Annotated in this window: 57 protein-coding genes (2 of these 57 running past the window's edge); 34 read left to right on the forward strand and 23 right to left on the reverse strand. The window is 64.4% G+C overall.

What is annotated here, in order from left to right:
- Together hemF and aroE are read left to right on the forward strand one after the other, a co-directional pair.
- Positions 1-665 carry the 3' portion of an oxygen-dependent coproporphyrinogen oxidase gene (hemF, locus tag ACQ4N9_RS01710; RefSeq protein WP_390970096.1) on the forward strand. It extends 247 nt beyond the left edge of the window, so the window shows 665 of its 912 coding nt (coding positions 248-912); the start codon falls outside the window, past its left edge; its stop codon occupies positions 663-665.
- A 25-nt stretch (positions 666-690) separates the two neighbouring features.
- Positions 691-1515 carry a shikimate dehydrogenase gene (gene aroE, locus ACQ4N9_RS01715; RefSeq protein WP_347150398.1) on the forward strand — a complete coding sequence of 275 codons (825 nt, stop codon included), beginning with the start codon at positions 691-693 and terminating at the stop codon, positions 1513-1515.
- A gap of 318 nt (positions 1516-1833) precedes the next feature.
- Here the strand turns inward: aroE and ACQ4N9_RS01720 are convergent, their stop codons facing one another.
- From ACQ4N9_RS01720 to betC, 3 genes are all read right to left on the reverse strand, one after another.
- Positions 1834-3399, reverse strand: a complete 1566-nt coding sequence (locus ACQ4N9_RS01720) for a SulP family inorganic anion transporter (RefSeq protein ID WP_390970094.1) — start codon at positions 3397-3399, stop codon at positions 1834-1836.
- A 142-nt stretch (positions 3400-3541) separates the two neighbouring features.
- Positions 3542-4465: a choline ABC transporter substrate-binding protein gene (gene choX / locus ACQ4N9_RS01725; protein ID WP_390970092.1), complete on the reverse strand. Its 924-nt coding sequence runs from the start codon at positions 4463-4465 to the stop codon at positions 3542-3544.
- Between the two features lie 14 nt (positions 4466-4479).
- Positions 4480-5997: a choline-sulfatase gene (gene betC / locus ACQ4N9_RS01730; RefSeq protein ID WP_390970090.1), complete on the reverse strand. Its 1518-nt coding sequence runs from the start codon at positions 5995-5997 to the stop codon at positions 4480-4482.
- A gap of 109 nt (positions 5998-6106) precedes the next feature.
- Between betC and ACQ4N9_RS01735 the strand changes: the two genes are divergently transcribed.
- Together ACQ4N9_RS01735 and ACQ4N9_RS01740 are read left to right on the forward strand one after the other, a co-directional pair.
- Positions 6107-7039, forward strand: a complete 933-nt coding sequence (locus tag ACQ4N9_RS01735; protein ID WP_390970088.1) for a choline sulfate utilization transcriptional regulator — start codon at positions 6107-6109, stop codon at positions 7037-7039.
- A gap of 118 nt (positions 7040-7157) precedes the next feature.
- Positions 7158-7490, forward strand: a complete 333-nt coding sequence (locus tag ACQ4N9_RS01740) for a DOPA 4,5-dioxygenase family protein (RefSeq protein ID WP_390970086.1) — start codon at positions 7158-7160, stop codon at positions 7488-7490.
- Positions 7491-7609: 119 nt separating this feature from the next.
- Here ACQ4N9_RS01740 and trpA read toward each other — a convergent pair whose 3' ends face one another.
- A complete protein-coding gene (gene trpA, locus ACQ4N9_RS01745) occupies positions 7610-8419 on the reverse strand; it encodes a tryptophan synthase subunit alpha (RefSeq protein ID WP_390970084.1) in 810 nt (269 codons plus the stop codon).
- Complete coding sequence (gene trpB / locus ACQ4N9_RS01750; RefSeq protein ID WP_430932056.1) at positions 8416-9633, reverse strand: tryptophan synthase subunit beta; 1218 nt, start codon at positions 9631-9633, stop codon at positions 8416-8418. The genes trpA and trpB overlap by 4 nt, the downstream gene beginning before the upstream one ends.
- Positions 9634-9857: 224 nt before the next feature.
- On the opposite strand from trpB, the gene ACQ4N9_RS01755 reads away from it, so the two are divergent.
- On the forward strand, positions 9858-10754 hold the full coding sequence (locus ACQ4N9_RS01755) for a LysR family transcriptional regulator (protein WP_390970082.1): 897 nt from the start codon (positions 9858-9860) through the stop codon (positions 10752-10754).
- Here the strand turns inward: ACQ4N9_RS01755 and ACQ4N9_RS01760 are convergent.
- Positions 10751-11074, reverse strand: a complete 324-nt coding sequence (locus ACQ4N9_RS01760; protein WP_110994096.1) for a DUF883 family protein — start codon at positions 11072-11074, stop codon at positions 10751-10753. The genes ACQ4N9_RS01755 and ACQ4N9_RS01760 overlap by 4 nt on opposite strands.
- A 152-nt stretch (positions 11075-11226) precedes the next feature.
- Here ACQ4N9_RS01760 and ACQ4N9_RS01765 point away from each other — a divergent pair, with 152 nt between their 5' ends.
- Together ACQ4N9_RS01765 and ACQ4N9_RS01770 are read left to right on the forward strand one after the other, a co-directional pair.
- A complete protein-coding gene (locus tag ACQ4N9_RS01765) occupies positions 11227-11442 on the forward strand; it encodes a dodecin (RefSeq protein ID WP_023632599.1) in 216 nt (71 codons plus the stop codon).
- Between the two features lie 102 nt (positions 11443-11544).
- Positions 11545-11766: a DUF1161 domain-containing protein gene (locus ACQ4N9_RS01770; RefSeq protein WP_110994097.1), complete on the forward strand. Its 222-nt coding sequence runs from the start codon at positions 11545-11547 to the stop codon at positions 11764-11766.
- A 98-nt stretch (positions 11767-11864) separates the two neighbouring features.
- On the opposite strand, the gene ACQ4N9_RS01775 is transcribed toward ACQ4N9_RS01770, so the two are convergent.
- Positions 11865-12869 (reverse strand): LLM class flavin-dependent oxidoreductase, encoded by a 1005-nt coding sequence (locus ACQ4N9_RS01775; RefSeq protein ID WP_390970080.1) that lies wholly within the window; start codon positions 12867-12869, stop codon positions 11865-11867.
- Positions 12870-13024: 155 nt separating this feature from the next.
- Between ACQ4N9_RS01775 and ACQ4N9_RS01780 the strand changes: the two genes are divergently transcribed.
- Positions 13025-13450: an OsmC family protein gene (locus tag ACQ4N9_RS01780; RefSeq protein WP_390970078.1), complete on the forward strand. Its 426-nt coding sequence runs from the start codon at positions 13025-13027 to the stop codon at positions 13448-13450.
- A 74-nt stretch (positions 13451-13524) separates the two neighbouring features.
- Positions 13525-13758 carry a DUF1161 domain-containing protein gene (locus tag ACQ4N9_RS01785; protein ID WP_153789030.1) on the forward strand — a complete coding sequence of 78 codons (234 nt, stop codon included), beginning with the start codon at positions 13525-13527 and terminating at the stop codon, positions 13756-13758.
- A gap of 42 nt (positions 13759-13800) precedes the next feature.
- On the opposite strand, the gene ACQ4N9_RS01790 is transcribed toward ACQ4N9_RS01785, so the two are convergent.
- Both ACQ4N9_RS01790 and ACQ4N9_RS01795 read right to left on the reverse strand, forming a co-directional pair.
- Entirely contained in the window at positions 13801-14214 is a 414-nt protein-coding gene (locus tag ACQ4N9_RS01790) for a hypothetical protein (protein WP_125462054.1), read from the reverse strand.
- Positions 14215-14269: 55 nt separating this feature from the next.
- Positions 14270-14683, reverse strand: coding sequence for a hypothetical protein (locus ACQ4N9_RS01795; protein WP_390970075.1), 414 nt, complete (start codon positions 14681-14683; stop codon positions 14270-14272).
- Positions 14684-14750: 67 nt separating this feature from the next.
- Between ACQ4N9_RS01795 and ACQ4N9_RS01800 the strand changes: the two genes are divergently transcribed.
- Entirely contained in the window at positions 14751-15863 is a 1113-nt protein-coding gene (locus ACQ4N9_RS01800; RefSeq protein ID WP_390970073.1) for an aminopeptidase, read from the forward strand.
- Between the two features lie 52 nt (positions 15864-15915).
- Here the strand turns inward: ACQ4N9_RS01800 and ACQ4N9_RS01805 are convergent, their stop codons facing one another.
- Both ACQ4N9_RS01805 and ACQ4N9_RS01810 read right to left on the reverse strand, forming a co-directional pair.
- On the reverse strand, positions 15916-16563 hold the full coding sequence (locus tag ACQ4N9_RS01805; protein ID WP_125857008.1) for an HAD family hydrolase: 648 nt from the start codon (positions 16561-16563) through the stop codon (positions 15916-15918).
- 91 nt (positions 16564-16654) lie between these two features.
- Positions 16655-17203 (reverse strand): gamma carbonic anhydrase family protein, encoded by a 549-nt coding sequence (locus ACQ4N9_RS01810; RefSeq protein WP_390970071.1) that lies wholly within the window; start codon positions 17201-17203, stop codon positions 16655-16657.
- A gap of 66 nt (positions 17204-17269) precedes the next feature.
- Between ACQ4N9_RS01810 and prlC the strand changes: the two genes are divergently transcribed.
- From prlC to ACQ4N9_RS01835, 5 genes are all read left to right on the forward strand, one after another.
- Complete coding sequence (gene prlC / locus ACQ4N9_RS01815) at positions 17270-19357, forward strand: oligopeptidase A (protein WP_430932063.1); 2088 nt, start codon at positions 17270-17272, stop codon at positions 19355-19357.
- On the forward strand, positions 19354-19638 hold the full coding sequence (locus tag ACQ4N9_RS01820) for a YheV family putative zinc ribbon protein (RefSeq protein WP_110994107.1): 285 nt from the start codon (positions 19354-19356) through the stop codon (positions 19636-19638). The genes prlC and ACQ4N9_RS01820 overlap by 4 nt, the downstream gene beginning before the upstream one ends.
- Positions 19639-19822: 184 nt before the next feature.
- Positions 19823-20878 (forward strand): PA0069 family radical SAM protein, encoded by a 1056-nt coding sequence (locus ACQ4N9_RS01825; protein ID WP_430932065.1) that lies wholly within the window; start codon positions 19823-19825, stop codon positions 20876-20878.
- Between the two features lie 391 nt (positions 20879-21269).
- The gene (locus ACQ4N9_RS01830) at positions 21270-21989 is read left to right on the forward strand and encodes a carbonic anhydrase (RefSeq protein ID WP_110994110.1); all 720 of its coding nucleotides are present in this window, start codon (positions 21270-21272) and stop codon (positions 21987-21989) included.
- A gap of 188 nt (positions 21990-22177) precedes the next feature.
- Entirely contained in the window at positions 22178-23713 is a 1536-nt protein-coding gene (locus tag ACQ4N9_RS01835) for a SulP family inorganic anion transporter (RefSeq protein WP_390970065.1), read from the forward strand.
- A gap of 51 nt (positions 23714-23764) precedes the next feature.
- Here the strand turns inward: ACQ4N9_RS01835 and ACQ4N9_RS01840 are convergent, their stop codons facing one another.
- Positions 23765-24406: a hypothetical protein gene (locus ACQ4N9_RS01840; RefSeq protein ID WP_125462063.1), complete on the reverse strand. Its 642-nt coding sequence runs from the start codon at positions 24404-24406 to the stop codon at positions 23765-23767.
- Between the two features lie 380 nt (positions 24407-24786).
- Between ACQ4N9_RS01840 and coxB the strand changes: the two genes are divergently transcribed.
- From coxB to ACQ4N9_RS01860, 4 genes are read left to right on the forward strand one after another with little or no spacing between them, the layout of a single operon-like run.
- On the forward strand, positions 24787-25914 hold the full coding sequence (gene coxB, locus ACQ4N9_RS01845; protein ID WP_390970063.1) for a cytochrome c oxidase subunit II: 1128 nt from the start codon (positions 24787-24789) through the stop codon (positions 25912-25914).
- A 43-nt stretch (positions 25915-25957) separates the two neighbouring features.
- Positions 25958-27547, forward strand: coding sequence for a cytochrome c oxidase subunit I (ctaD, locus tag ACQ4N9_RS01850; protein WP_110995001.1), 1590 nt, complete (start codon positions 25958-25960; stop codon positions 27545-27547).
- A gap of 10 nt (positions 27548-27557) precedes the next feature.
- On the forward strand, positions 27558-28115 hold the full coding sequence (locus tag ACQ4N9_RS01855; RefSeq protein WP_110995002.1) for a cytochrome c oxidase assembly protein: 558 nt from the start codon (positions 27558-27560) through the stop codon (positions 28113-28115).
- Between the two features lie 16 nt (positions 28116-28131).
- Entirely contained in the window at positions 28132-29019 is an 888-nt protein-coding gene (locus tag ACQ4N9_RS01860; RefSeq protein ID WP_390970061.1) for a cytochrome c oxidase subunit 3, read from the forward strand.
- Between the two features lie 106 nt (positions 29020-29125).
- Here the strand turns inward: ACQ4N9_RS01860 and ACQ4N9_RS01865 are convergent, their stop codons facing one another.
- Complete coding sequence (locus ACQ4N9_RS01865) at positions 29126-29329, reverse strand: twin transmembrane helix small protein (RefSeq protein WP_125462066.1); 204 nt, start codon at positions 29327-29329, stop codon at positions 29126-29128.
- Between the two features lie 63 nt (positions 29330-29392).
- Between ACQ4N9_RS01865 and ACQ4N9_RS01870 the strand changes: the two genes are divergently transcribed.
- Genes ACQ4N9_RS01870 through ACQ4N9_RS01890 form a run of 5 tightly spaced genes read left to right on the forward strand, consistent with a single transcriptional unit; the run spans position 29393 to position 33276 of the window.
- The gene (locus ACQ4N9_RS01870; RefSeq protein ID WP_390970059.1) at positions 29393-30136 is read left to right on the forward strand and encodes an SURF1 family protein; all 744 of its coding nucleotides are present in this window, start codon (positions 29393-29395) and stop codon (positions 30134-30136) included.
- Positions 30102-30680, forward strand: coding sequence for a hypothetical protein (locus ACQ4N9_RS01875; protein ID WP_390970057.1), 579 nt, complete (start codon positions 30102-30104; stop codon positions 30678-30680). The genes ACQ4N9_RS01870 and ACQ4N9_RS01875 overlap by 35 nt, the downstream gene beginning before the upstream one ends.
- Positions 30681-30689: 9 nt before the next feature.
- Positions 30690-31763, forward strand: coding sequence for a COX15/CtaA family protein (locus tag ACQ4N9_RS01880; protein WP_390970055.1), 1074 nt, complete (start codon positions 30690-30692; stop codon positions 31761-31763).
- Entirely contained in the window at positions 31748-32647 is a 900-nt protein-coding gene (gene cyoE / locus ACQ4N9_RS01885; RefSeq protein WP_125462070.1) for a heme o synthase, read from the forward strand. Before ACQ4N9_RS01880 ends, cyoE begins: the two co-directional genes overlap by 16 nt.
- Positions 32644-33276 carry an SCO family protein gene (locus ACQ4N9_RS01890; protein ID WP_390970053.1) on the forward strand — a complete coding sequence of 211 codons (633 nt, stop codon included), beginning with the start codon at positions 32644-32646 and terminating at the stop codon, positions 33274-33276. The genes cyoE and ACQ4N9_RS01890 overlap by 4 nt, the downstream gene beginning before the upstream one ends.
- A 92-nt stretch (positions 33277-33368) precedes the next feature.
- Here the strand turns inward: ACQ4N9_RS01890 and ACQ4N9_RS01895 are convergent, their stop codons facing one another.
- The 3 genes from ACQ4N9_RS01895 to ACQ4N9_RS01905 all read right to left on the reverse strand — a co-directional run bounded on the left by ACQ4N9_RS01895 (position 33369) and on the right by ACQ4N9_RS01905 (position 35882).
- Positions 33369-34139: a MetQ/NlpA family ABC transporter substrate-binding protein gene (locus tag ACQ4N9_RS01895; RefSeq protein WP_390970051.1), complete on the reverse strand. Its 771-nt coding sequence runs from the start codon at positions 34137-34139 to the stop codon at positions 33369-33371.
- Between the two features lie 64 nt (positions 34140-34203).
- Positions 34204-34875, reverse strand: a complete 672-nt coding sequence (locus tag ACQ4N9_RS01900) for a methionine ABC transporter permease (RefSeq protein WP_110995010.1) — start codon at positions 34873-34875, stop codon at positions 34204-34206.
- Positions 34875-35882: a methionine ABC transporter ATP-binding protein gene (locus ACQ4N9_RS01905; protein WP_110995011.1), complete on the reverse strand. Its 1008-nt coding sequence runs from the start codon at positions 35880-35882 to the stop codon at positions 34875-34877. The genes ACQ4N9_RS01900 and ACQ4N9_RS01905 overlap by 1 nt, the downstream gene beginning before the upstream one ends.
- 224 nt (positions 35883-36106) lie before the next feature.
- Between ACQ4N9_RS01905 and katE the strand changes: the two genes are divergently transcribed.
- Positions 36107-38251, forward strand: a complete 2145-nt coding sequence (gene katE / locus ACQ4N9_RS01910) for a catalase HPII (RefSeq protein WP_390970048.1) — start codon at positions 36107-36109, stop codon at positions 38249-38251.
- A gap of 101 nt (positions 38252-38352) precedes the next feature.
- Here the strand turns inward: katE and ACQ4N9_RS01915 are convergent, their stop codons facing one another.
- The 4 genes from ACQ4N9_RS01915 to zur form a co-directional block, all read right to left on the reverse strand.
- Entirely contained in the window at positions 38353-39060 is a 708-nt protein-coding gene (locus tag ACQ4N9_RS01915; RefSeq protein ID WP_390970046.1) for a PA5502 family lipoprotein, read from the reverse strand.
- Between the two features lie 128 nt (positions 39061-39188).
- On the reverse strand, positions 39189-39971 hold the full coding sequence (gene znuB / locus ACQ4N9_RS01920) for a zinc ABC transporter permease subunit ZnuB (protein ID WP_390970044.1): 783 nt from the start codon (positions 39969-39971) through the stop codon (positions 39189-39191).
- Positions 39964-40737 (reverse strand): zinc ABC transporter ATP-binding protein ZnuC, encoded by a 774-nt coding sequence (gene znuC, locus ACQ4N9_RS01925; RefSeq protein ID WP_110995056.1) that lies wholly within the window; start codon positions 40735-40737, stop codon positions 39964-39966. Before znuC ends, znuB begins: the two co-directional genes overlap by 8 nt.
- On the reverse strand, positions 40734-41219 hold the full coding sequence (gene zur, locus ACQ4N9_RS01930) for a zinc uptake transcriptional repressor Zur (protein WP_110995015.1): 486 nt from the start codon (positions 41217-41219) through the stop codon (positions 40734-40736). Before zur ends, znuC begins: the two co-directional genes overlap by 4 nt.
- Before the next feature lie 18 nt (positions 41220-41237).
- Here zur and ACQ4N9_RS01935 point away from each other — a divergent pair, with 18 nt between their 5' ends.
- On the forward strand, positions 41238-42194 hold the full coding sequence (locus ACQ4N9_RS01935) for a zinc ABC transporter substrate-binding protein (protein WP_390970041.1): 957 nt from the start codon (positions 41238-41240) through the stop codon (positions 42192-42194).
- Between the two features lie 126 nt (positions 42195-42320).
- Here the strand turns inward: ACQ4N9_RS01935 and ACQ4N9_RS01940 are convergent, their stop codons facing one another.
- Entirely contained in the window at positions 42321-43271 is a 951-nt protein-coding gene (locus ACQ4N9_RS01940; protein ID WP_347150424.1) for a homoserine kinase, read from the reverse strand.
- Positions 43272-43343: 72 nt separating this feature from the next.
- Entirely contained in the window at positions 43344-43631 is a 288-nt protein-coding gene (locus ACQ4N9_RS01945) for a DUF2782 domain-containing protein (RefSeq protein WP_390970039.1), read from the reverse strand.
- Between the two features lie 75 nt (positions 43632-43706).
- Here ACQ4N9_RS01945 and polA point away from each other — a divergent pair, with 75 nt between their 5' ends.
- Positions 43707-46472, forward strand: coding sequence for a DNA polymerase I (gene polA, locus ACQ4N9_RS01950; protein WP_390970036.1), 2766 nt, complete (start codon positions 43707-43709; stop codon positions 46470-46472).
- Between the two features lie 341 nt (positions 46473-46813).
- Here polA and yihA read toward each other — a convergent pair whose 3' ends face one another.
- Complete coding sequence (gene yihA, locus ACQ4N9_RS01955) at positions 46814-47446, reverse strand: ribosome biogenesis GTP-binding protein YihA/YsxC (RefSeq protein ID WP_390970034.1); 633 nt, start codon at positions 47444-47446, stop codon at positions 46814-46816.
- Positions 47447-47654: 208 nt separating this feature from the next.
- Here yihA and ACQ4N9_RS01960 point away from each other — a divergent pair, with 208 nt between their 5' ends.
- From ACQ4N9_RS01960 to ACQ4N9_RS01990, 7 genes are all read left to right on the forward strand, one after another.
- A complete protein-coding gene (locus ACQ4N9_RS01960; protein WP_110995057.1) occupies positions 47655-47957 on the forward strand; it encodes a c-type cytochrome in 303 nt (100 codons plus the stop codon).
- Positions 47958-47988: 31 nt separating this feature from the next.
- Positions 47989-48606 carry a c-type cytochrome gene (locus tag ACQ4N9_RS01965; protein ID WP_110995021.1) on the forward strand — a complete coding sequence of 206 codons (618 nt, stop codon included), beginning with the start codon at positions 47989-47991 and terminating at the stop codon, positions 48604-48606.
- Positions 48607-48818: 212 nt separating this feature from the next.
- Positions 48819-49454: a thiol:disulfide interchange protein DsbA gene (dsbA, locus tag ACQ4N9_RS01970; protein WP_110995022.1), complete on the forward strand. Its 636-nt coding sequence runs from the start codon at positions 48819-48821 to the stop codon at positions 49452-49454.
- Between the two features lie 12 nt (positions 49455-49466).
- On the forward strand, positions 49467-50321 hold the full coding sequence (locus ACQ4N9_RS01975; protein ID WP_390970031.1) for an endonuclease/exonuclease/phosphatase family protein: 855 nt from the start codon (positions 49467-49469) through the stop codon (positions 50319-50321).
- 96 nt (positions 50322-50417) lie between these two features.
- Positions 50418-52394 carry a GGDEF domain-containing protein gene (locus ACQ4N9_RS01980; protein WP_390970029.1) on the forward strand — a complete coding sequence of 659 codons (1977 nt, stop codon included), beginning with the start codon at positions 50418-50420 and terminating at the stop codon, positions 52392-52394.
- 98 nt (positions 52395-52492) lie between these two features.
- Entirely contained in the window at positions 52493-52888 is a 396-nt protein-coding gene (locus ACQ4N9_RS01985) for a hypothetical protein (protein ID WP_390970027.1), read from the forward strand.
- 77 nt (positions 52889-52965) lie between these two features.
- Positions 52966-53681 carry the 5' portion of an N-acetylmuramoyl-L-alanine amidase gene (locus tag ACQ4N9_RS01990; RefSeq protein WP_390970025.1) on the forward strand. It continues 61 nt past the right edge of the window, so only the first 716 of its 777 coding nucleotides appear in the window; its start codon is at positions 52966-52968; the stop codon falls past the right edge of the window.

The following is a 53681-nucleotide window of genomic DNA, read 5'->3' on the forward strand; positions in this document are numbered from 1 at the left end:
CGGGCCGTGGTTTCGAGGCGCTGGGCGTGTCGCTGGTGATCCACCCGCACAACCCGCATGTGCCGACTTCCCACGCCAACGTGCGGTTCTTCATCGCCGAAAAAGAAGGCGAAGAGGCCGTGTGGTGGTTCGGCGGCGGCTTCGACCTGACCCCGTACTACGGCAATGAAGAAGACTGCGTGCACTGGCACCGCGTGGCCGAGCAGGCCTGCGCGCCGTTCGGCGCCGACGTGTACCCGCGCTACAAGGCCTGGTGCGACCGCTACTTCCACCTCAAGCACCGTGGCGAGCCACGCGGCATTGGCGGCCTGTTCTTCGATGACCTGAACGAGTGGGACTTCGACACCTGCTTCGCCTTCATCCGCGCCATCGGTGACGCCTATGTCGAGGCCTACCTGCCGATCGTCCAGCGCCGCAAGGCCATGCCCTACACCCCCGCGCAGCGCGAATTCCAGGAATACCGCCGTGGCCGCTACGTCGAGTTCAACCTGGTCTACGACCGTGGCACCCTGTTCGGCCTGCAGTCCGGTGGCCGTACCGAGTCGATCCTGATGTCGCTGCCGCCGCAAGTGCGCTGGGGCTACGACTGGAAAGCCGAACCGGGCAGTGAAGAAGCGCGCCTGACCGAGTACTTCCTGCAAGACCGCGACTGGCTCGCCCAGTAAGCCTGTGGATAAAAGAGGAACCGCAATGGACCAGTACGTCGTTTTCGGTAACCCCATCGGCCACAGCAAGTCGCCGTTGATCCACCGCCTGTTCGCCGACCAGACCGGCGAGGCCCTGGAGTACGCCACCCTGCTGGCGCCGCTGGACGAGTTCAGCGACTGCGCCCGTGGCTTTTTCAAGCAAGGCAGCGGCGCCAACGTCACCGTGCCGTTCAAGGAAGAGGCCTACCGCCTGTGCGACAGCCTCACCCCGCGCGCCCAGCGTGCCGGTGCGGTGAACACCCTGACCAAGCTGGCCGACGGTAGGTTGCAAGGTGACAACACCGATGGTGCCGGGTTGGTGCGCGACCTCACCGTCAACGCCGGGGTCGAGCTGGCCGGCAAGCGTATCCTCATCCTCGGCGCCGGTGGCGCGGTGCGCGGTGTGCTGGAGCCGATCCTGGCGCACAAGCCACAGTCGCTGGTGATCGCCAACCGCACGGTGGAGAAGGCCGAGCAACTGGCCCGTGAGTTCGATGAGCTGGGGCCGGTTGTGGCCAGCGGTTTCAGCTGGTTGCAGGAGCCGGTGGACGTGATCATCAACGCCACCTCGGCAAGCCTGGCTGGCGAGCTGCCGCCGATTGCCGACAGCCTGGTCGAAGCGGGACGTACCGTCTGCTACGACATGATGTATGGCAAGGAACCGACGCCGTTCTGCCAGTGGGCGAGCAAGCTGGGCGCGGCCAAAGTGCTGGATGGGTTGGGGATGCTGGCGGAGCAAGCGGCCGAGGCGTTCTTTATCTGGCGAGGGGTGCGTCCGGACACGGCGCCTGTGCTGGATGAGCTGCGTCGGCAACTGGCGCGCAGTTGACTGCTGGGTGCTGTTGGATGAATTGGCGTTCCAGATCAATCTGCTGCCGGTAGTGAGCGAGTTTTGCTGTGGATTGTGTTTCGCCAGTGAAGGGGTCGCGGGCGGACATATCGCTTTCTAGCCGGGCAATTCGTACCTGGGCATCTGCAACGCTCCAGCAGTTCTCCGCAGCATTGGTGCCTGGTGCAGCCAGCACTGGCACCAGTGCCAGTGCGAGATGAACGCAACTACTCATGGCGTGCTCCGCAGTGAATGAGCGTTGTTCACATTTTCATCGCCTGCGCGCTGTTCGCAACTGACAGAAATGCCAGTTGACCGTCAGCCCTCGAAGCGTATAGGGCAGCTCGCCATGCCTTCCAGCTTCTGCAGTTCCTCGATCACCTGCGGCCTTGCCCGCTGTAGCGTCAGGCTGCCGCCATTACGCATCAACCGCCGCGCCTCGCGGTGCAACATATCCACACCCGAATAATCGATGAAGTTCACCTGCCGCGCATCGATCACCACGTGCGGTCCCTGGCAGCGCTGCAGGCGCACCTGCAGGTAGTGCGCCGCGCCGAAGAAGATCGACCCGCCCACCCGCAAGATGTCCGCCTCCCCTTCCCGGCTCTGCTGCACCCGTGGCCGCGACGTGCGCTTGAGGTAGAAGAACAACGAGGCCAGCACCCCGGCATAGATCGCCGTCTGCAGCTCCAGCAGCAGCGTCGCGGCCGCCGTCAGCGCCATCACCAGGAACTCCGAGCGGCTGACCCGGAACAGCGCGCGAATGCCGCGATGGTCCACCAGCCCCCAGCAGATCAGCAGGATGCTCCCCGCCATCGCCGGGATCGGCAGATGGGCGATCAGCCCGGCGCCGGTCACGGCGAACAGCGCCACCCACAACGCCGAGAACACCCCGGCCAGCGGCGAACGCGCACCTGCGTCGTAACTGAGGCCCGAGCGGGTAAAGGAACCGGCGGACAGGTAACCGGAGAAAAACGCGCCTCCAATGTTCGACAGGCCCTGTGCGCGGATTTCCTGGTCAGGGTCGATCAGTTGCTCCGAACGTGCCGACAACGAGCGGGCAATCGACAGGCTGGTGACCAGCCCCAGCATGCCCACCGCCACGGCGCTGGGCAGCAGGCGCAGCATCAGTTCCACGTCCAGCAGAGGCAGCGGGCTGAAAGGCGGGAGCTGCCCAGTGAACGCAGCCACCCTGGGCACGTGGGCGAAGTAGCCAGGCAGCAGCCAGGCCATCAGGCTGACCAGCAGCAGACTTATCAACAGGCTTGGCCAGCGCGGGCGCCACAGCTTCAGAGTGATACCGATCACCAGCGTGGCCAGGCCCAGGGCGAGCGAGGGCACATCCACTTCGCTCATGTGCCCGGCCAGGTCCTGCACGGTCTTCAGCGCAGTGGCTTGGCTCGGCAGGTCCATCCCCAGCAGGTTCGGCAGTTGCCCAAGGGCGATGACGATGGCGGCACCGAGGGTAAAACCGAGCACCACCGAGTGGGAGACGAAATTGACCAGCGCACCGAAGCGCAAAAGCCCCAGCAACAATTGAAAGAGGCCGCCGAGGAAGGTCAACAACAGTACCAGGGTCACGTAGTCAGCGCTGCCGGCCACGGCCAGCGGGCTGATGCTGGCGTAGAGGACGATGGAAATGGCGGCGGTGGGGCCGCAGATCAGGTGCCAGGACGAGCCCCACAGGCAGGCGATGAGCACCGGGACGATGGCCGCATACAGGCCGTATTCGGCGGGCAGGCCGGCGATCAGGGCGTAGGCGATGGACTGCGGCAGGGCGAGGATGGCGCCGCTCAGGCCCACCAGCAGGTCCTGGCGCAGGCTGCGGCCCGATTGGCGGGGCAGCCAGGTGAGGAAGGGCAGCAGGTGGCTAAGGCGGGGCATGGGGATAACAGATTCCTGAAGATTTCACTGACCCTGTGGGAGCGGGTTTACCCGCGATCACCGGCACAGCCGGTGCCAGAGACCGCGGTGCCTGTTTCGCGGGTAAACCCGCTCCCACAGGGACTATGTGTCGCTCAGCGGATCACAGTTTAGCTATTACGGTTTTTTGGGCATCCTCGCCCGCTTTGGTAGTCACTCCTGCGAGCCAGGCATCCAACAGCTCAGGATGCGCCTTCACCCAAGCCCTGGCCGCCTCGTCGAAGCTCACCTTTTTATCCACAACCTCAGCCATGATGCTGTTCTCCATCTCCAGCGAGAACTTCAGGTTGCCAAGCAACTTCGCCGCATTCGGGCACGCTTGTGGATATCCCTTGCGGGTCAGGGTGTAAACATCGCCCTTGCTGCCGAACCATTTCTCCCCACCCGTGAGGTAATGCATTTTCAGCTTCACGTTCATCGGGTGCGGGGTCCAGCCCAGGAAGGTAATGAACTGCTGCTTCTTCACCGCCCGGTCCACCTGCGCCAGCATTGCCTGCTCGCTGGACTCGACCAGTTTCCACTGCCCCAGGTCGAACTCGTTCTTGTCGATGATCTCTTTCAGCGACAGGTTGGCCGGCGCGCCCGAACCAATGCCATAGAGCTTCTTGTCGAACTGCTCGGCATGCTTTTGCAGGTCGGCGAAGTCCTTCACGCCCGCGTTCCATACATAGTCGGGCACCGCCAGGGTGAACTCGGTGCCTTCCAGGTTTTTCGCCAGTTGCTGCACATCGCCATTAGCGATGAACTTGTCATGAAAGCCTTGCTGCGCCGGCATCCAGTTGCCGAGGAAGGCATCGACACGGCCATCCTTGAGGCCGCCGTAGATGATCGGCACGGCCAAGCTGTCGATCTTCACCTGGTAACCCAGGCTTTCCAGCAGCAGCCGGGCCAGGGCGTTGGTGCTGGCGATATCGCTCCAGCCGGGGTCGGCCAGCTTCACGGTGCTGCATTGCGCGTCGCTGTCGGCGGCGTGGGCCGTGCCCAGGCTCAGGGCCAGGGCGAGCACGGCGGCGGAGAACTTCTGCATGGCGGCCTCTCTTCTCAATCCAGGGGTGCGGGCTGTGGATAACGTGCCTTGCGCTCGAGGTCGTCGAGATCGATGTGGTTGCGCATGTACTGTTGGCTGGCGTCCACCAGCGGTTGGTGGTCCCAGCTTTTCAGCGTGCCGATGGCCAGCGCCTCGGCCACCAGGCGGCGGCGGCGCTGGCTGGCCAGCACCTGCTGGCGCAGCGCGGGGATGTCCCAGCGCTGCCTGGCTTCATCGACAAATGCCTGCAGCAGCGCCTGGTGGTCCGGGCTGCCGGTGAGGTTCTCCCGCTCGTGCGGGTCGCGGCTCAGGTCATAGAGTAAACAGGGGTCGTCCTCGCTGTACACGAACTTGTAGGCGCCACGGCGGATCATCATCAGCGGGCCGACCGTGCCTTCGGCCATGTATTCGCCGATCACCTCGTCATGCCCGCCCTGCCCTTGCAGATGGCCGAGCAGCGAACGGCCGTCCAGGTGCAGGTGGTTATCCACAGCGCCGCCGGCCAGTTCCACCAGGGTTGGCAGCAGGTCGCAGGTGGAGACGCTGGCGCTGACGCGGGCCGGCTCGAAGCGCTTGGGCGCATGGATCAACAGCGGCACCCGCGCCGACATCTCGAACCAGTGCATCTTGTACCAGAGCCCGCGCTCGCCAAGCATGTCGCCGTGGTCGCCGGAAAACACGATCAGGGTGTCGTCGGCCAGGCCACAGTCCTCAAGGGTCTGCAGCAGTTTGCCGATGTTGTCGTCGATGTAACTGCAGGCGCCGAAGTAGGCGCGGCGGGCGTCGCGGATCTTGTCCACGGGCAACGGCTTGTTCCACAGGTCGTAGACCTTGAGCAGGCGTTGCGAGTGTGGGTCCTGCTCGGCCTGGGCAATTTCGTCCTGCGGCAGCGGGATATCCACATCCTGGTACAGGTCCCAGTAGCGCTTGGGGATGGTGTACGGGTCGTGGGGGTGGGTCATGGAGACGGTCAGGCAGAACGGCCGGCCGTCATCCTCGCGCACATGGTCGTAGAGGTATTGGCGCGCCTTGAACACCACCTCTTCATCGAAATCCAGCTGGTTGGTGCGCACGCAGGGCCCGGCCTGCAGCACCGAGGACATGTTGTGGTACCAGCTCGGGCGCTGGTCGGGGGCGTCCCAGTTCACCGCCCAGCCGTAGTCGGCCGGGTAGATGTCGCTGGTCAGCCGCGCTTCGTAGCCGTGCAACTGGTCCGGGCCACAGAAGTGCATCTTGCCCGACAGCGCGGTGCGATAGCCGAGGCGGCGCAGGTAGTGGGCGTAGGTGGGCACGTCGGCGGGGAAGTCGGCGGCGTTGTCATAGGCGCCGATGCGGCTGGGCAACTGGCCGCTGACCAGGGTGAAGCGCGACGGCGCGCACAGCGGGCTGTTGCAGTAGGCACTGTCGAACACCACAGCCTGCTCGGCGAGGCGGGCCAGGTTGGGCATCTTGATCGGCGACGGGTTGTAGATCGGCAGCAAGGGTGCGGCCATCTGATCGGCCATGATGAACAGGATGTTGGGTCGCTTCATGGGGGCCTTCCATCGTCGAGGGTTATGGGTACCACTTGCAATCCAGCATGCGGCTGTGGATAACAGGGGTAAAGCCCATGCCGGGCAATGACTGGGATTAGCCAAGCTTATGTTTGAGCACCTTGCCGACCTGCCCCTCGACACCCTGCGCGTGTTCGAGGCCGCCGCCCGCCTGCGCAGCTTCACCGCTGCCGCCGTGGAACTGGGCACCACCCAGCCGGCGGTCAGCCAGCAGATGAAGCGCCTGGAGGCGCAGCTGGGCACGCGGTTGTTCGACCGGATCTACCGGGGCATCGAGCTGACCGAGGCAGGCTTGCTGTTGTTCGAGCAGGTGCACCAGGGCTTGCAGGCGATGGACGATGGCGTTGCCCAAGCCAGTGGGCGCGGCCAGCGCGAGGTGCTGCAGGTGGCTACCGACTTCGCCTTTGCGGCGTTCTGGCTGATGCCGCGCTTGCAGCGTTTTCATGAGGCTTATCCACAGGTGGACGTGAGCCTGGTGACCGGCGAGCGCAGCCAGGCGATGTTGCGCCCGGACATCGATGTGGCGGTGCTGTTCGGCGATGGGCGCTTCCATCAGGGCGAGAGCCGCTGGCTGTTCGATGAGGAAGTTTTCCCAGTGTGCAGCCCTCGGCTGATTCATAGCAAACCCTTGTCAGCCGTGGCTTTGCAACGATTGCCCCTGCTCCATTTGCGGGGTGAGCAGGCCAGTCGCTGGTTCGACTGGGCGGGGGTGTTTCGCGGGTTTGGCGTGGACAGCCCGCCACCGGCCGGGCAGTTGCGGTTCGACAATTACACGCTGTTGATTCAGGCGGCGATTGCCGGGCAAGGGGTGGCGATTGGCTGGGCGCACCTGGTTGATGGGCTGGTCGAGCAGGGGTTGCTGTGCCGGCCGTTGGAAGGGAGTTTGCGCTCGAAGCGGGGGTATTACGCGGTGCTGCCGCCGCGTAAGCGGCGTGGGGCGTTGATCGAGCGGTTTGTGGATTGGTTGGAGCAGGAGCGCGGCCGCCCTGACCTGTCGCGCAATTTACAGGAGCGGCTTTAGCCGCGAACACCGGCGCAGCCGGTGCCATCTACCGCGTTGCCTGCTTCGCGGCTGAAGCCGCTCCCACAGGGATGGCGTAGACTCGAAGGCAGGTCATCACTGCTATTCAGGAGCCATCGTGCAAAGGATCAAGGGCTACCACGCCCACGTGTACTACGAGGCATCGACCATGGAGCAGGCCCGCGAGCTGTGCGAAGAGGCGACGCGGCTGTTTCCGGTGACCATGGGGCGCATGCACCAGAAACCGGTCGGGCCGCACCCGGACTGGAGCTGCCAGCTGGCGTTCGGGCCGGAGGTGGTTGGCGTGGTGCTGCCGTGGCTGGCGCTGTATCGCAAGGGGCTGGTGGTGTTCCTGCACCCGGAAACCGGGGATGAGCTGGCGGATCACCGCGATCATGCGATCTGGATGGGGGCGATCAGGCCGTTGGATCTGTCGATCTTCGGTGACTAGGCCCGTAAGCCTGTGCTGACCTCTTCGCGGGTAAACCCGCTCCCACAGGTGCTGCACAGCCGTTTAGAGCAGTGCAGTCCCTGTGGGAGCGGGTTTACCCGCGAAGCAGGCGACGCAGTCTAGCGACGGGCGCCGCGCACCCCTTCAGCCAGTGCCGAGCACAGGCTCAGTACGTCCTTCACAGCCTGGTCGGCATCCTTGGCCTGGGCGATCTTGTCGACCAGCGCCGACCCTACCACCACGCCATCGGCCAGGCGTGCGATGGCCGCTGCCTGCTCAGGCGTGCGGATACCAAAACCAACGCTGATCGGCAGGTCGGTATGCCGGCGCAGCCGGGCCACCGCCTCGGTCACATGCTCGGTGGTCGCCGAGCCCGCACCGGTCACACCCGCCACCGACACGTAGTAGACGAACCCGGAGCTGCGCTCCAGCACGCGTGGCAGGCGCACGTCGTCGGTGGTCGGGGTGGTCAGGCGGATGAAGTCGATGCCCGCGGCCTGGGCCGGGGTGGCCAGCTCGGCGTCGTGCTCCGGCGGCAGGTCGACGATGATCAGGCCATCGACACCCGCCGCTTTCGCCTCGGCGACGAACTTGTCCACACCGAACCGGTGGATCGGGTTGTAGTAACCCATCAGCACGATCGGCGTGGCCTGGTTGTCCACACGGAATTCACGCACCATCTGCAGGGTCTTGGCCAGGGTCTGGCCGGCTTCCAATGCGCGCAGGGTGGCAAGCTGAATGGCCACGCCGTCGGCCATCGGGTCGGTGAACGGCATGCCCAGCTCGATCACGTCGGCGCCGGCGGCCGGCAGGCCTTTGAGGATCTTCAGCGAGGCGTCATAGCCTGGGTCGCCAGCGGTGACGAAGGTGACCAGGGCGGCGCGGCCTTCGGCCTTCAGTTCGGCGAAGCGTTGTTCGAGACGGCTCATGCCTGTTTCTCCTGGGCAGCCATGTGGTTCATCACGGTTTGCATGTCCTTGTCGCCACGACCGGACAGGCAGATCACCATCAGGTGGTCCTTGGGCAGGGTCGGCGCGCGCTTGATCGCCTCGGCCAGGGCGTGGGAGCTTTCCAGCGCCGGGATGATGCCTTCGAGGCGGCAACTGATGTGGAAGGCGTCGAGGGCTTCGTCGTCGGTGATGCTGACGTATTCCACGCGCTTCACTTCGTGCAGGTAGGCGTGCTCCGGGCCGATGCCGGGGTAGTCCAGGCCTGCGGAAATCGAGTGGGCGTCGGTGATCTGGCCGTCGTCGTCCTGCAGCAGATAGGTGCGGTTGCCGTGCAGCACGCCCGGTACGCCGCCGTTGAGGCTGGCCGCGTGCTTGTCGGTGTGCACGCCGTGGCCGCCGGCTTCGACGCCGATGATCTTGACGCTTTCATCTTCGAGGAAGTCGTGGAACAGGCCCATGGCGTTGGAGCCGCCGCCGACGCAGGCGATCAGGCTGTCGGGCAGGCGCCCTTCCTTTTCTTGCAGCTGGGCGCGGGTTTCTTTGCCGATGATCGACTGGAAGTCGCGGACCATCGCCGGGTACGGGTGCGGGCCGGCCACGGTGCCGATCAGGTAGAAGGTGTCGTCGACGTTGGTGACCCAGTCGCGCAGGGCCTCGTTCATGGCGTCCTTCAGGGTGCCGGTGCCGGCGGTGACCGGAACGATCTCGGCGCCCAGCAGCTTCATGCGGAACACGTTGGCCTGCTGGCGCTCGATGTCGGTGGCGCCCATGTAGATCACGCAGGGCAGGCCGAAGCGCGCGGCGACGGTGGCGGTGGCCACGCCGTGCATGCCGGCGCCGGTTTCGGCGATCAGGCGCTTCTTGCCCATGCGCTTGGCCAGCAGCACCTGGCCGATGCAGTTGTTCACCTTGTGCGCGCCGGTGTGGTTGAGCTCTTCACGCTTGAAGAAGATCTTCGCGCCGCCGCAGTGTTCGGTCAGGCGTTCGGCGAAGTACAGCGGGTTGGGGCGGCCAATGTAGTCGCGCTGGAAGTAGGCCAGGTCTCCGAGGAACTTGGGGTCGGCCTTGGCGGCTTCGTACTCGCGGGCAAGGTCCAGCACCAGCGGCATCAGGGTTTCGGCCACGTAGCGGCCGCCGAACGAGCCGAACAGGCCGTTGGCGTCGGGGCCGGGGCGGTATTGGGACTGGGACATGGGGCGCTCCATAGCGGTGTAAGTGGTTGGTACCGTGTTGGCCTCTTCGCGGGTAAACCCGCTCCCACAGGTTCAGTGTTGCCCTCGGAATCACATCCATCCTGTGGGAGCGGGTTTACCCGCGAAGGGGCCGGCACTGGTCGATGGGCTTTACTCTACCCACGACATGCGCTGCTGAAAACCGATAAGATTGCGCAAACCTGTCAGGAAATCTCACAAGTCATATGGCTCAGGATCTTCCCCCGCTCAACGCCTTGCGGGCCTTCGAGGCCACCGCCCGGCTTAACAGTGTCAGCCAGGCCGCCGAAGCGCTGCATGTGACCCACGGAGCGGTCAGCCGGCAGATCAAGGTGCTTGAAGAGCACCTTGGTGTGGCGTTGTTCGTCAAGGACGGGCGCGGCATCAAACTCACAGATGCCGGTGTGCGCCTGCGCGATGCCAGCTCCGAGGCGTTCGACCGTTTGCGCGGCGTGTGTGCCGAGCTTTCGCGCACGGCAGACGAAGCGCCGTTCGTGCTCGGCTGCTCCGGCAGCCTGCTGGCGCGCTGGTTCATCCCGCGTCTTGGGCGTTTGAAAGCGGACCTGCCGGAGTTGCGCCTGCACCTGTCCGCGGGCGAAGGCGACCTCGATCCGCGGCGCCCAGGGTTGGACGCGCTGCTGGTGTATGCCGAGCCGCCGTGGCCGGCGGACATGCAGGTGCATGTGCTTGCCGAGGAGCGAATCGGCCCGGTGCTGAGCCCGCACTTCGAGGGCTTCGATCGTTTGAAAGCCGCGCCAGCCGTGGCTTTGCAACGAGAAGCAGTGCTCCACACCACCTCGCGACCGCAGGCGTGGCCGACCTGGGCACAGCAGCAGGGCCTGGCGCCTGAAGCCTTGAATTACGGCCAGGCTTTCGAGCATCTGTACTACCTGCTGGAAGCGGCGGTAGCCGGGCTGGGCGTGGCCATCGCGCCACAGCCACTGGTGGCGGACGACCTGAAAGCCGGGCGGCTGGCAGCACCCTGGGGCTTTTCACCCACCCGTGCGGCCTTGGCCCTGTGGGTACCACGGCGCGCCGATGACGGTCGCGCCGAGCAACTGGCGCAGTGGCTGCGCCAGGAGCTGCAACGGCAGACGGGTTAGTTACGGCGGCACAGCAGGTAGGCGGCCAGCAGGCCCAGGGCGCCAACGGCCACGCCGGCGGTGGTCCAGGGGTGTTCCTGGGCGTAGTCGCGGGTGGCGATACCGGTTTCGCGGGTGCGGGTTTTGACATCCGCATAGGCATCGCTGAGCAAGCTGCGCGAGTGCTTGAGGGCGCTTTCGGCACTGCCGCGCAGCGCTTTCATGGTTTTCTGCGATTCTTCCGAGGCGTCGTGCTTGAGGTGTTCCAAGGTCTTGAGCAGGCTCTCGATCTCGGCTTCCATGCTTTCCAGCGACGCTTTGCGCAGCGAGTTGTGGGCCATGGTGACTCTCCTTCGCGGTGGATGAGGTGTACAGGGTGCGACTGCGCGGCGGGCTGAAAGTGCGATCGAATTTTCACCTGCGGCATTGGCTCGCAGGTAAACCAGGCCGGCACTGCTAGGCTGAACTGACACTTCATCCAAGGAGCGCACTCATGAGCGATCATCACACTTACAAGAAGATCGAGCTGGTCGGGTCCTCGCCCACCAGCATCGAAGAGGCGATCAACAATGCCCTGGCCGAGGCCGGCAAGAGCATCAAGCACCTGGAATGGTTCGAGGTGATCGATACCCGCGGGCATATCCGCGACAACAAGGCCGCGCATTTCCAGGTGACGCTTAAGGTGGGCTTCCGCATCGCCAACAGCTGACCGGCAGCCGGGCTGGCTTTGCCCGGCACGATGCGGTAATAGGTTTGCAGGGCGCACAGGCTGCGCCCTTTTCGACTTTGATCTGTACAAGGAACGCGATAGATGAAGAAGTTGATTGTTGCAGTAGGCCTGATGGTGCTGGCCGGTGGTGCGATGGCGGCGGGCAAGCCGTGCGAAGAGCTCAAGGCCGAGATCGCCGCGAAGCTGGATGCCAAGGGCGTGAAGGGTTATTCGCTGGAGATCGTCAAGAAGGGCGACCCGGCGGGCAAGGTGGTGGGTACCTGTGAGGGTGGCGCCAAAGAGATTGTCTACCGCCGCGGCTGATGCCGTGCGTTTTTCGCGGGTAAACCCGCTCCCACAGCTACTCCACTGTTACCAAAGCCAGTGGATACCTGTGGGAGCGGGTTTACCCGCGAAGCAGTTCATTCGGTCTTGAGGGCCTGCGCCATCAATTCATAGGACCGGATCCGGTCTGCATGTTCATACAGGTCACTGGTAAAGATCAGCTCATCCGCCCCGGTCTGCTCCAGCAGCACCTGCACCTTGGCCCGCACCTTCTGCGGGCTGCCGATCATCGCCAGGCCTAGGAAACTGCTCACCGCGTCGCGCTCGTGGGGCAGCCACACGCCGTTCATGCTCTCGACGGGCGGGCGCTGCATCAGGCTCTGGCCCCGGATCAACGCCAGGATGCGCTGGTACACCGAGGTGGCCAGGTATTCGGCCTTCTCGTCGGTTTCGGCCACCACCATCGGTACCCCGAGCATCACGTAAGGCTTGTCCAGAGTGGTGGAAGGCTTGAAGTGGTCGCGGTAGATACGGATTGCCTCGTGCATGTAGCGCGGCGCGAAGTGCGAGGCGAAGGCGTACGGCATGCCGCGCATGCCGGCCAGCTGGGCGCTGAACAGGCTGGAACCGAGCAGCCACATCGGCACTTCGGTGTCGTGGCCGGGCACGGCGATGACCTTCTGGTCGTCGGTGCGTGGGCCGAGGTAGCGCGACAGCTCCTCGACGTCATCCGGGAAATCGTCGGCGCTGCCGGAGCGCTCACGGCGCAAGGCGCGGGCGGTCATCTGGTCGGAGCCTGGGGCGCGGCCCAGGCCAAGGTCGATGCGGCCCGGGTACAGGCTGGCGAGGGTGCCGAACTGTTCGGCGACCACCAGCGGTGCGTGGTTGGGCAGCATCACCCCGCCAGAGCCGACGCGGATGGTCGAGGTGCCACCGGCCAGGTAGCCGATCAGCACGGCGGTGGCCGAGCTGGCGATGCCATCCATGTTGTGGTGCTCGGCCACCCAGAAGCGGTGATAACCAAAGCGTTCGGCGTGTTGCGCCAGGTCCAGCGAGTTGCGCAGCGCTTGCGCCGGGCCGCCGTCGGCGCGCACGGGCACCAGGTCGAGGGTGGAATACTTCAGGTCTCGCAGGTGCGTCATCGAAAGCCTCCGCAGCAGAGTGGTTGGCCAAAGGCCTTGCAGACTCTGTATGGGCACATTCGAAGGATTCAATGCCTGCCGGAGGATTGATCTGAACTTGGCGTGGGCAGGGGCCTCACAACCATAAGCATCCAACCCTGTGACCAGGAGGCAACATGAAGAAGACAGCATCGGCGATCTGGCAAGGTGGCCTGAGGGATGGCCATGGCCTGTTGTCCACCGAAAGCGGCGCGCTCAAGCAGAACCCCTACGGCTTCAACACCCGCTTCGAGGGTATCCCGGGGACCAACCCCGAAGAGCTGATCGGCGCGGCACATGCCGGGTGTTTCTCCATGGCCCTGTCGATGATGCTGGGCGAGGCTGGCCTGACCCCGGAGCGCATCGACACCTTTGCCGAAGTGAGCCTGGACAAGCAGGCCGACGGTTTCGCAATCACGGCGGTGCACCTGACGCTCAAGGCGAAAGTGCCGGGCGCCAGCGAGGCGCAGTTCCAGGAGATCGCCAACAAGGCCAAGGCCGGTTGCCCGGTGTCCAAGGTGTTGAACGCGGCGATCAGCCTCGATGCGACCTTGCTGACCTAGCCCGGCGCAACGGCGGCGGTTTGCGGTAGTCTAACCAGCACCGGCAGCCCGCCTGCCCTTTTAGGAGTGGTTCCATGATCCGCGTAGCAATTGCCGTGCTGGCCTCCCTGATGGCCACGGGTGCACTGGCCGCAGTCAAGCCGTGCGAGGAACTCAAGGCCGAGATCGAGGCGAAGATCCAGGCGCGCGGGGTGACTTCCTACACGCTGGAGATCGTGCCGAACAGTGAAGTCCATGATCAGAGCATGGTCGTGGGGAGCTGTGAGGGTGGGACCAAGAAGATCATTTATCAGAAGAATGATCGGTAAGCCCTGATGATGCTGGGGCTGCAAAGCAGCCCCGCGTTAGCTTCAGGGAATGCAGAACACATTGCTCGGTTCGTTCACCACCACCTTGCGGTTGGCGTCGTACAGCAGTACCTGCGGCTGCATCACAGGCGCCCGCGCCTCCAGGCGATAACGCTCGCCGGCCTTGAAGTCGTCGTAGCGCACGGTGAGGTAGCAGGTGCGCTCGGTCGGGTCGGTACTGAAGCCGCCGGAATACACCTCGAAGTCGAAGCGCACCACCAGCTCATGCTTGCCCGGCGTCACCTGGAAGTAGCGGCCATCCTCGAGCCGCTTGCCGTCCAGGCGGTCGGCCATGAGGGTACGGCCGGGGGTCACGGTGTACATGTCGATCCAGGCCTTGCCTGGGTCGACTGGCGGCAAGGGGCTGGCGCAAGCCCCCAGTGCGCTGATGGCGAACAGCATCATGGGCTGGCGCATGGCGAAACTCCCGCTCGCGATTCACAGGCCATAAGCATAGCGCCGTTCGCGGCCTTCAGGTGCGCTGGCAGCCTGCCGGTTCGCCTTGGCCGATCAGTTTGCCCTGCTGGTCGTAGAGCTTGACCCATGGGCGCAAACCAATGCTGCCCGCCTGCATCTGGTAGCGCTGGCCGGCATTGAAGTCCTTGAAGGTGAGGTTGAGCTGGCAATCGCGCCACAGCGGCTCGTCGACCGGGCCGATATTGCTCGGCGCCACGGGGAACTGGTAGCGCACGGTCAGCTCGTGATTGCCGGGCTGCACCTCGAAATAGCGGTTGTCGGCCCAGGCGCGTTCATCCACCTGCACGGCATGCAGCGAGGTGTTGTCGTGCGGGGCCAGGTCGATCCAGGCCTGGTTCGGGTCCGGGTCGGGCAAGGTGGCACAACCGGACAGCAGCATGAGTGTGCCCACGGCAAACCGAGTACGCATGGCGAAGCTCCCCCTTGGCAAGATAGTCTTGGTCGCATTCGGCCGACGAGCGAGATAGACAGCCTCGATGTTTGGACTTTTTCTTTTCACGCGCTGCAGCCGTCGGGGTCTGGACCGCGTTTTCACCCGCTTGGTTCCCGCTGCGCTCGGCGTCCTGCTGAGCGGTTGTTCCAGCCTGGGTTACTACGGCCAGTTGGCCGAAGGGCAATGGCAGCTGTTGCGGGCGCGCCAGCCCGTGGCGCAGGTGATCGACGACCCGGCCACTCGCCCGGAGCTGCGCCAGCGCCTGCAGTTCGCCCAGCAGGCCCGGGTGTTTGCCAGTGAGCAGCTGAAACTGCCGGACAACGGCAGTTACCGGGTGTATGCCGAGCTGGGCCGGCCCTACGTGGTGTGGAATGTGTTCGCCACCCCCGAGCTGTCGCTGCAGCCAGTCACCCATTGCTTCCCTGTCGCCGGCTGTGTGGCCTATCGCGGCTATTACCAGCAGGGTGCGGCCCGCGGGGCGGCGGCGTTGATGCGCGAGCAAGGGCTGGATGTCTATGTCGGGGGTGTGGAAGCGTATTCGACGCTGGGCTGGTTCGACGACCCGATCCTTTCCAGCATGGTCGGTTGGGGCGGCGAGCGCCTGGCCACGGTGATCTTCCATGAGCTGGCGCACCAGCGCTTCTATGTGCAGGACGATACCGAGTTCAACGAGTCGTTCGCCTCCTTCGTCGAGCAGGAAGGCACCCGGCAATGGCGCGCGGCGCGTGGGCTGGCAGCGGTCGAGGAGCGTGGCGCCGGGCAGCGCGATGCCTTCATTCGCCTGGTACTGGCCAGCCGCGAGCGCTTGCAGGCGATCTATGCCGGGCCGCTGGATGAAGCGGGCAAGCGAGTGGCCAAGCAGGCGGAGTTCGAGCGATTGCGGCGCGAGTACCGTGAGGTGCGGGATCGGGACTGGGCCGGGGATCGGCGCTTCGATGCCTGGATCTTTGCGCCGATGAACAATGCGAAGTTGTTGCCGTTTGGTCTTTATGACCAGTTGGTTCCGGCGTTTTCGCAGCTGTTCAAGGAAGTTGGTGGGGATTGGCTGGTTTTCTATCAGCGAGTTGAGGCGTTGGGGCGATTGCCGATTGAGCAGCGCAAATTGGCGTTGGCAAAGCTGGCCTCATCGCGGGGCAAGCCCGCTCCCACGGATTAGATCGTGGGAGCGGCGGTGCGCCGATGCGACTTGCCCCGCGAGGAGGTTTGAATCAGCGCACGAACGCCTGGTGCATCTCGGCCAGGGTCTCGAAATGGAACGCCGGCGCTTCGGCTTCCAGTTCCTCGCGGCTACCAAAGCCATACCCCACCGCCACTGCCTGCAAACCATTGCTGCGCGCGCCGATCAGGTCGTGCTTGCGGTCACCGATCATCAAGGTCTGCGCCGGGTCCAGCCCTTCCTCGTCCAACAGGTGACGGATCAGCTCGACCTTGTTGGTCCGGGTGCCATCCAGCTCGCTGCCGTAGATCACCTTGAAGTGCCGGTCGAAGGCGAAGTGGCGGGCGATCTCGCGGGCGAACTCCCACGGCTTGGAGGTGGCGATATACAGCGTACGGCCTTGGTCGTTGAGCGCCTGCAGCAGCTCCGGCACACCGTCGAACACCAGGTTTTCGTACAACCCGGTCACCTTGAAGCGCTCGCGGTAGAAGTTCACCGCGTCCCAGGCCTTGGCTTCGTCGAAGTGGTAGAACTGCATGAACGCCTGCAGCAGGGGCGGGCCAATGAAGTGTTCGAGGCGGGCAAGGTCCGGCTCGTCGATGCCCAGTTTGGCCAGGGCGTACTGGATCGAGCGGGTGATGCCCAGGCGCGGGTCGGTCAGGGTGCCGTCGAGGTCGAAGAGGATGTTCTGCTGGTGCATGTAGTGGGTTCCGCTCGAATTCTGGGTCGACTGCTTCGCGGGTAAACCCGCTCCCACAGGCTCTGTGGGAGCGGGTTTACCCGCGAAGGATTCATTCCGGTTGGTCGTAGCCTTCGGCCAGGTGCTGGTCCTTGAGCTTGACGTAGTTGCCGGCGCTGTAGGCGAAGAACGCGTGTTCCTGTTCGCTCAGCAGCCTTACCTGTTTCACTGGGCTGCCCATGTACAGGTACCCGCTGGCCAGGCGCTTGCCCGGGGGCACCAGGCTGCCGGCACCGATGATCACCTCGTCCTCGACGATGGCGCCATCCATGAGGGTGCTGCCCATGCCCACCAGGATGCGGTTGCCCAGGGTACAGCCATGCAGCATGACTTTGTGACCGATGGTCACCTCGTCGCCGATGATCAACGGGAAACCATCCGGGTTGAAGGGCCCGGCGTGGGTGATGTGCAACACGCTGCCATCCTGCACGCTGGTGCGCGCGCCGATGCGGATGCGGTGCATGTCGCCGCGCACCACCGTCAGTGGCCAGATCGAGCTGTCGTCACCGATCTCGACGTCGCCGATGACCACCGCCGAACGGTCGACGAAGGCCCGTGCTCCCACTTTCGGCGTGTGTTCCTGGAAGGTCCGGAGGGCCATGATAGTGTTCCTCTGCAATGCCGATAGGCAGGCTGCCTGCTGCGGTCGGCGTCGATTGTAATTAAGATGGTCCCGTGTTTCTCCTGCCAAGGTACCCGAACCGTGAGTGCGAACAACCCGCTGCTGCAGTCCCACGATCTGCCGCCCTTCTCGGCCATCCGCGCCGAGCATGTGCTGCCGGCGATCGAGCAGATCCTTGCCGACAACCGCAAGGCCATCGCCGACATCCTTAAGACGCAGGGCAACAACCCGAGCTGGGCCGGCCTGGTGCTGGCCATGGACGAACTGAACGATCGCCTTAGCGCGGCCTGGAGCCCGGTCAGCCACCTCAACGCGGTGTGCAACAGCCAGGAACTGCGCGAGGCCTACGAGTCCTGCCTGCCGGCCCTGAGCGCCTATTCCACCGAACTGGGCCAGAACCGCGCCCTGTTCGACGCCTATCAGGCCCTGGCCAACAGCCCTGAGGCTGCGAGCTTCGATGTGGCGCAGAAAACCATCATCGAGCACGCCCTGCGCGATTTCCGCCTGTCGGGCATCGACCTGCCGGCCGACCAGCAGCAGCGCTACGCCGAAGTGCAGAGCACGCTCAGCGAGCTGGGCAGCCGCTTCTCCAACCAGCTGCTCGATGCCACCCAGGCCTGGACCAAGCACGTCACCGACGAAGCCGCGCTGGCCGGCCTGACCGACTCGGCCAAGGCGCAGATGGCTGCCGCCGCCCAGGCCAAAGGCCTCGATGGCTGGCTGATCACCCTCGAATTCCCCAGCTACTACGCGGTGATGACCTACGCCAGCGACCGCGCCCTGCGCGAAGAGCTGTACGCCGCCTACTGCACCCGCGCCTCCGACCAGGGCCCGAATGCCGGCCAGTTCGACAACGGCCCGGTGATGGAGCAGATCCTCGATCTGCGCCAGGAGTTGGCCAAGCTGCTGGGCTACCCGAACTTCGCCGAGCTGAGCCTGGCCACCAAGATGGCCGAGTCCAGCGACCAGGTGCTGGGCTTCCTGCGTGACCTGGCCAAGCGTTCCAAGCCGTTCGCCGCCCAGGACCTGGAGCAGCTCAAGGCCTACGCCGCCGAGCAAGGCACACCGGAACTGGCCAGCTGGGATGCCGGTTATTTCGGCGAGAAGCTGCGCGAGCAGCGCTACAGCGTGTCCCAGGAAGCCCTGCGCGCCTACTTCCCGATCGACAAGGTGCTGACCGGCCTGTTCGCCATCGTCCAGCGCCTGTACGGCATCGAAATCGCCGAGCTCAAAGGCTTCGACGCCTGGCACCCGGATGTGCGCCTGTTCGAGATCAAGGAAAACGGCCAGCACGTCGGCCGCTTCTTCTTCGACCTCTACGCCCGCGCCAACAAGCGTGGCGGTGCCTGGATGGACGGCGCCCGCGACCGTCGCCGCACCGCGGCCGGCAGCCTGCAGAGCCCGGTGGCCAACCTGGTGTGCAACTTCACCCCGGCCGCGCCCGGCAAGCCTGCGCTGCTGACCCACGATGAAGTCACCACGCTGTTCCACGAGTTCGGCCACGGCCTGCACCACCTGCTGACCCGCATCGAGCATGCCGGTGTGTCCGGCATCAACGGCGTGGCCTGGGACGCGGTGGAGCTGCCGAGCCAGTTCATGGAGAACTGGTGCTGGGAGCCGCAAGGCCTGGCGCTGATCTCTGGCCATTACGAAACCGGCGAGCCACTGCCCCAGGACCTGCTGGACAAGATGCTGGCGGCGAAGAACTTCCAGTCCGGCATGATGATGGTGCGCCAGCTGGAGTTCTCGCTGTTCGACTTCGAACTGCACGCCACCCACGGTGACGGCCGCAGCGTGCTGCAGGTGCTCGAAGGCGTGCGCGACGAAGTCACGGTGATGCGCCCGCCAGCGTACAACCGCTTCCCCAACAGCTTCGCGCACATTTTCGCCGGCGGTTATGCGGCGGGCTACTACAGCTACAAGTGGGCCGAAGTGCTGTCGGCCGACGCCTTCTCGCGCTTTGAAGAAGAAGGCGTGCTCAATGCCGAGACCGGCCGCGCGTTCCGCGAGGCGATCCTGGCGCGGGGCGGTTCCTGCGAGCCGATGGTGCTGTTCGTCGACTTCCGTGGCCGTGAGCCTTCCATCAATGCATTGCTGCGCCACTGCGGCCTGAGCGAGGACGCAGCGGCATGAGTGAGGTAGCCGTGAGCAAGACCAAGCGACGCTTTATCGCCGGGGCCGTGTGCCCGGCGTGCAGCGAGATGGACAAGCTGATGATGTGGAGCGAAGACGACGTGCCGCACCGCGAGTGCATGGCCTGCGGGTTCACCGATACCTTGAATGAGCAGGGGCTGTCGGTGCCCAAGGAACTGGGCACCCGGGTCAACCAGCTGGCGCCGAAGGCAGCGCCGGTGAAAGTACAGGTGCAGACGGTGCAGTTCTTCCCCAATCCGAAGCTGAAAAAGCCCGAGTGAGGTCGGGGTCGCTTCGCGACCCATCGCTGGCAAGCCAGCTCCCACAGGAGGCAGCGATACCCTGTGGGAGCTGGCTTGCCAGCGATGGGCTGCGCAGCAGCCCTTTGCAATCCGCCTGACGGCACTGGTGCTCAAGGAAAACCCGGATTACTGTATGCGCATACAGTAATTCGGGTTTTTCATCATGAAGCCAACCCCCCTGCGTGGCCGTGGCACCACCAGCAACCCCCACAACCGCTTCGCCCCAAGTATTTCGGTGGCCGAGGACGACGGCTGGTACCAGGAAGTCCCGCTCACCCAGGGCACCGAGGTGCGGATCGAACTGGCCAAGACCATCATCGCCCGCAACACCTCCCCCGACCTGCCCTTCGACCGCTCCATCAACCCTTACCGCGGCTGCGAACACGGCTGCATCTACTGCTACGCCCGCCCCAGCCACGCCTACTGGGACCTCTCCCCCGGCCTGGACTTCGAAACCAAGCTGATCGCCAAGACCAATGCCGCCGAGGTGCTCGAACAGCAACTGAGCAAACCGGGCTACGTCTGCGCGCCGATCAACCTGGGCTCCAACACCGACCCCTACCAGCCCATCGAACGCGAGCAGCAACTCACACGGCGGCTGCTGGAGGTGCTGCTGCGCTACCGCCACCCGGTGACCATCGTCACCAAAGGCTCGCTGGTGCTGCGTGACCTCGACCTGCTGAGCGAACTGGCCAGCCAGCGCCTGGCCCGCGTGATGATCAGCCTCACCACCCTCGACGATGAGCTCAAGCGCACGCTGGAGCCCCGTGCCGCCGCGCCGAAAGCGCGTTTGCGCGCGATTCGGGTGTTGCGCGAGGCTGGAGTGCCGGTGGGCGTGCTGTGTTCGCCGATGATCCCGATGATCAACGACAGTGAGCTGGAGCGCCTGCTGGAGGCGGCAAAGGAAGCCGGCGCCCAGAGCGCGGCGTACATGATGCTGCGCCTGCCGCTGGAGGTGGCGCCGCTGTTCGAGCAGTGGTTGCGCGATCACTACCCGCATCGCGCCGATCATGTGCTGAGCCTGATCCGCCAGAGCCGGGGTGGCGCGCTGTACGACAGCCGGTTTGGCGCGCGAATGCATGGTGAAGGGGTGTTCGCCGAACTGCTGGCGCAACGGTTCCGCAAGGCGGCCAGGCGCCTGGGGTTCGAGGGGCGGGGGGAGCTGGCGCTGGATTGCAGCGCTTTCTGCCCTCCTGGCGGGCAGATGGCATTGTTCTGAATGCATCTGTGGGAGCGGCTTTAGCCGCGAACACCGGCGTAGCCGGTGCCATTCACCGCGTCGCCTGCTTCGCGGCTGAAGCCGCTCCCACAAGGTATGCGTCATGCCCTGCAAAGCTACCCCCAGCGTCGCTAATGCTAGGCATCAAAATCAGTACAGGGTATTGGCATCTGATGCTTTTTTGCTATTATCCAAATCCCGCCTAAAACCTCTGGAACGCCCGTTCTAGAGCTGTCCAAATTAAGTTTCAGTTAAGTTTTCTCCGCTAGCGTAGGCCCTCAGTCCACCCCGACTGTGATCTATTGTCTGTGCGCGTCATCTAATCCCCGCATAGCCATAATCTTTCCCCGGTAACATGGAACTTACCTTCAAACCGTCAAGAGGATGAATCATGCCCGTCAAGGACCCATCCAAGGTTGTCCCGGCCGCACCCGCCGAAAGCGCCGATGCCGCCCTCAAGCATATCGTCGACGGCTTCCTGCGGTTCCACACCGAGGTCTTCCCCGAGCAGCAAGAGCTGTTCAAGAAGCTGGCCACCGCGCAGAAACCCCGCGCCATGTTCATTACCTGCGCCGACTCGCGCATCGTCCCCGAGCTGATCACCCAGAGTTCGCCTGGCGACCTGTTCGTCACCCGTAACGTCGGCAACGTGGTGCCGCCGTATGGCCAGATGAACGGTGGTGTTTCCAGCGCCATCGAATACGCGGTGCTGGCGTTGGGCGTGCACCACATCATCATCTGTGGCCACTCTGACTGCGGTGCCATGCGTGCGGTGCTCAACCCGCGTTCGCTGGACAAGATGCCGACGGTTTCCGCCTGGCTGCGTCACGCCGAAGTGGCGCGTACCGTGATCGAGGACAACTGCTCCTGTGGCAGCGAGCACGAAAGCATGCAGCTGCTGACCAAGGAAAACGTCATCGCCCAGCTGCATCACCTGCGCACTCACCCTTCGGTCGCCTCGCGCCTGGCGGCTGGCCAGCTGCACATCCATGGCTGGATCTACGACATCGAAACCAGCCAGATCGAAGCCTACGACGCTGCCAGCGACCGCTTCCTGCCGCTGACCGCGGGCGATTCGATCCCTTCCGCTACTCCGAGAGGCCGCTACTAAGCGACCCGACCACGCTGAACAAACCTTGATAGCCGGCTGCACCCCACGGGTGCGGCGCGGCCTTCGCCTGCCTTGAATTTCCCCGAACGCCTTGCCGGCAAACCCGCTGGCGGCCTGCGCCTGCGCGCGATTCGGGGTTCCCAGTGCTCGCGGCCAGAGGAATGGCCGTGAATCGATAAAGGAGCGTCATGGTGAACAAGACACAGATCAAAGCGGCATTGCCGCGTGAGTTGCTGGCCTCGGTGGTGGTGTTCCTGGTGGCCCTGCCGCTGTGCATGGGCATTGCCATCGCCTCTGGCTTGCCGCCGTCCAAGGGCCTGATCACCGGGATCATCGGCGGCATCGTGGTTGGCTTCATCGCCGGCTCACCGCTGCAGGTCAGCGGGCCCGCCGCCGGCCTGGCGGTGCTGGTGTTCGAGTTGGTGCGCCAGCACGGCGTGGCCATGCTTGGGCCGATCCTGCTGCTGGCCGGCCTGCTGCAGCTGCTGGCCGGGCGTTTGCGCCTGGGCTGCTGGTTCCGCGTTACGGCGCCGGCGGTGGTGTACGGCATGCTCGCCGGTATCGGCGTGCTGATTGTGCTGTCCCAGGTGCATGTGATGTTCGACGCCCCGCCACAGCCGTCGGGTGTGGATAACTTGCTGGGCTTCCCGGCCACGCTGGCTGCGGCGCTGCCGCTGGAAAGCGCAGGCAATGGCTGGCAGGCCGGCGCGCTGGGCCTGGGCACCATCGCCGTCATGTGGGGCTGGGACCGCTTGCGCCCACAACGCCTGCGCTTCATTCCCGGCGCATTGCTGGGGGTGGCGGCGATGACCGCCATCAGCCTGTGGCTGGCGCTGCCGGTCAACCGGGTGCAGGTGCCGGCGGACCTGTCCGAAGCCATCGACTGGTTGCGCCCGGACGACCTGCTCAAGCTGGCCGACCCTACCCTGCTGGTGGCGGCCTTCGCCCTGGCCTTCATCGCCAGTGCCGAAACGCTGTTGTCGGCAGCAGCGGTGGACCGCATGCACAGTGGCCAGCGCTCGGACTTCGACCGTGAACTGTCGGCGCAAGGGGTCGGCAACATGCTTTGCGGTGTGCTCGGTGCGCTGCCGATGACCGGGGTGATAGTGCGCAGTTCGGCCAACGTGCAGGCCGGCGCGCAAACCCGCGCTTCGGCGATCCTGCATGGGCTGTGGTTGCTGGCATTCGTTGTCGCCTTGAGCAGCGTGCTGCAGCAGATCCCGGTGGCCAGCCTGGCGGGCGTGCTGGTGTACACCGGCGTGAAGCTGGTGGATTTCAAGGCGTTCCGAGGGTTGAGCCGTTATGGGCGGATGCCGATGTTCACGTATGCCGCGACGGCACTGGCGATCGTTTTCACCGACCTGCTCACCGGTGTGCTGCTGGGCTTTGCGCTCACCCTGCTGAAGCTGGCGCTGAAGGCGGCGCGGCTGAAGATCAACCTGGTGGCACTGGCCAAGCCGGGGCACATGGAGCTGCGCCTGAGCGGGGCGGCGACCTTTCTCAAGGTGCCGGCGCTGACCCAGGTGCTGGGCACGGTGCCGGAAGGGACCACGCTGCATGTGCCGTTGGGCAACCTGAGCTACATCGACCATTCCTGCCTGGAACTGCTGGAAGATTGGGGACGCAGCAGTGCGGCCAAGGGGACGCGGCTGGTGCTGGAGCAGCGGCGGTTGAAGCGGCGGGTCGAGGGGAGATTGCGGACTACGGCTGGAGTCGGGGTTTAGACTTTCAGATTGCTGGGGCCGCAAAGCGGCCCCGGCGATATTGAATCGAACTCAGGCCGACTGGCCCAGCTCCACACCCAGCTGGCGCGACAGGCACGGCCAGCGTTTCCATGCCTCCCCGGTCTCAGGGCTCGACAGCTTGTCGCGATAGCGCTCCACCGATTCCACGGCAAAGCTCTCATCGTTGAGCATTTCATCCACCGAGTGGTGCACCACCTCATCCAGCTGATTGGCAAACGTCTCGCCAATCAGTTGATGGGCGATCACGTTGGCCACCGTGGTATCCACCGGAATCAGCGGCTGCTGGAAATGGCGGATATACAGGTCGTTGACCTCCTCCACCAGGCGATGCGCCAGGTAGGCCTCGTCCAGCAGGCAGTCGAGGCCGACATGCCCGGCCATCACGCTGGGTGGCTGCAGGAAGTAGGCTTCGGCGATTTTCAGCACCGGTTTGATCTGCGACTCGATGCCGGCCTCGCGGGCCACGCTGTGCGCGGCCTCGAGCAGCTCCGGCACTTCGTTGATATAGGCGCCGACGAAGCGCGCCAGGGTACCCTGGGCATCCTGCTCGGGTAGTTGGATCGAAGGATGCAAGTGCGGCAATTGCTGCTCGAGACGGGTTTTCAGCTGGCCTGTGCGGCTCTCATGTTGATGGGCATTTTCAATCTGCTCGCGTACAGCAGCGATGTTCATGACAACTCCAGGGACAAGGCGTTACAAACGGAAGACACTAAGTTAGCTCGCTTACGAGATTGGCTAAGACGTATTTGTTATATCACTGAGGCACGTGTAGGAAATTGGCTATATCAATATGCCATCATTGTGCCCCAACCCAGCATCCATGCGGCTTTCAGCGCAAACGTTTGGTTTTGAGAAAGTCATTTGATGCTGTTCATTGCGCGCCATTGGTCGCTGTCTATACTCCCGATGAAACGTGATTCGTTGATGAGGCCCGACTGCCTTTAGCAGGGGGCTCGGTCGTCGAAGTCAGCAGTCTTGGCCGCCGTACCCTTCTTTGTCGTAGCAGGTCGTCCACGCCTCCGGGACTACAAGAACGATAAGGGGAACCCGCAATGATGCGACATCCACATGTCTGGATGGGCCTCCTGCTGTGGTCGGTGTTGGGTCAGGCACAGGCTGCATGGACCGTGAACATGGCGCCCGGGGCGACGGAGGTCTCCCACGCCGTCTTCGACCTGCACATGACCATCTTCTGGATCTGCGTGATCATCGGCATCGTGGTGTTCGGCGCGATGTTCTGGTCGATGGTCATCCACCGCCGCTCCACCGGCCAGCAGCCTGCGCATTTCCACGAACACACCTGGGTGGAAATCCTCTGGACGGTCGTTCCCTTCCTTATCCTGGTGGCCATGGCCATCCCGGCCACCAAGACCTTGATCGACATCTACGACGCCACCGACTCGGACATCGATATCCAGGTCACCGGCTACCAGTGGAAGTGGCACTACAAGTACCTGGGCCAGGACGTCGAGTTCTTCAGCAACCTGGCCACCCCTGCCGACCAGATCCACAACAAGGCGCCCAAGGACGAGCACTACCTGCTCGAAGTCGACCAGCCGCTGGTGCTGCCGGTGGGTGCCAAGGTGCGTTTCCTGGTGACTGCCGCCGATGTCATCCACTCCTGGTGGGTGCCGGCCTTCGCGGTCAAGCGCGACGCCATCCCCGGGTTCGTCAACGAGGCCTGGACGCGGATCGAGAAGCCCGGCATCTACCGCGGCCAGTGCACCGAACTGTGCGGCAAGGACCACGGCTTCATGCCGGTGGTGGTCGAGGTGAAATCCAAGGCCGACTACGACACTTGGCTCGGTGAGCGCAAGGCCGAGGCGGCCAAGCTCAAGGAGCTGACCAGCAAGGAATGGACCCTCGAAGAGCTGGTGGCGCGCGGCGACAAGGTCTACCACACCACCTGCGTGGCCTGTCACCAGGCCGAGGGCCAGGGCTTGCCGCCGATGTTCCCGGCGCTCAAAGGCTCGAAGATCGCCACTGGGCCGAAGGAAGGCCACCTGAGCCTGGTCTTCCACGGCAAGCCCGGCACCGCCATGGCGGCGTTCGGCAAGCAACTCTCGGAAGTCGATATCGCCGCCGTGGTCACCTACGAGCGCAACGCCTGGGGCAACAACAAGGGCGACATGGTCACGCCGAAGGACGTGCTGGCGCTCAAGCAGGCCGAAGCGCAATGAGCCGGGTTACCCGCGGCAGTCAGTGGATTGCAGGAGACAGGACATGAGTGCAGTGATCGACGACCACGCCCACGGCCATGACCACGCCCACGGCCCGGCCAAGGGCCTGATGCGCTGGGTGCTGACCACCAACCACAAGGACATCGGCACGATGTACCTGTGGTTCGCCTTCACCATGTTCCTGCTCGGCGGCTCGTTCGCCATGGTGATCCGCGCCGAGCTGTTCCAGCCGGGCCTGCAGATCGTCGAGCCGGCCTTCTTCAACCAGATGACCACCATGCACGGGCTGATCATGGTGTTCGGCGCGGTGATGCCGGCCTTCGTGGGCCTGGCCAACTGGATGATCCCGCTGATGATCGGCGCGCCCGACATGGCCCTGCCGCGGATGAACAACTTCAGTTTCTGGCTGCTGCCGGCGGCCTTCCTGCTGCTGGTATCGACCCTGTTCAGCCCCGGCGGCGGGCCGAATTTCGGCTGGACCTTCTACGCCCCGCTTTCAACCACCTACGCCCCGGCCAGCGTGACCTTCTTCATTTTCGCCATCCACCTGATGGGCATCAGCTCGATCATGGGCGCGATCAACGTGATCGCCACCATCCTCAACCTGCGTGCCCCCGGCATGACCCTGATGAAGATGCCTCTGTTCGTCTGGACCTGGCTGATCACCGCCTTCCTGCTGATCGCGGTGATGCCGGTGCTGGCCGGCGTGGTAACCATGATGCTGATGGACATCCATTTCGGCACCAGCTTCTTCAGTGCTGCCGGTGGCGGCGACCCGGTGCTGTTCCAGCACGTGTTCTGGTTCTTCGGCCACCCCGAGGTGTACATCATGATCCTGCCGGCGTTCGGCGCGGTCAGCTCGATCATCCCGGCGTTCTCGCGCAAGCCGCTGTTCGGCTACACCTCGATGGTCTACGCCACCGGGGCGATCGCCTTTCTGTCGTTCATCGTCTGGGCCCACCACATGTTCGTGGTCGGCATCCCGGTGGTCGGCGAGCTGTTCTTCATGTACGCGACCATGCTGATCGCCGTGCCCACCGGGGTGAAGGTGTTCAACTGGGTCAGCACCATGTGGGAAGGCTCGCTGACCTTCGAGACGCCGATGCTGTTCGCCATCGCCTTCGTCATCCTGTTCACCATCGGCGGGTTCTCCGGGCTGATGCTGGCCATCGCACCGGCGGACTTCCAGTACCACGACACCTACTTCGTGGTGGCGCACTTCCACTACGTGCTGGTGCCCGGGGCGATCTTCGGGATCTTTGCCTCGGCCTATTACTGGCTGCCGAAGTGGACCGGGCACATGTACGACGAGACCTTGGGCAAGTTGCACTTCTGGCTGTCGTTCATCGGCATGAACATGGCCTTCTTCCCCATGCATTTCGTCGGCCTGGCCGGCATGCCCCGGCGGATCCCCGACTACAACCTGCAGTTCGCCGACTTCAACATGGTCTCGTCGATCGGCGCGTTCATGTTCGGCGCCACGCAGATCTTCTTCCTGTTCATCGTCATCAAGTGCATCCGTGGCGGCGCGCCGGCGCCGGCCAAACCGTGGGACGGTGCCGAGGGGCTGGAGTGGTCGATACCGTCGCCGGCGCCCTACCACACCTTCCAGACTCCGCCGGAAGTGAAGTAGGAGCGCGCCCATGGACGGCCTGTCGCTGCGCCGCCTGGTTACCCGCCTGGTCATGCTGACCGTGGTGATGTTCGCCTTCGGCTTTGCCCTGGTGCCGATCTATGACGTGATGTGCAAGGCCTTCGGCATCAACGGCAAGACCGGCGGGCAGTACGAGGGCAGCCAGGTCAGCGACCCGACGCGCTCGGTGCGGGTGCAGTTCATGTCGACCAACGCTGGCGACATGAGCTGGGAGTTCCACTCCAGCGCCGACCAGATCGAGGTCAACCCAGGGGCGGTGAACCAGATGATCTTCATTGCCCGTAACCCGACCAAGCACCCGATGAGCGCCCAGGCCATCCCCAGCATCACCCCGGCCGAGGCGGCGGCGTACTTCCACAAGACCGAATGCTTCTGCTTCACCCAGCAGGTGCTGCAGCCTGGCGAGCGCATCGAGATGCCGGTGCGTTTCATCGTCGACCGCGACCTGCCAGATTCGGTGAAACACCTGACCCTGGCCTACACCTTGTTCGACATCACCGCTCGCCACCCCCCGGTCGCCCAAGCCGCGACCGAGGGCGCCCGTTGAGGGAAGGAGATACGTCATGGCAAGCCACGAGCACTACTACGTACCGGCGCAGAGCAAGTGGCCGATAATCGCCACGATCGGCATGTTCATCACGGTGTTCGGCCTGGGCACCTGGTTCAACGACCTGAAGGCCGGCCACCCGGAGTCCCACGGGCCGCTGATCTTCTTCGTCGGTGCGTTGTTCCTGGCGTACATGCTGTTCGGCTGGTTCGGCGCGGTGGTCAAGGAGAGCCATGCCGGGTTGTACAGCGCGCAGATGGACCGCTCGTTCCGCTGGGGCATGAGCTGGTTCATCTTTTCCGAGGTGATGTTCTTCATGGCCTTCTTCGGCGCGCTGTTCTACGTGCGCGTGCTGGCCGGGCCGTGGCTGGGCGGCGAAGGGGCCAAGGGCGTGGCGCACATGCTCTGGCCCAGCTTCGAGTTCGCCTGGCCGCTGCTGCACACGCCAGACCCGAAACTGTTCCCGCCGCCCAAAGAGGTCATCGACCCGTGGCACCTGCCGTTGATCAACACCATCCTGCTGGTGAGCTCCAGCATCACCATCACCATTGCCCACCATGCCCTGCGCCGCGATCACCGTGGACCGCTGAAATTCTGGATGGCGCTGACCATTCTCCTGGGCATCAGCTTTATCACGTTGCAGGCCTACGAGTACCACGAGGCCTATACCAAGCTGGGGCTGACGCTGGGATCGGGGATCTATGGCGCGACGTTCTTCATGCTGACCGGCTTCCACGGTGCGCACGTGACCTTGGGCACGATCATCCTGATCGTGATGTTCGTGCGTATTTTGCGCGGGCACTTCAATCCGGAGAAACACTTCGGCTTCGAGGCGGCCAGCTGGTACTGGCACTTCGTCGATGTGGTCTGGGTGGGGTTGTTCATCTTTGTGTATGTGCTTTAGGGCAAGCGACACATGACCCTGTGGGAGCGGGTTTACCCGCGAATGCGATGGTGGATTTGACACCGTATTCGCGGGTAAACCCGCTCCCACAGGGATCCAGGTGATTTCAAAAAGGCGCGTGTGACACCAACTGCCCGCTGATCAAGCCCCAGGCCACCAGCCCGATGGTCAGGGCCGCCAGGGTGACACGCACGGTGAGGGCTTTGAGCAGCCGGGTCGACTGGTCGTCGTCCTTGACCAGGAACACCAGGCCACTGAACAGGCTGGCGACGGTGGCCAGCAGCATCAGGACTATCGCGGCCTTGAGCATGACGAGACTCCGGGGGGATGCGGTGATGAGTGCAAGTATAGCGTTCGACCTTGCGGGGCCCCGGTGAAGCCGTTTCGCCCCGGCTGGATCCCGACCCTGGTGGTGCTCGCGCTGCTGCCGGGGCTGATCGCGCTTGGCTTCTGGCAACTGGGCCGGGCCGACGACAAGCGCGCCCTGATGGACAGCTACGCCGAACGCCAGGTGGAGGCGCCACTGGCCGCCGCCCAGCTGGCCCAGTTGCCCGACCCTGCCTTCTTCCGTGTGCACCTTTATGGCCGTTTCGACGCCCGCCACAGCCTGCTGCTGGACAACCAGATGCGCGACGGCCAGGCCGGCGTCGAACTGCTGCAGCCCTTCCACGACCAGGCCAGCGGCCAGTGGCTGCTGGTCAATCGCGGCTGGTTACCCTGGCCCGATCGGCGGGTGCCAGTGCAGTTCGTTACACCCGATCAACCCCTGGCGCTGGATGCCTCGGTCTATGTGGCACCCGGCAAGACCTTCCAGCTGCACCCCGACCCCGCCGGCGGCCAGTGGCCGCATTTGCTGACTGCCGTCGACCCGGCCGGCCTCTGGCAACTGCTCGGGCGTGAAGGTTTCGCCCACGAGCTGCGCCTGGAGCCTGGGCCGGCCAGCTACCGACTGGGCTGGCCGGTGGTCGCCATGGGCCCGGAAAAGCACCTGGGCTATGCCGTGCAGTGGTTTGCCCTGGCCACCACGCTGGTGCTGCTTTACCTGTATTTCGGCTGGCACAACCACAACAAGGAGAACCGCCATGGCCGCCGCCACGAGTCCACTGAACGTGCCTGAAGGACGCAAGGCCCGCGGGCGCTTGCAGCTGCTGTTGATCCTGTTCGTCGTGCTGGGGCCGATGATCCTCGCCACCAGCATGTACAAACTGCAGTTCTGGGTGCCGGACGGGCGCAACTTCCATGGGGTGATGATCGGCAATGGCCAGAGCCGCGCCGACATTGGTATCGATGCCCAGGACGAGCGCTGGCAGCTGTTGGTCAGTGCCCCGCAGGCCTGCGCCGAGGACTGCCGCCAGCTGGTGTACCTGGCCCGGCAGATCCAGGTGGGCCTGGGCCGTGACGCCAGCCGCGCCAGCCATGCCCTGGCCGCCGCGCAGGCGCTCGATGCGGACTACCAGGCTGTGCTCGGTCGTGAATACCCACAGCTGCAACGCTACCCGCTGGATAGCCAGCGCTACCAACAGCAGGTCGGCGAGCCCGGCCCGCAGCTGTGGATCGTCGACCCCCACGGCAACCTGGTGCTGCGCTACGACGCCAAGGTCAACGGCAAGAAGGTGCTGGACGACCTGCGCCACCTGCTCAAGCTGTCCAACATTGGCTAGGAGCCTGCCATGGCCAGACCTGGATTTCGCCTTGCCGTGTTCGCCACCCTGCTGGCGTTGTTGGTGGTGCTGCTCGGCGCCTACACCCGCCTGACCCACGCCGGCCTTGGTTGCCCCGACTGGCCGGGTTGTTACGGCTTCATCAGCGTGCCCAAGAGCGAGGCGCAGTTGGCCCACGCCGAACTGCACTTCCCCGAGCACCCGGTGGAAGAGGCCAAGGGCTGGGCCGAGATGACCCACCGTTACTTCGCCGGCAGCCTGGCGCTGGTGATCGCCCTGCTGGCCTTCCAGGCTGTGCGCCGGCATGCCCGCGATGGCCAGCCTTATCGGCTGCCGCTGCTGTTGCTGGCGGTGGTACTGGCCCAGGCGGCCTTCGGCATGTGGACGGTGACGCTCAAGCTGTGGCCGCAGGTGGTCACCGCGCACCTGCTCGGCGGGTTCACCACCCTGAGCCTGCTTTTCCTGCTATCCCTGCGTCTATCCCGGGCCTTTGCGCCACTCCCTAAATTGCCTTTGAGCCTGCGCCGGATAGCCGCCCTGGCCTTGCTGGTGGTGATCGGCCAGATCGCCCTGGGGGGTTGGGTGAGTGCCAACTATGCGGCGGTGGCCTGTATCGACCTGCCCACCTGCCACGGCCAGTGGTGGCCGGCGGCGGACTTCAGCAACGGCTTCCACCTTACCCAGCATGTCGGCCCCAACTACCTGGGCGGGCAGCTGGACAGCGATGCGCGCACGGCGATCCATATCAGCCATCGCCTGGGCGCGTTGCTGGTGACGGCGGTGCTGCTGCTGCTCGGCTGGAAGCTCCAGCGCCATGGCCTGAGCGGCCTGGCGCGCCTGGTGTTGCTGGCCCTGGGGCTGCAATTGAGCCTTGGCATCAGCAACGTGCTGCTGCACCTGCCGCTGGCCGTGGCGGTGGCGCATAACGCCGGCGGCGCCCTGCTGCTGTTGAGCATGGTGCTGGTGAACTACCGCATCCGCGTGGCCGACAAGGTGCGCGCAGGCCAAGGTTGGCGCCTGACCCCGGTCACTGGCGTGGGCCTCACCCATCACATGAGGAACGATTCGTGGCGACGCTTCTGAGCGCTGAGCGACAGCGCGCCGGTTGGCGCGACTACCTGGAACTGACCAAGCCTAAGGTGGTGGTGCTGATGCTGATCACCTCGCTGGTGGGCATGTTCCTCGCCACCCGTGCCGGCGTGGCCTGGAGCGTGCTGCTGTTCGGCAACCTGGGCATCGCCCTGTGCGCGGGCGGCGCGGCGGTGGTCAACCATGTGCTGGACCGGCGCATCGACGCACTGATGGCCCGCACCCACAAACGCCCGTTGGCCCAGGGCCGGGTGGCGCCGCTGCCAGCGCTGTGCTTCGCCGCGCTGCTGGCGATGTCGGGGATGGGCTTGCTGCTGGCCTTCACCAATGCACTGACCGCCTGGCTGACCCTGGCCTCGCTGCTGGGCTATGCGGTGCTCTACACCGGCTTTCTCAAGCGTGCCACGCCGCAGAACATCGTGATCGGTGGCCTGGCCGGCGCGGCCCCGCCGCTGCTGGGGTGGGTGGCGGTCAGCGGGCATGTGAGTGCCGAGCCGCTGTTGCTGGTGCTGATCATCTTCGCCTGGACCCCACCGCATTTCTGGGCCCTGGCCATTCACCGTAGGGGCGAGTACGAAAAAGCGGATATTCCGATGCTGCCGGTGACCCATGGCGAGCGTTACACGGCCTTGCATATCCTGCTGTACACCTTGATTTTACTGGCGGTGAGCCTGCTGCCCTATGCCATCCACATGAGCGGGCCGCTGTACCTGGCCTGTGCCCTGGGGCTGGGCCTGCGCTTCCTGCACTGGGCTTGGGTGTTGTACCGTGGCACCCGGCCGCACGCGGCGATCAATACGTTCAAGTACTCTATCGGCTACCTGTTCGCCCTGTTCATCGCCCTGCTCGTTGACCACTACTTGTTGCTGAACCTATGACCCGAACCCAGAAAACCGTATTCATCCTTGTTGCCCTGGTCGCGCTGATCATGGGCCTGACCGTCAACAAGGTGCTCAGTGACCGGGGGCAGTTGAACCCCACTGAATTGATCGACGCCGGCATCATCCTGCTGCCGCAAAGCCGCACCGTGCCGGATGTGTCGATGACCGACCAGAATGGCCAGCCCGTTGCGATGGACCAGCTCAAGGGCAAGTGGTCGCTGCTGTTCTTCGGCTACACCTACTGCCCGGACATCTGCCCGACCACCCTCGCCCAGTTGCGCCAGGTGAAGAGCGAGCTGCCGAAAGAGGCGTGGGAGCGCTTGCAGGTGGTGCTGGTGAGCGTCGACCCGAACCGCGACACGCCGAACCAGCTCAAGCAGTACCTGGGCTATTTCGACAAGGATTTCGTCGGGGTGGCGGGGACTATCGAGGATACCCAGAAGCTGGCCAACGGCCTGAGCATTCCGTTCATTCCGGCCGATACCAGCAAGCCGGGCTACACCGTGGATCACAGCGGCAACCTGGCGGTCGTGGGGCCGGATGGGCGCCAGCGCGGGTTCATTCGTGCGCCGTTCAACAACCAGAAGCTGGTGGCGCAGTTGCCGGGGCTGGTCAAGCGGGATTGAGGTAGACCTCAAAAGCTTCGCGGGTAAACCCGCTCCCACAGGTTATTGTGGGAGCGGGTTTACCCGCGAAGAATCCAGCGCGAAAGGTCGGCTTAGAACGCCGGAACCACAGCGCCTTTGTACTTCTCGGTGATGAACTGCTTCACCTCAGGCGAGTGCAGCGCCGCAGCCAGTTTCTTCATGGCGTCGGAGTCTTTGTTGTCCGGGCGGGCAACCAGGATGTTCACGTACGGCGAGTCGCTGCCTTCGATGGCCAGCGCGTCCTTCTCAGGGTTGAGCTTGGCTTCCAGCGCGTAGTTGGTGTTGATCAGGGCCGCATCGACCTGGGTCAGCACGCGCGGAATGGTGGCCGCTTCCAGCTCACGGAATTTCAGGCCCTTGTCGTTGCCGGTGATGTCTTTCACGGTCGACAGGATGTTCTTGTTGTCCTTGAGCTTGATCACACCGGCCTTGTCCAGCAGCAGCAGGGCGCGGCCGCCGTTGGTGGCGTCGTTGGGGATGACCACGGTGGCGCCGGAGGCCAGCTCGTCGAGCTTCTTGACCTTGGCCGAGTACACGCCCAGCGGCTCGATGTGCACACCGGTGACGCTGACCAGGTTGGTCTTCTTGGCCTTGTTGAACTCATCCAGGTACGGCTGGTGCTGGAAGAAGTTGGCGTCCAGGCGCTTTTCGGCCACCTGCACGTTCGGCTGGATGTAGTCGGTGAATTCCTTGACCTTCAGCTCCACGCCCTCTTTCGCCAGTTGTGGTTTGACGAAGTTGAGGATCTCGGCGTGCGGCACCGGGGTGGCGGCGACGGTCAGGGTTTCGGCGTGGGCCGAGAAGGCCGCGACGGCGGCGACAACAGCAAGCAGCTTCTTCATTGATCACTCCTTGTGAGGGCCGCGACGGCCCCCGAACGGGTCGGCCGGGCCGACCCCATTGGGGTTACTTACGGGAAAAATGCACAACCAGTTTGTCGCCGATCATCTGCAGGACTTGAACCAGGATGACCAGCAGCACCACGGTGACGATCATCACGTCGGTCTGGAAGCGCTGGTAGCCGAAGCGGATCGACAGGTCGCCCAGGCCGCCGGCGCCAACCACACCAGCCATGGCCGTGTAGGACACCAGGGTGATGGCGGTGACGGTGGTGGCGGCGATGATGCCCGGCATGGCTTCAGGCAGCACCGCCTTGAAGATGATCTGGCGGGTGGTGGCGCCCATCGACTGGGTTGCCTCGATGATGCCGCGGTCCACTTCGCGCAGCGCGGTTTCCACCAGGCGGGCGAAGAATGGCGTGGTCCCCACCACCAGCGGCGGGATGGCCCCGGCGACGCCCAGCGAGGTGCCGGTGATCAGCACCGTGGCGGGGATCATCACGATCAGCAGGATGATGAACGGCAGCGAGCGCACGATGTTGACGATGGTCGCCATCACCGCATAGATCTGCTTGTGCTCGAACATCTGCCGTGGCCCGAACAGGAACAGCAGCACGCCCAGGGGCAGGCCCAGCAGCACGGTGAACACCAGCGAGGTGAACAGCATGATCAGGGTGTCGCCGGTGGCCAGCCAGATTTCGGCCCAGTCGACGTTGGCAAAGAAATTCAGGGCGTCCATCAACGCAGTACCTCCATATGTACGTCAGCTGCAGTGAAGCGGGCGAATGCCGCGTCCATGTCTCCGCCGATCAGGGCGAGGGTCAGCTGGCCATAGGGGATGTCCTTGATGCGGTCGATGCGCCCGGCAAGGATGCTGTAGTCGACCCCGGTTTCGCGGGCCACGGTGCCCAGCAGCGGTGCATAGGTGGCATCGCCCTGGAAGGTCAGGCGCACGATGCGCCCCGGCACATGGGCGAAGTCGTCGCGCTGGTCGTTCTCGTCGACCTGCTCGTCCTCCTGGACGAAACGCTTGGTGGTGGCGTGCTGCGGGTGCAGGAACACCTCGGCCACCGGGCCGTGCTCGACGATCTGCCCGGCATCCATCACCGCCACGCGGTCGCAGACCCGGCGGATCACGTCCATCTCGTGGGTGATCAGCACGATGGTCAGCTTGAGTTCGCGGTTGATCTCGGCCAGCAGTTGCAGCACCGAGGCGGTGGTTTGTGGGTCGAGGGCACTGGTGGCCTCGTCGCACAGCAGGATCTTGGGGTTGGTGGACAGGGCGCGGGCAATGCCGACGCGCTGCTTTTGCCCGCCCGACAGCTGTGCCGGGTACTTCTTGGCGTGCTCCGAAAGGCCGACGCGGGCCAGCAGCTCGCTCACGCGCTTGTCGATCGCGGCGCGGGGCAGCTCGCCCGCCAGTACCAGCGGCAGGGCGACGTTGTCGGCGACGGTCTTGGAGGCCAGCAGGTTGAAGTGCTGGAAGATCATCCCGACCTGCTGGCGGAAGCGGCGCAGCTGGTTGGCATCGAAGGCGGTGACGTCTTCACCGTCGACGATGATCTTGCCGCCGCTCGGGGCCTCGAGGCGGTTGATCAGGCGCAGCATGGTGCTCTTGCCGGCGCCGGAGTGGCCGATCAGGCCGAACACCTGGCCATCTTCGATGGTCAGGCTGGTCGGGTTCAGGGCCGGGATATCCCTACCGGCGACGCGGTAGGTCTTATGGACGTTTTGAAACTCGATCACTGAGCGAACCTTGTGGGGCGCATGGAATTTGGGTCAGCGGTTAGCTGGGGTCGCGCATTTTAGCCTTTTCCCATAGGCGTTCTTAGCATTTATTTGTGATCTGTCCAATCCGTTGGGCATAACGCGACAACCGGCAATCCTGATTGAACGCTCGCCAAGCCCTCCCAGTCACTAGTTGAACAAGCCCTTACGGGCAGCCTGAAGACTGATGAGGAGAGCCGAACATGGCCAGCAAGAAAGCGCCGCAGCCGCGTGAAAGCCAGGTAGCGGGCACCGATACTCCCGACCGGGCCAATACCAATGCCAAGTTGCAGAGCCTGGAAGCGTTTCGCAGCGATGCCACGGGGCAGGCGCTGCGCACCAACCAGGGCGTCAAGGTCGCCGACAACCAGAACAGCCTCAAGGCTGGCGCGCGTGGGCCGTCGCTGCTCGAAGACTTCATCATGCGCGAGAAGATCACCCACTTCGACCATGAGCGTATCCCCGAACGTATCGTCCACGCTCGGGGTGCCGGCGCCCATGGCTACTTTCAAAGCTATGGCTGCCATGCCGAGCTGACCAAGGCCGGCTTCCTGCAGGACCCGGAGAAGATCACCCCGGTGTTCGTGCGTTTTTCCACCGTGCAGGGGCCGCGCGGTTCGGGCGATACCGTGCGTGATGTGCGCGGCTTTGCGGTGAAGTTCTACACCGACGAAGGCAACTTCGACCTGGTTGGCAACAACATGCCGGTGTTCTTCATCCAGGACGCGATCAAGTTCCCCGACTTCGTGCATGCAGTGAAGCCCGAGCCGCACAACGAGATGCCCACCGGCGGCTCGGCCCATGACACGTTCTGGGACTTCGTCTCGCTGGTGCCAGAGACGGCGCACATGGTCATCTGGGCCATGTCCGACCGCGCCATCCCGCGCAGCCTGCGGATGATGGAGGGCTTTGGCGTGCACACCTTCCGCCTGGTCAATGCCGACGGCGTGGCCAGCTTCGTCAAGTTCCACTGGAAGCCTCGCCAGGGCGTGCATTCGTTGCTGTGGGACGAGGCACAGAAGCTGGCCGGCAAGGACGCCGATTACCACCGCCGCGACCTGTGGGAGGCCATCGAGACCGGTAATTGCCCCGAATGGGAGCTGGGCGTGCAGGTCGTTGCCGAGGCCGATGAGCACAAGTTCGAGTTCGACCTGCTCGACCCGACCAAGCTGATCCCCGAGGAGCTGGTGCCGGTGACCCCGCTGGGCAAGATGGTGCTCGATCGCAACCCGGACAATTTCTTTGCCGAGGTGGAGCAGGTTGCCTTTTGCCCCGGGCATATCGTGCCGGGCATCGATTTCAGCAATGACCCCTTGCTGCAGGGCCGGCTGTTCTCCTACACCGACACGCAGATCAGCCGCCTCGGTGGACCGAACTTCCACGAAATCCCGATCAACCGGCCAATCGCGCCCAACCACAGCAGCCAGCGCGATGCCATGCACCGCATGACCCTCGACAAGGGCCGCGCCGCCTACGAGCCGAACAGCATCGATGGTGGCTGGCCGAAAGAGACGCCGCCCGCTGCCCAGCAAGGTGGCTTCGAGAGTTATCAGGAACGCATCGACGCGAACAAGATCCGCCAGCGCAGCACGTCGTTCGCTGACCACTTCTCCCAGGCACGGCTGTTCTTCCAGAGCATGAGCGCGAGCGAGCAGCAGCACATCATCAAGGCCTACAGCTTCGAGCTGGGCAAGGTGGAGCGTGAAGCGATCCGGGTGCGGGAGGTGAACGAAATACTCGCCAACATTGATCTGCAGCTGGCGGCGGCGGTGGCAAGCAACCTCGGGCTGCCGGCGCCCAAGGCAGGGACGGTCAAGGTAAAAGCCGGCAAGCCGGTGCAGTCAAAGGCTTTGAGCCAGATGAATCACCCGGGGAGCATTGGTATCAAGGGGCGCAAGGTCGCCGTGCTGGTGGCCAATGGCGTGGACGGCGCCAGCGTCGACAAGGTGGTCAAGGCCCTGGAGGCGCAGAGTGCCCGGCCCATGTTGCTGGGGCCGACTGCGGCGCCGGTGAAGACCACTGATGGCCAGCTGTTGCCGGTGGATGCCGCCATGGAGGGCATGCCGTCGGTCATGTTCGACGGGGTGTGGGTGCCGGCTGGCAAGGCTTCGCTGGAAGCGCTGCAGGGCAGTGGTGTGGCCAGGCATTTCCTGCTGGAGGCTTACAAGCACCTCAAGCCCATGGGGTTGGCCGCGGACGGCAAGCTGCTGTTGAACACATTGGGGTTGAAGGAGGATGCGGGATTGTTGCTGGGGGATCAGCAGAAGGTGTTCGAGCAGTTCTTCAAGGCTGTTGAAGGGCACCGGGTGTGGGGGCGGGAGGCGGCTGCCGAATCTGTGCCGGCCTAGGGGGCGGGCTGCTTTGCAGCCCATCGCCGGCAAGCCGGCTCCCACAGGTTGCAGGTGATCCCTGTGGGAGCCGGCTTGCCGGCGATGAGGCCCTGACAGGCTTACTGCTGATGGGGGATCAATACCACCTGCGCCGGCAGCGAACGCTGGATCTCGTGCTTCTGGTTCAGCACGAAGCCACTGTCGAGCTTGTGCACGCGCTTGTGCAGCAGCGTCTTGAGCCAGGGCGCATCCTGGGTGCGGGGCACCTGGAACACCACGTCGCACTGGTAGTTCACCACGTCGGCGGCGATGTCATCGAGCTGGCGGCGCAGGGCGCGGCTGTCGGTGGTCTTCAGGGCGACCACGGTGCTCGGAGCGGTCGGGTCGAGCAGCCGGGCCTTGGGTTGTGCCGCAGCGGCCTTGAGGGCAGCTTCGGCCTTTTCCAGCTCGGCCTTGCGTGCATGGGCCATGGTGTCGCCACCGGTCACGGCCGGTGCTTGCGGCATAAGTGCACGGGCGCGGGCCAGCGCGGTGGCGGCGGCATTCACATCGCCTTTCTGCAGGACGATCTGGCTTCGGCGCAAATACGCTTCGGCCAGCTGGCGCTGGTGGGACTCCAGGCGCGCATCGTCGGGTGCCTGGGCTTGCAGGGCGGCGAGTTGATCTTCGGCAGTGGCCAGCTCATTGCTGGCGATGTTCTGCTCCAGCTGCTGCCAGGCATCCGGTTGGGCAGGCGCGGCCGGCTGCTCGGCGGGCGTGCTGGCGCAGGCCGTCAGGAACAGGGAAAACGCGGCAACAAGCAGATAACGTGAGGCGAACGGCTTCATTCCTGCGACTCTCTATTTGCGCAAAAAGCGAGCAAGTCTACACCCAGGTGCGCACGCTCGAAAATAGGTCTGATTGACCTTGAACCTGCGTAAAGGTTGCAGGCTGCGTTGGTTCACAGCCTGATTTTTCAGCGCTTTGGCAACGCCAGGCTCAGCAAGAATAGCACCGCCGCGCAGACCACGATCGACGGCCCGGCGGGGGTGTCCTTGAACCACGACATGGCCAACCCCCCGCACACGGCCGTGACCCCCAGCAGGCTGGCGCCCAGGGCCATCTGTTCCGGTGAGCGGGCGTGACGCTGTGCCGCGGCCGCGGGGATGATCAGCAGCGAGGTGATCAGCAGCACGCCGACAATCTTCATCGCTACCGCGATCACTACGGCGATCAGCAGCATCAACGCCAGGCGCAGGCCCGCCACGGGCAGCCCTTCGACCATCGCCAGCTCCTCGTGCACGGTGACTGCCAGCAAGGGGCGCCAGAACATCGCCAGCAGCACCAGCACCAGCGCGCTGCCGCCGAGGATCCAGGCCAGGTCGGTGGTGCTGATCGCCAGCAGGTCACCGAACAGGTAGGCCATCAGGTCGATCCGCACGTCGTGCATGAAGCTCAGCGCCACCAGCCCCAGCGACAGGGTGCTGGGGGCGAGGATGCCGAGAAGGGTGTCGGACGCCAGCGGCTGGCGCTGTTGCAGCGTCACCAGCAGGAGCGCCAGCAACAGGCAGCCGACCGTCACCGCCAACGCCGGGCTGACATCCAGGGCCAGACCCAGCGCCACGCCGAGCAGCGCGGCATGGGACAGGGTGTCGCCGAAATAGGCCATGCGCCGCCACACCACGAACGAGCCGAGGGGGCCGGCCACCAGCGCCAGCGCCAGGCCGGCAAGCAAGGCATACAGAAGAAAATCAGCCATGCTTGCAGTGCTCTCCGTGAACATGGGCGCCAGGGGCGATCACTGCGCCGTGCAGGTCGTGGCTGTGATCGTGATGGTGGTGGTAGACGGCCAAGCTCTTGGCGTTCTGGCCGAACAGCTCGACGAACGCCGGGTCGCCGCTGACCTGCTCTGGGTGGCCCGAGCAGCAGACGTGGCGGTTGAGGCAGACCACCTGGTCGGTGGTGCTCATCACCAGGTGCAGATCGTGGCTGACCATCAGCACGCCGCAGCCATGGCGATCGCGCAAGCGGGTGATGAGGTTGTACAGCTCGGTCTGGCCGACCACGTCGACACCCTGCACCGGCTCGTCCAGCACCAGCAGCTCGGGCTCGCGCAGCAGCGCGCGGGCCAGCAGCACACGCTGCATCTCGCCGCCGGAGATGGTCTGGATCGGGCTGTCGATCACCTGCTCGGCACCGACTTCCTGCAACGCCGACAAGGCTGCCGCGCGGTCTACCCCGGGCACCAGGCGCAGGAAGCGCAGCACCGACAGCGGCAGCGTCGGGTCTACCTGGATTTTCTGCGGCATGTAGCCGATGCGCAGTTTGGGCTTGCGCCAGACTTTGCCGCGGTGCGGCTTGAGCAGCCCCAGCACGGCGCGCACCAGGGTGGTCTTGCCGGCACCGTTGGGGCCGATCAGGGTGACGATCTGTTTCGGTGCCACCGCCAGGTCGATGCTGTCGAGCACCGCTTCACCACCGAAGCTGACGCCGACCTGCTCAAGTCGGATCAGGGCGTCGCTCATGCCGCGCCCCGGCAGTTGGCGCACAGGCCGACGATTTCCACAGTCTGGGTTTCTACGCTGAAGCCCACGCCCTTGGCGCTGGCGATGATCGCGTCGCTGATGCTGTCCTGCTCCAGCTCGATGGCCACGTGGCACTCGCGGCAGATCAGGAACTGGCCTTGGTGCGCGTGCTCGGGGTGGCTGCAGCCGATGAAGGCGTTGAGCGAGGCGATGCGGTGCACCAGGCCGTTGTCGAGCAGGAAGTCGAGGGCGCGGTACACGGTCGGCGGCGCCGCACGGCGGCCATCCTGCTCGCTGAGCACGGCGAGGATGTCGTAGGCACCCAGCGGCTTGTGGCTCTGCCACACCAGCTCCAGCACGCGCCGGCGCAAGGCGGTCAGGCGCAGGCCCTGACGGGTGCACAACGTGTCGGCCTCGGCCAGTGCGCTGTGCACGCAGTGGGAGTGATCGTGGGGGCGGTGGGCCAGCGGCGTGATGGACATGGGCAGCGACGGTTCAGGATGGAGACGTTATTATGTTACCTGTTTCTGACGAGCCGAGTAGCCACCGTGTCCCGATTCCTTGCCCTGTTTGTCGCTTTCATCGCCTGTTCGGCCCAGGCCGACGTGCGCGTGCTGACCAGCATCAAGCCCCTGCAACAGATTGCCGCTGCGGTGCAGGACGGTGTCGGCAGCCCGGATGTGCTGCTGCCGCCGGGCGCCTCCCCGCATCACTACGCGCTGCGCCCGTCTGACGTGCGCAAGGTTGGCGATGCCGACCTTTTGTACTGGATCGGCCCGGACATGGAGAGCTTCCTGCCCCGCGTGCTGGGTAGCCGCGGCAAGCCCACCGTGGCCGTGCAGTCGCTGGCTGGCATGCAGCTGCGTCATTTCGGTGAGGACAGCCATTCTCACGACGAAGACGACCACGACGATCACGACCATGACCACCGCCCGGGCAGCCTCGATGCACACCTGTGGCTGTCGTCGGTCAACGCGCGGGTGATCGCGACGAAGATGGCCAGTGACCTGGCGGCGGCCGACCCGGCCAATGCGGCCCGTTACCAGGGCAACCTGAAAGCCTTCGTCGAGCGCCTGGATGCCCTGGACCTGCGCATCAAGCAGCGCGTGGCGGGGATCGCCGGCAAGCCGTATTTCGTATTCCATGAAGCGTTCGACTACTTCGAGGCCAACTATGGCCTCAAGCACACCGGCGTGTTCAGTGTCGCTGCCGAAGTGCAGCCGGGCGCGCAGCACGTCGCCGCGATGCGCAAGCGCCTGCAGGAAGTGGGCAAGACGTGTGTGTTCAGCGAGCCGCCGCTGCGCCCGCGCCTGGCCGAGACGCTGACGGCGGGGCTGCCGGTACGCCTGGCTGAGCTGGATGCCCTGGGCGGCACCGATCCGGTGGACGCCAAGGGCTATGAGCGCTTGCTGGAGAAGCTGGGTGGCGATCTGGCGGGCTGTTTGGAGCAGCTCTAGCGCCTGGATCGGCCCTTTCGCGGGTAAACCCGCTCCCACAGGGATGGCATGCTCCTGTGCAAGCAAGTGCCCGCTGAGTGCTCGGTCCCTGTGGGAGCGGGTTTACCCGCGAAGATGCCGACGCGGTTACAAGGCGAACGGCAGCTTCAACGCCACCTGCTGGCGCTGCGCCAAGCGTACTTCGAACTCGCTTGGGTCATGGATCATCACGTCCATCCCGGCAAACGCCTGCGCGGCAATCAGGCGCGATAGCCAGAAGCGCACGCACGCCAGGCGCAACATCTGTGGCCACAGTTCGGCTTCGGCCGCGGTGAATGGCCGCAGCGCCGCATAGGCGCCCAGCAGCGCCTGGGCGCGGGGCAGGTCGAGGCCGCTGTGCTCGTCCAGGCACCAGTCGTTCACGGTGATGGCGATGTCATACAGCATTGGCCCGGAGCAGGCGTTGTAGAAGTCGATCACACCGGTCAGGTGAGTGCCTTCGAACATCACGTTGTCGCGGAACAGGTCGGCGTGCAGGTTGGCCTTGGGCAAGGCGAGGATCTGCGCCTTGTGCGCGGTGATTTCATCCAGCGCCGGTTGCAGCAGTTGCGCCTGCTCGGGGTTCAAGCCCGGCAGCAGCTCGGCACCGGACGCCAGCATCCAGTCCAGGCCACGGTCGGTACGGCGCTCGATGATGTGCTCGCGGGTTGCCAGGTGGATATGCGCGAGCAATTCACCCACTTGGGCGCAGTGCTGGTTGTTCGGTGCTTTCACGTGCTTGCCCGACAGCCGCGGCTGCAGCAGTGCCGGCTTGCCGCACAGCTCGCGCAGGCCATTGCCGTCGCGATCACGCAGGGCATAGGGCACGGGCATGTCGGCTGTGTGCAGCACATCGAGCAGCTCGATGAAAAACGGCATGTCTTCCACCGGCCCACGCTCGACCAGTGTCAGCACGTATTCCCCTTGTTCCAGGCTGACGAAGAAATTGCTGTTCTCGGTGCCGGCGGCAATGCCCTGGAAGTCGAGCAGACGGCCCAGCTCGTAGGGCGCCAGAAAGGTTTCCAGCTCAGGCCGGGACACAGGGGTGAAGACTGACATGTTGAAAAATTGCCCATGCGGGCACTTCCGCCGGGAAGCGCCTGGTTGATAAGAACGATACGCGTTACTGGCTTACCACTCGAAGACCTTCCAGGCCGGGATCAGCATGTCCGGCTGGTCGGAACGAATGAAGTTGGCATCGCTGCCATCCGCGCGTACCAGGAAATAAGGCTTGCCGTTTTTCGGCGTGATCTTGATCGCATACAGGAAGCCGTTTTGCCGGTATTCCTGGATGGTTTTGTCGCCTTCCGTGCGAATGGTCACATCGGGATCTGCCGATGGGGCGTCGTCCGCCGCCAGGGTGACGACTGGCATGGTTGCCAACAGGCCGAGCACTAACAGGCGATTCAATGTACGCATGATAACCTAGTCCCTTTGTCGTCAATGATTCTGGCTATTCTAGCGCCGGACCCGTCGAAAAGGTTGATTCTCCTCATGAGCCAAGCGCCCCTCGTCCTGGTGGACGGTTCCTCCTACCTCTACCGTGCCTTCCACGCGCTGCCGCCGTTGACCACTTCCAAAGGCCTGCCCACCGGCGCGGTCAAGGGCGTGCTGAACATGCTCAAGAGCCTGCGCAAGCAATACCCCGACAGCCTGTTCGCGGTGGTGTTCGATGCCAAGGGCGGGACCTTCCGCGACGCCATGTTCGCCGAGTACAAGGCCAACCGCCCAAGCATGCCCGACGACCTGCGGGTGCAGGTCGAGCCGCTGCATGCCAGCGTGCGTGCCCTGGGCTACCCGCTGCTGTGTGTCGAGGGTGTGGAGGCCGATGACGTGATCGGTACCCTGGCCCGCAGCAGCGCGGCCGCCGGCCGGCCGGTGATCATCTCGACCGGCGACAAGGACATGGCCCAGCTGGTGGACGGCCACGTTACGCTGGTCAACACCATGACCGGTAGCGTGCTGGACGTGGCTGGCGTGCACGAGAAGTTTGGCGTCGGTCCCGAACACATCATCGACTTCCTCGCCCTGATGGGCGATAAGGTCGACAACATCCCCGGCGTACCGGGTGTTGGCGAGAAGACCGCGGTGGGCCTGCTGACCGGTATCGGTGGCGGGCTGAGCGATGTGTACCAGAACCTGGACAAGGTCGCGGGCCTGGCCATTCGCGGGGCCAAGACCCTGGCCGCCAAGCTTGAGGAGCATCGCGACGCGGCCTTCCTTTCCTACGAGCTGGCCACCATCAAGTGCGATGTGGAGCTGGATGTCGAGGTTGACGCCCTGGTTTGCGGCGAGCCGGACCGTGAAGCCTTGCTGGCGTTGTACACCGAGATGGAGTTCAAGAGCTGGGTCGCCGAGGTGCAGCGTGATGCTGCCCAGGCAGCTCCCAAGGGCGCCGTCACTGGCACTGCCAGTGTGGTCGAGGCACCCGCGGCCAAGGTCGAGCCGCAGTACGAAACCATCCTTGACCAGGCGCGTTTCGACGCCTGGCTGGAGAAGCTGCGCCAGGCACCGCTGTTCGCCTTCGACACCGAAACCACCGGCCTCGATGCGCAGAAGGCGCAACTGGTCGGCCTGTCGTTCGCCATCGAACCCAATGTGGCCGCCTACGTGCCCCTGGCCCACGACTATGAAGGCGCGCCTGCCCAGCTGGACCGCGAGGCGGTGCTGCAGGCGCTCAAGCCGCTGCTGGAGGACCCGGGCAAAGGCAAGATCGGCCAGAACGCCAAGTACGACATCAACATCCTGGCCAACGGCAGCCCGGCCATCCAAATGCGCGGCGTGGCCTACGACACCATGCTCGAGTCCTACGTGCTCAATTCCACCGCCAGCCGTCACGACATGGACAGCCTGGCGCAGAAGTACCTGGACCACACCACCATCAGCTTCGAAGACATCGCCGGCAAGGGCGCCAAGCAGCTGACCTTCAACCAGATCCCGCTGGAGAAGGCCGGCCCCTACGCCGCCGAGGACGCCGACATCACCCTGCGCCTGCACCATGCGTTGCAGGCGCGGTTGGCCGAAACCCCGAGCGTGCTGCCGGTGCTGATGGATATCGAGATGCCGCTGGTGCCGGTGCTGGCGAAGATCGAGCGCCAGGGCGCGTTGGTCGATGCCGCGTTGCTGGGGGTGCAGAGCGGTGAGCTGGGGGCGAAGATGGTCGAGCTGGAGCGCGAGGCGTTCGCGCTGGCCGGCGAGGAATTCAACCTGGGCTCACCCAAGCAACTGGGGGTGATCCTTTACGACAAGCTGGGCATGCCGGTGCTGAGCAAGACCGCCAAGGGCCAGCCCTCCACCGCCGAAGCCGTGCTGGACGACCTGGCCGAGCAAGGCTACCCGCTGCCCAAGGTGCTGATGCAGTACCGCAGCCTGAGCAAGCTCAAGAGCACCTACACCGACAAGCTGCCGGGGCAGATCAACCCGCGTACCGGGCGTGTGCATACCTCTTACCAGCAGGCGGTCGCCGCCACCGGGCGTCTGTCGTCCAGCGACCCGAACCTGCAGAACATTCCCGTGCGCACCGCCGAAGGCCGACGCATCCGCCAGGCCTTTGTCGCAAGCCCCGGCTACAAGCTGCTGGCGGCGGACTATTCGCAGATCGAGCTGCGCATCATGGCCCACCTGGCCAAGGATGAGGGGCTGTTGCACGCGTTCCGTAATGACCTGGACGTGCACCGCGCCACCGCCGCCGAAGTCTTCGGCGTGGCGCTGGATCAAGTCACCACCGACCAGCGCCGCAGCGCCAAGGCGATCAACTTCGGCCTGATCTACGGCATGAGCGCATTCGGCCTGGCCAAGCAGATCGGCGTCGACCGCAAACAGTCCCAGGACTACATCGACCGCTACTTCGCCCGTTACCCGGGCGTGCTGGCCTATATGGAACGCACCCGCGCCCAGGCGGCCGAGCAAGGCTTCGTCGAAACCTTGTTCGGGCGCCGCCTGTACTTGCCGGACATCAACGCCAAGAACCCGGCCCTGCGCAAAGGCGCCGAACGCACTGCGATCAACGCGCCGATGCAAGGCACTGCGGCGGACATCATCAAGCGCGCCATGGTGGCGGTGGACAACTGGTTGACCGACAGCGGGCTGGATGCGCGGGTGATCCTGCAGGTGCACGACGAACTGGTGCTGGAAGTGCGCGAGGGCCTGGTGGAGCAGGTCAAAGATGAAATTCGCGGCTACATGAGTGGCGCCGCCGAGCTGGACGTGCCGCTGCTGGTGGAAGTGGGCGTCGGTTCGAATTGGGACGAAGCTCACTAAACGCGGGCTGAAAGCTGTGTAGGATCTGCGGCGTGGTGTCGCGGGTCCTGGCCTTAGATCGGCTGGTTCATGAAACTATTTCAAATAGTTTTGAGGGCCTCGGAACTAATCCGGTGAACCGCCACTCAGAGTAACTGAATGGCTGGTGAAGCCTTTCGATGCTCCTATGTTGTGTTAAGTGTTGGCAGATATCTGGACCCCGCCCTAGCGGTCCGGACTTAGACCCCGAACTTCCCCCTCCCCATACGAAGTCCGGGGTTTTTTTTGCCCGCAATTCAGCGTTTGCGGGGGCATCGTGGGGCCGGCGCACCGCCGCTCCCACGCACCCAGCTCGAAAGCACTCACGCCACCGGCTTGTCTTCCAGCTCCATCCAGTCCGCCAGCACGCGGTAAGCCTCTTCCAGGCCCAGGCGCTTGGGCGCCGAGAACAGCTGGATGGTGGTGCTGTCGCCCCAGCCCTTGCGAATTTCCGACTGCACCTTGAGCAGGGTGTTCTTGCCGGCACCGTGGGTCAGCTTGTCGGCCTTGGTCAACAGGATGTGCATGGGCATGCGGCTGGCCTTGGCCCAGTCGAGCATCATCTTGTCGAAGTCGGTCATCGGGTGGCGCACGTCCATCATCAGGATCACCCCGCGCAGGCACTCGCGGCTGCCCAGGTAGGCTTCCAGGTGCTTTTGCCAGTGCTGCTTGAGCGGGATCGGCACTTTTGCATAACCGTAGCCCGGCAGGTCGACCAAACGCCGTTCATCGTCCAGACTGAAGAAATTCAACAGCTGGGTGCGGCCTGGGGTCTTGGAAGTCCGCGCCAGGCTGGCATGGGTCAGGGTGTTGAGGGCGCTGGATTTGCCGGCATTGGAACGGCCGGCGAAGGCCACCTCGTAACCCTGGTCTTCAGGGCATTGTTCGACCTTGGCGGCGCTGAGGGCGAAGGTGGCTTTCTGGCAGAGGCCGAGGATGGGGTTCTTGACTTGCATGGGATATCCGATGTGGGTGTTGCCCGGCACTGGAACGGTTGGCCCAGGCGCGGCAAGCGGTGTCGTTTCCGTTTGGATGACGGAAGTATATAATGCCCCAGTTTTTGTGTGCTCATTCTCCCAGCGAAGGAGAACGGGCATGGGGTGCCGAACAATAGCTCGCGCAACAGAACGCAGCGCGGCCCCCAACCCTGTCAGGTCGTTCCGCATGGCGAAATGGCTGCTTGCTGTCGGTATGTTCCTGCCGTATTTCAGCGCACAGGCTACACAGGATCCCGAGGCGTTGTACAACCGCACGTGTGCGGCCTGTCACGCCGGACAGTTGCCACAGGCCCCCAAACGGGGTGACCGGGCGGCCTGGGAGCCAAGGCTGGCGCAAGGCATGGCGCAACTGGTGGCGCATGTTACACAGGGTTTCAAGGCTATGCCGCCGCGTGGATTGTGCATGGACTGCAGTGCCGAGGACTACCGATTGGTCATCCTTTGGATGAGCGGCAGTCCCGATACATAACATTTCACCCTTAGCCGTGTTGGATTAGCTGATGAACAAACTAGTCGTGAGTCTGCTGTTGACCATGGGTGTCGCGGGTGCGGCCACTGCTGCCGAACCCATCAAAGGCGATGCTGCCGCTGGCCAGGCCAAGACGGCCGTCTGTGGCGCCTGCCACAACCCCGACGGCAACAGCCTGGCGCCGAACTTCCCGAAACTCGCCGGCCAAGGCGAACGTTATCTCGAAAAACAGCTGCACGATATCAAGGCCGGCAAGCGTACCGTGCTGGAAATGACGGGCATGCTCGCCAACTTCAGCGACCAGGACCTGGCCGATATCGCCGCGTACTTCTCCAGCCAGAAAGGCAGTGTCGGCGCCGCCGACCCGAAACTGGTGGAACGAGGCCGCGCGTTGTTCAACGGCGGCGACCTGGAAAAAGGCATGCCCGCCTGTACCGGCTGCCACTCGCCCAACGGCGCAGGGATCGCCCTGGCTGGTTTCCCGCACCTCGGTGGCCAGCACTCGCAGTATGTGACCAAGCAGCTCACTGATTTCCGTGAGGGCAACCGCACCAACGACGGCGACGCCATGACCATGCGGACCATCGCCGGCAAGCTGAGCAACAAGGATATCGAGGCGCTCTCCAGCTACATCCAGGGGTTGCACTGAGGTCAGTCGCCAGGTCCTGGCGTCTCTTTGCCGGCAACAGGGCTTCGCAACCCGCGCGTTAACAATGGGTTAATGATGTGCGACAAAGATGAAAGGGCAGCCCGTGCTGCCCTTTTTTTCGTTCAGGGTCGTACACTACAGAACTCACGCCCTTCCCGGCCTGTCCCAGACAGGTCGCGTCGAGGCGACCAAAGACTGCTCAGGAGTAAAGCATGCGTAAACTGATTCTCAGCGCTGCGCTGGTCGCCGCCAGCGTGTTCGGTATGACCGCCGTACAGGCCGCGGAGCCTGCCACCGCCGGCAAGGAATATATCGAGCTGAGCAACCCCGTCCCCGTGTCCGTGCCGGGCAAGATCGAAGTGGTCGAACTGTTCTGGTACGGCTGCCCGCACTGCTACCACTTTGAACCTGTGATCAACCCGTGGGCCGAGAAGCTGCCCAAGGACGTCAACTTCAAGCGCGTACCCGCCATGTTCGGCGGCCCGTGGGATGCCCACGGCCAGATGTTCCTGACCCTCGAAGCCATGGGCGTCGAGCACAAGGTGCATGCCGCGGTCTTCGATGCCATCCAGAACCAGCGCAAGCGCCTGACCGACCCGCAAGACATGGCCGACTTCCTGGCTACCCAGGGCGTCGACAAGGACAAGTTCCTTGCCACCTTCAACTCCTTCGCCATCAAGGGCCAGGTCAACCAGGCCAAAGAGCTGGCCAAGAAGTACGAAATCACCGGCGTGCCAAGCATGGTGGTCAACGGCAAGTACCGCTTCGACCTGGGCACCGCAGGTGGTCCGGAAGGCGTACTGAACGTTGCCGACCAGTTGATCGACAAGGAGCGCGCCGCTAAGTAAGCGGCGAACCCCATGGCTCGCTTGCGCCCCACCCGTGGCGTCGGCCTGCACCAGCCGCAGGTCAACGAACATCACCTGCAGGCCTCTGGCCTGCCAGAGGATGGTCGCCTGCGGCTGCTCAGTTTCAACATCCAGGTCGGCATCAGCACCGAGCGCTACCGTCATTACCTGACCCGCAGTTGGCAGCACCTGCTGCCGCATACCGGGCGAGCGGGCAACCTGCAGAAGATCGGTGACCTGCTCGGCGATTTCGACCTGGTGGCCCTGCAAGAGGCCGATGGCGGCAGCCTGCGCTCAGGCTACGTCAACCAGGTGGAGCACCTTGCCCAGCTGGGCGCCTTCCCCTACTGGTACCAGCAGCTCAACCGCAACCTCGGGCGTTTCGCCCAGCACAGCAACGGCGTACTCAGCCGCCTGAAGCCCCAGCACCTGGAAGACCACCCGCTGCCCGGCCCGGCCGGTCGCGGCGCGATCCTGGTGCGCTTTGGCGACGGTGACGACGCGCTGATCGTGGTGATGATGCACCTGGCGCTGGGTGCCAAGACCCGCGCCCTGCAACTGGCCTACATTCGCGAGCTGATCGGCGGCTACCGTCATCAGATCCTCATGGGTGACATGAACACCCACGCCACCGACCTGCTCGAGCACTCGCCGCTGCGCGATCTGGGCCTGATTGCCCCCCAGGTCGAGGCCACCTTCCCGAGCTGGCGGCCACAGCGCTGCCTCGATCACATCCTGCTCAGCCCGAGCCTCACCCTGGAACGGGTCGAGGTGCTGGCACAACCGATTTCCGATCACCTGCCCGTCGCCGTCGAGATCCGATTGCCTGATGCCCTGACTGTGGATACGCTGCCGGTCCTGAGCTAGGCCTGCGTATGTGATCGGCGCGTTCAAGTGTTGGGGACTTGTGCCGAAATCCAGTCATCACAGGGCTAGATGCCATCACCCTTTGCGGATTCAGGCATGAGCGAAGAAGCCGAGCGCTGGAAAGAAAAATACCTTAAAAGCATCGAACAGCAGGAAAAGCTTGAGCGGCGTTGGGACGCTCGGCTCGACCTGTTGCGTCGTGGCCTGGTGCGCAGCACCCTGGCAGCGGAAGGTAGCGACAAGATCGTCGACCAGTGCATGAAGGAAATGCGCGAAGTCATCCGCAGCGACAATATGGACGCCGGGCTCGCCGGGTTGATCCCACGCCTGGAAAAGGCCGTGCTCGATTCCGAGCAGCGTCGGGAAACCCGCATGAACCAGGTCAGCGACGCGTTGACAGCACTGGTCAACCAGCTGCAGGCCTTGCCGCTCCCGGGTGAAGTGTCGCGGCCCCTGAAGAAACTGGCGAAAAAGCTCGACGGCGGCGTTAGCCAGTCCCGCGAACTGCCGCCCCTGCTGGGTGAGCTCAGCGGTCTGCAAGGGCGAGCCTTGAGTGCGGTGCAAAAGCCGGACGACGAGGCCCGCCCGGGTTTGCTGCAGCGCCTGTTCGGTGGGCGCGATGAAGCACAGGGTGAGCTGCAGCCTGCGCCACAACCTGCTCAGCCTGAGGAAAGCGCGAGCCTGGTTGCCGAGCCGGATACGCAACCGCAGGATGCCGACGAGCTCCACCCGCTTGCGGCCAGCATACCCGCGCCACCGCAGCAGCCAGTAATCGAGGCGTCGGGCCCGGTACTGGTCGAAGCCGTCGAAGAAACTTTCGCGGCGCCCCAGCCGCAAGCCGAGCCTGAGCCTCAAGCCGAGCCTGAGCCTGAACCCGAGACGCAGATCATCGAGCAGCAGGCGGCCGAGCCTGCGCCATTACCTGCCGAGGTTGTGCCTGAAGTCACCCGGCCATCACCTGTACAGACACTCGAAGAGCTGGCCGGCGAAGACGGCCCGTATGCCCTGCCCGACGCCGTCGAGCCGCCCTACAGCCAGGTGGCCGCCCATATCGAGCAGACCTTGATCGGCCTGCTCGACGACCTCAGCCTGCCCGAGCGCCACAAGGCCCAGGCCCTGGAGATGCGCGAGCGCGTGGCGCGCGGCCTCAACTGGTATGAACTGATCCCGGTGCTGGATGACCTGGCGGTCCTGATGCTGGCCATTACCGACAGCGGCCAACACGAGTTCGAAGCCTACCTGCAGCAGCTCAACGAACGCCTGGAAAGCTTCCAGAGCCATCTGCACGAAGCCAGTACCGGCCATGCCGACAACAGCTCCGCCGCTCGCGAGCTGGACAGCCAGCTGCGTGAGCAGGTCGACGGTCTGCAGAGCAGCGTGCAGGGTGCTGCCGATGTCGACAGCCTCAAGCACATCCTGGAAGGCCGCCTGGAAGGGTTGCTGCTGACCATGGACGACCACCAGCACGAGCGTGACCGCCGCGAGCAGGAACTGGCCAGCCGCCTGCACGGCTTGGCCGAGCGTGTGGCGAGCATGGAGCAGGAGGCCCTCGGTTACCGTGAGCACCTCGAAGAGCAGCGGCAGAAAGCGATGATCGACCCGCTGACCGGCCTGCCCAATCGCGCGGCCTGGTCCGAGCGGGTTGAACAGGAAGTGCTCGACTGGCATGAAAACGGCGGCCACCTGGCGATGGCCATCCTCGACCTCGATCACTTCAAGCGCATCAATGATGGCTATGGCCACCTGGCGGGCGACAAAGTGCTCAAGATCGTCGCCGACCAGCTGCGCAAACGCCTGCGTGGTCGCGACTTCATCGCCCGCTTCGGCGGTGAGGAATTCGTTTTGCTGTTGCCGCAAACCTCACCGCCCGCTGCGGTGCAGGTTGCCGAAGCACTGCGTGCGGCGATCGAAGCCTGCCCGTTCCACTTCAAGGGCGAGCGGGTGGTGATCACCACGTCCATCGGCCTCAGCGCCTTCCGCCCCGGCGAACGTGGCGACCAGGTGCTCAAGCGCGCGGACGAAGCCTTGTATCGGGCCAAGGACAAAGGGCGCAATCGCGTCGAACAGGCATAAATAGATACCGCTTGCGACGCTGCGGGGTCATCGACACTGCGGGCGAGCGCTGGTTTTCAGCGCATCGCCAACAGATCGATCAAACCCGGAGTGAATAAATGAAGATGACCCAGTGGATCATGCCAGTGCTGCTGAGCCTGATGTTCCAGGCAAACGCCATGGCCAAGGATGTGGTGCTGACCGCGCATGTGGCTGCCGATGGCAGTGTCCTGCGGCAATGGCCGGAGTGGATCAGCAAGGTCGAGCGCCAGCCGCAAGCCGACTATTTCACGCAATACAAGCTTAAGTTCAATCCGCGTATCGTCCATCAGGACCCGGGCTACTGTTCGGTGCAGCCAATCGATGCCAGCAGCCATGACCGCCTGATGCATGGTCAGGCCAAGGTCATCGGCAAGCCGCTGGCGGAACAGGTGACGGTCATGACCCAACTCGTGGACAAGAACGGCCCGAGCGGGGACAACTCGCTGGAGTTCCTGGTCATGTGCACTCGCTGAAAGGATCACTAACGCCAGGGCGGCAGCACGTTATACTGTAGCGCTGTTGTCGCCTACTCAATGACGTGCCCCCTGCAATGAAAAAGCTCTTCACCGCCCTGCTCCTGCTGGCCCTGGCCGGTTGTTCCAGCGGCCTGCGCATCGACCGCAGCCACCCCTCGGTCAACCAGGACAGCCGCATCCAGTTCGTCGTCGTGCATTACACCAACGCTTCGCTGGAGCGCTCGCTGGCGTTGTTGACCCACGGCGAGGTCAGCAGCCACTACCTGATCGGCGATGGCCCGGCCACTGTCTACCAGTTGGTCGACGAAAACCGTCGCGCCTGGCATGCCGGCGACAGCCAGTGGCAGGGCCGCACCTGGCTCAACTCCAGCTCCATCGGCATCGAGATCGTCAACCCGGGCTACACCGACACGCCGGCTGGCCGGGTCTGGCACCCTTACAGCGAAGCCCAGGTGCAGGCGCTGATCGCCTTGCTCAAGGACATCGTCAAGCGCAACAACATCGACCCACGCCATATCATCGGTCACAGCGACATCGCCCCCCTGCGCAAGCTCGACCCCGGGCCGCTGTTCCCCTGGAAGCGCCTGGCCGATGCCGGGCTAAGCATCTGGCCGGACGCCGCGTCGGTGGCACGCCAACAGGCCTACTTCGAGGCCAACCCGCCGACCGTCGCCTGGTACCAGCAGCAACTGGCGCGTTTCGGCTATGCCATCGACCAGACCGGCGAGCTCGATGTGGCCACGCGCCACGTCATAGCGGCGTTCCAGATGCGCTTCCGCCCGCAGCGTTT

It is taken from the genome of Pseudomonas sp. ES1 (assembly GCF_050586605.1).
In the GTDB taxonomy this organism is placed as follows: domain Bacteria; phylum Pseudomonadota; class Gammaproteobacteria; order Pseudomonadales; family Pseudomonadaceae; genus Aquipseudomonas; species Aquipseudomonas sichuanensis.

Bases quoted from the DNA above. Each gene is read 5' to 3' on its own strand.
- dsbA (WP_110995022.1), top strand. From the start codon at position 48,819: ATGCGTAAACTGATTCTCAGCGCTGCGCTGGTCGCCGCCAGCGTGTTC.
- yihA (WP_390970034.1), bottom strand. From the start codon at position 47,446: ATGCAAGTCAAGAACCCCATCCTCGGCCTCTGCCAGAAAGCCACCTTC.
- ACQ4N9_RS01820 (WP_110994107.1), top strand. From the start codon at position 19,354: ATGAGTGAGGTAGCCGTGAGCAAGACCAAGCGACGCTTTATCGCCGGG.
- aroE (WP_347150398.1), top strand. From the start codon at position 691: ATGGACCAGTACGTCGTTTTCGGTAACCCCATCGGCCACAGCAAGTCG.
- ACQ4N9_RS01980 (WP_390970029.1), top strand. From the start codon at position 50,418: ATGAGCGAAGAAGCCGAGCGCTGGAAAGAAAAATACCTTAAAAGCATC.
- ACQ4N9_RS01775 (WP_390970080.1), bottom strand. From the start codon at position 12,869: ATGACGCACCTGCGAGACCTGAAGTATTCCACCCTCGACCTGGTGCCC.
- ACQ4N9_RS01915 (WP_390970046.1), bottom strand. From the start codon at position 39,060: ATGAAGCCGTTCGCCTCACGTTATCTGCTTGTTGCCGCGTTTTCCCTG.
- ACQ4N9_RS01890 (WP_390970053.1), top strand. From the start codon at position 32,644: ATGACCCGAACCCAGAAAACCGTATTCATCCTTGTTGCCCTGGTCGCG.
- ACQ4N9_RS01985 (WP_390970027.1), top strand. From the start codon at position 52,493: ATGAAGATGACCCAGTGGATCATGCCAGTGCTGCTGAGCCTGATGTTC.
- trpB (WP_430932056.1), bottom strand. From the start codon at position 9,633: ATGTCCCAGTCCCAATACCGCCCCGGCCCCGACGCCAACGGCCTGTTC.
- ACQ4N9_RS01860 (WP_390970061.1), top strand. From the start codon at position 28,132: ATGGCAAGCCACGAGCACTACTACGTACCGGCGCAGAGCAAGTGGCCG.
- znuC (WP_110995056.1), bottom strand. From the start codon at position 40,737: ATGAGCGACGCCCTGATCCGACTTGAGCAGGTCGGCGTCAGCTTCGGT.
- betC (WP_390970090.1), bottom strand. From the start codon at position 5,997: ATGAAGCGACCCAACATCCTGTTCATCATGGCCGATCAGATGGCCGCA.
- katE (WP_390970048.1), top strand. From the start codon at position 36,107: ATGGCCAGCAAGAAAGCGCCGCAGCCGCGTGAAAGCCAGGTAGCGGGC.
- ACQ4N9_RS01875 (WP_390970057.1), top strand. From the start codon at position 30,102: ATGGCCGCCGCCACGAGTCCACTGAACGTGCCTGAAGGACGCAAGGCC.
- ACQ4N9_RS01765 (WP_023632599.1), top strand. From the start codon at position 11,227: ATGAGCGATCATCACACTTACAAGAAGATCGAGCTGGTCGGGTCCTCG.
- ACQ4N9_RS01855 (WP_110995002.1), top strand. From the start codon at position 27,558: ATGGACGGCCTGTCGCTGCGCCGCCTGGTTACCCGCCTGGTCATGCTG.
- ACQ4N9_RS01865 (WP_125462066.1), bottom strand. From the start codon at position 29,329: ATGCTCAAGGCCGCGATAGTCCTGATGCTGCTGGCCACCGTCGCCAGC.
- ACQ4N9_RS01935 (WP_390970041.1), top strand. From the start codon at position 41,238: ATGGAGACGTTATTATGTTACCTGTTTCTGACGAGCCGAGTAGCCACC.
- ACQ4N9_RS01760 (WP_110994096.1), bottom strand. From the start codon at position 11,074: ATGGCCCACAACTCGCTGCGCAAAGCGTCGCTGGAAAGCATGGAAGCC.
- ctaD (WP_110995001.1), top strand. From the start codon at position 25,958: ATGAGTGCAGTGATCGACGACCACGCCCACGGCCATGACCACGCCCAC.
- trpA (WP_390970084.1), bottom strand. From the start codon at position 8,419: ATGAGCCGTCTCGAACAACGCTTCGCCGAACTGAAGGCCGAAGGCCGC.
- ACQ4N9_RS01825 (WP_430932065.1), top strand. From the start codon at position 19,823: ATGAAGCCAACCCCCCTGCGTGGCCGTGGCACCACCAGCAACCCCCAC.
- ACQ4N9_RS01790 (WP_125462054.1), bottom strand. From the start codon at position 14,214: ATGCGCCAGCCCATGATGCTGTTCGCCATCAGCGCACTGGGGGCTTGC.
- ACQ4N9_RS01755 (WP_390970082.1), top strand. From the start codon at position 9,858: ATGGCTCAGGATCTTCCCCCGCTCAACGCCTTGCGGGCCTTCGAGGCC.
- ACQ4N9_RS01780 (WP_390970078.1), top strand. From the start codon at position 13,025: ATGAAGAAGACAGCATCGGCGATCTGGCAAGGTGGCCTGAGGGATGGC.
- ACQ4N9_RS01975 (WP_390970031.1), top strand. From the start codon at position 49,467: ATGGCTCGCTTGCGCCCCACCCGTGGCGTCGGCCTGCACCAGCCGCAG.
- ACQ4N9_RS01735 (WP_390970088.1), top strand. From the start codon at position 6,107: ATGTTTGAGCACCTTGCCGACCTGCCCCTCGACACCCTGCGCGTGTTC.
- ACQ4N9_RS01900 (WP_110995010.1), bottom strand. From the start codon at position 34,875: ATGGACGCCCTGAATTTCTTTGCCAACGTCGACTGGGCCGAAATCTGG.
- znuB (WP_390970044.1), bottom strand. From the start codon at position 39,971: ATGGCTGATTTTCTTCTGTATGCCTTGCTTGCCGGCCTGGCGCTGGCG.
- ACQ4N9_RS01795 (WP_390970075.1), bottom strand. From the start codon at position 14,683: ATGCGTACTCGGTTTGCCGTGGGCACACTCATGCTGCTGTCCGGTTGT.
- ACQ4N9_RS01785 (WP_153789030.1), top strand. From the start codon at position 13,525: ATGATCCGCGTAGCAATTGCCGTGCTGGCCTCCCTGATGGCCACGGGT.
- ACQ4N9_RS01880 (WP_390970055.1), top strand. From the start codon at position 30,690: ATGGCCAGACCTGGATTTCGCCTTGCCGTGTTCGCCACCCTGCTGGCG.
- ACQ4N9_RS01830 (WP_110994110.1), top strand. From the start codon at position 21,270: ATGCCCGTCAAGGACCCATCCAAGGTTGTCCCGGCCGCACCCGCCGAA.
- zur (WP_110995015.1), bottom strand. From the start codon at position 41,219: ATGTCCATCACGCCGCTGGCCCACCGCCCCCACGATCACTCCCACTGC.
- ACQ4N9_RS01895 (WP_390970051.1), bottom strand. From the start codon at position 34,139: ATGAAGAAGCTGCTTGCTGTTGTCGCCGCCGTCGCGGCCTTCTCGGCC.
- prlC (WP_430932063.1), top strand. From the start codon at position 17,270: ATGGTCCCGTGTTTCTCCTGCCAAGGTACCCGAACCGTGAGTGCGAAC.
- ACQ4N9_RS01840 (WP_125462063.1), bottom strand. From the start codon at position 24,406: ATGAACATCGCTGCTGTACGCGAGCAGATTGAAAATGCCCATCAACAT.
- ACQ4N9_RS01960 (WP_110995057.1), top strand. From the start codon at position 47,655: ATGGCGAAATGGCTGCTTGCTGTCGGTATGTTCCTGCCGTATTTCAGC.
- ACQ4N9_RS01805 (WP_125857008.1), bottom strand. From the start codon at position 16,563: ATGCACCAGCAGAACATCCTCTTCGACCTCGACGGCACCCTGACCGAC.
- ACQ4N9_RS01940 (WP_347150424.1), bottom strand. From the start codon at position 43,271: ATGTCAGTCTTCACCCCTGTGTCCCGGCCTGAGCTGGAAACCTTTCTG.
- polA (WP_390970036.1), top strand. From the start codon at position 43,707: ATGAGCCAAGCGCCCCTCGTCCTGGTGGACGGTTCCTCCTACCTCTAC.
- ACQ4N9_RS01720 (WP_390970094.1), bottom strand. From the start codon at position 3,399: ATGCCCCGCCTTAGCCACCTGCTGCCCTTCCTCACCTGGCTGCCCCGC.
- ACQ4N9_RS01835 (WP_390970065.1), top strand. From the start codon at position 22,178: ATGGTGAACAAGACACAGATCAAAGCGGCATTGCCGCGTGAGTTGCTG.
- ACQ4N9_RS01945 (WP_390970039.1), bottom strand. From the start codon at position 43,631: ATGCGTACATTGAATCGCCTGTTAGTGCTCGGCCTGTTGGCAACCATG.
- ACQ4N9_RS01810 (WP_390970071.1), bottom strand. From the start codon at position 17,203: ATGGCCCTCCGGACCTTCCAGGAACACACGCCGAAAGTGGGAGCACGG.
- ACQ4N9_RS01800 (WP_390970073.1), top strand. From the start codon at position 14,751: ATGTTTGGACTTTTTCTTTTCACGCGCTGCAGCCGTCGGGGTCTGGAC.
- ACQ4N9_RS01770 (WP_110994097.1), top strand. From the start codon at position 11,545: ATGAAGAAGTTGATTGTTGCAGTAGGCCTGATGGTGCTGGCCGGTGGT.
- choX (WP_390970092.1), bottom strand. From the start codon at position 4,465: ATGCAGAAGTTCTCCGCCGCCGTGCTCGCCCTGGCCCTGAGCCTGGGC.
- ACQ4N9_RS01965 (WP_110995021.1), top strand. From the start codon at position 47,989: ATGAACAAACTAGTCGTGAGTCTGCTGTTGACCATGGGTGTCGCGGGT.
- coxB (WP_390970063.1), top strand. From the start codon at position 24,787: ATGATGCGACATCCACATGTCTGGATGGGCCTCCTGCTGTGGTCGGTG.